The 56901-nt window shown below is 66.5% G+C and carries 51 protein-coding genes (2 of these 51 only partly in view); 25 read left to right on the forward strand and 26 right to left on the reverse strand.

Annotation, left to right across the window (positions count from 1 at the left end; genetic code table 11):
* The 4 genes from MHZ91_RS07285 to MHZ91_RS07300 all read right to left on the reverse strand — a co-directional run.
* Positions 1-1468 carry the 5' end (the start) of a MexW/MexI family multidrug efflux RND transporter permease subunit gene (locus MHZ91_RS07285; protein WP_239213078.1) on the reverse strand. It extends 1634 nt beyond the left edge of the window, so 1468 of the gene's 3102 nt are visible here — the first part of the coding sequence; the start codon lies at positions 1466-1468; its stop codon lies beyond the left edge, outside the window.
* A 15-nt stretch (positions 1469-1483) separates the two neighbouring features.
* Positions 1484-2614, reverse strand: coding sequence for an efflux RND transporter periplasmic adaptor subunit (locus MHZ91_RS07290; RefSeq protein WP_239213080.1), 1131 nt, complete (start codon positions 2612-2614; stop codon positions 1484-1486).
* 176 nt (positions 2615-2790) lie between these two features.
* Positions 2791-4764, reverse strand: coding sequence for a choline BCCT transporter BetT (locus tag MHZ91_RS07295; RefSeq protein ID WP_239213082.1), 1974 nt, complete (start codon positions 4762-4764; stop codon positions 2791-2793).
* A 149-nt stretch (positions 4765-4913) separates the two neighbouring features.
* Complete coding sequence (locus tag MHZ91_RS07300) at positions 4914-5537, reverse strand: TetR/AcrR family transcriptional regulator (protein WP_175137294.1); 624 nt, start codon at positions 5535-5537, stop codon at positions 4914-4916.
* A 232-nt stretch (positions 5538-5769) separates the two neighbouring features.
* Here MHZ91_RS07300 and MHZ91_RS07305 point away from each other — a divergent pair, with 232 nt between their 5' ends.
* Genes MHZ91_RS07305 through MHZ91_RS07315 form a run of 3 tightly spaced genes read left to right on the forward strand, consistent with a single transcriptional unit; the run spans position 5770 to position 11506 of the window.
* Complete coding sequence (locus MHZ91_RS07305) at positions 5770-6861, forward strand: efflux RND transporter periplasmic adaptor subunit (protein WP_175137293.1); 1092 nt, start codon at positions 5770-5772, stop codon at positions 6859-6861.
* A complete protein-coding gene (locus MHZ91_RS07310; RefSeq protein WP_239213084.1) occupies positions 6858-10043 on the forward strand; it encodes an efflux RND transporter permease subunit in 3186 nt (1061 codons plus the stop codon). Before MHZ91_RS07305 ends, MHZ91_RS07310 begins: the two co-directional genes overlap by 4 nt.
* Before the next feature lie 2 nt (positions 10044-10045).
* Positions 10046-11506: an efflux transporter outer membrane subunit gene (locus MHZ91_RS07315; protein ID WP_218344821.1), complete on the forward strand. Its 1461-nt coding sequence runs from the start codon at positions 10046-10048 to the stop codon at positions 11504-11506.
* 116 nt (positions 11507-11622) lie between these two features.
* Here the strand turns inward: MHZ91_RS07315 and MHZ91_RS07320 are convergent, their stop codons facing one another.
* The 3 genes from MHZ91_RS07320 to ytfE all read right to left on the reverse strand — a co-directional run bounded on the left by MHZ91_RS07320 (position 11623) and on the right by ytfE (position 13796).
* The gene (locus MHZ91_RS07320; RefSeq protein WP_239213086.1) at positions 11623-12540 is read right to left on the reverse strand and encodes a DUF808 domain-containing protein; all 918 of its coding nucleotides are present in this window, start codon (positions 12538-12540) and stop codon (positions 11623-11625) included.
* Positions 12541-12653: 113 nt separating this feature from the next.
* The gene (locus MHZ91_RS07325) at positions 12654-13064 is read right to left on the reverse strand and encodes a hemerythrin domain-containing protein (RefSeq protein ID WP_175123037.1); all 411 of its coding nucleotides are present in this window, start codon (positions 13062-13064) and stop codon (positions 12654-12656) included.
* 60 nt (positions 13065-13124) lie between these two features.
* Positions 13125-13796: an iron-sulfur cluster repair protein YtfE gene (gene ytfE, locus MHZ91_RS07330; protein WP_239213088.1), complete on the reverse strand. Its 672-nt coding sequence runs from the start codon at positions 13794-13796 to the stop codon at positions 13125-13127.
* 152 nt (positions 13797-13948) lie between these two features.
* On the opposite strand from ytfE, the gene norR reads away from it, so the two are divergent.
* A complete protein-coding gene (norR, locus tag MHZ91_RS07335) occupies positions 13949-15478 on the forward strand; it encodes a nitric oxide reductase transcriptional regulator NorR (RefSeq protein WP_239213090.1) in 1530 nt (509 codons plus the stop codon).
* Positions 15479-15678: 200 nt separating this feature from the next.
* Here the strand turns inward: norR and MHZ91_RS07340 are convergent, their stop codons facing one another.
* Together MHZ91_RS07340 and MHZ91_RS07345 are read right to left on the reverse strand one after the other, a co-directional pair.
* Entirely contained in the window at positions 15679-15936 is a 258-nt protein-coding gene (locus MHZ91_RS07340) for a hypothetical protein (RefSeq protein WP_218344824.1), read from the reverse strand.
* 41 nt (positions 15937-15977) lie between these two features.
* Positions 15978-16181, reverse strand: coding sequence for a cold-shock protein (locus MHZ91_RS07345; RefSeq protein ID WP_218344825.1), 204 nt, complete (start codon positions 16179-16181; stop codon positions 15978-15980).
* A 281-nt stretch (positions 16182-16462) separates the two neighbouring features.
* Here MHZ91_RS07345 and MHZ91_RS07350 point away from each other — a divergent pair, with 281 nt between their 5' ends.
* Positions 16463-17749 carry a hypothetical protein gene (locus tag MHZ91_RS07350; protein ID WP_239213092.1) on the forward strand — a complete coding sequence of 429 codons (1287 nt, stop codon included), beginning with the start codon at positions 16463-16465 and terminating at the stop codon, positions 17747-17749.
* 59 nt (positions 17750-17808) lie between these two features.
* Here the strand turns inward: MHZ91_RS07350 and MHZ91_RS07355 are convergent, their stop codons facing one another.
* Positions 17809-18162: a hypothetical protein gene (locus MHZ91_RS07355; protein ID WP_239213093.1), complete on the reverse strand. Its 354-nt coding sequence runs from the start codon at positions 18160-18162 to the stop codon at positions 17809-17811.
* Positions 18163-18237: 75 nt separating this feature from the next.
* Positions 18238-19140 (reverse strand): LysR family transcriptional regulator, encoded by a 903-nt coding sequence (locus MHZ91_RS07360; protein WP_175184202.1) that lies wholly within the window; start codon positions 19138-19140, stop codon positions 18238-18240.
* Between the two features lie 102 nt (positions 19141-19242).
* Here MHZ91_RS07360 and MHZ91_RS07365 point away from each other — a divergent pair, with 102 nt between their 5' ends.
* Both MHZ91_RS07365 and MHZ91_RS07370 read left to right on the forward strand, forming a co-directional pair.
* Positions 19243-20574, forward strand: coding sequence for an arylsulfatase (locus tag MHZ91_RS07365; RefSeq protein ID WP_239213094.1), 1332 nt, complete (start codon positions 19243-19245; stop codon positions 20572-20574).
* 41 nt (positions 20575-20615) lie between these two features.
* Positions 20616-21584 carry a tripartite tricarboxylate transporter substrate binding protein gene (locus MHZ91_RS07370; RefSeq protein WP_175137286.1) on the forward strand — a complete coding sequence of 323 codons (969 nt, stop codon included), beginning with the start codon at positions 20616-20618 and terminating at the stop codon, positions 21582-21584.
* 96 nt (positions 21585-21680) lie between these two features.
* On the opposite strand, the gene MHZ91_RS07375 is transcribed toward MHZ91_RS07370, so the two are convergent.
* Both MHZ91_RS07375 and MHZ91_RS07380 read right to left on the reverse strand, forming a co-directional pair.
* Entirely contained in the window at positions 21681-22421 is a 741-nt protein-coding gene (locus MHZ91_RS07375; protein ID WP_175123047.1) for an SDR family oxidoreductase, read from the reverse strand.
* Between the two features lie 41 nt (positions 22422-22462).
* Complete coding sequence (locus tag MHZ91_RS07380) at positions 22463-23803, reverse strand: CitMHS family transporter (RefSeq protein ID WP_175123048.1); 1341 nt, start codon at positions 23801-23803, stop codon at positions 22463-22465.
* A 144-nt stretch (positions 23804-23947) separates the two neighbouring features.
* Between MHZ91_RS07380 and MHZ91_RS07385 the strand changes: the two genes are divergently transcribed.
* The 3 genes from MHZ91_RS07385 to MHZ91_RS07395 are packed head-to-tail and all read left to right on the forward strand — an operon-like array spanning position 23948 to position 27169.
* Complete coding sequence (locus MHZ91_RS07385) at positions 23948-24652, forward strand: response regulator transcription factor (protein ID WP_175184198.1); 705 nt, start codon at positions 23948-23950, stop codon at positions 24650-24652.
* 14 nt (positions 24653-24666) lie between these two features.
* Complete coding sequence (locus MHZ91_RS07390) at positions 24667-26106, forward strand: sensor histidine kinase (protein ID WP_239213095.1); 1440 nt, start codon at positions 24667-24669, stop codon at positions 26104-26106.
* Positions 26099-27169 (forward strand): ABC transporter substrate-binding protein, encoded by a 1071-nt coding sequence (locus MHZ91_RS07395; RefSeq protein WP_218344830.1) that lies wholly within the window; start codon positions 26099-26101, stop codon positions 27167-27169. The genes MHZ91_RS07390 and MHZ91_RS07395 overlap by 8 nt, the downstream gene beginning before the upstream one ends.
* Positions 27170-27188: 19 nt before the next feature.
* Here the strand turns inward: MHZ91_RS07395 and MHZ91_RS07400 are convergent, their stop codons facing one another.
* Both MHZ91_RS07400 and MHZ91_RS07405 read right to left on the reverse strand, forming a co-directional pair.
* Positions 27189-27950 (reverse strand): SDR family NAD(P)-dependent oxidoreductase, encoded by a 762-nt coding sequence (locus MHZ91_RS07400; RefSeq protein ID WP_218344831.1) that lies wholly within the window; start codon positions 27948-27950, stop codon positions 27189-27191.
* Between the two features lie 25 nt (positions 27951-27975).
* Positions 27976-28719 carry an SDR family oxidoreductase gene (locus tag MHZ91_RS07405; RefSeq protein ID WP_218344832.1) on the reverse strand — a complete coding sequence of 248 codons (744 nt, stop codon included), beginning with the start codon at positions 28717-28719 and terminating at the stop codon, positions 27976-27978.
* Between the two features lie 165 nt (positions 28720-28884).
* Between MHZ91_RS07405 and MHZ91_RS07410 the strand changes: the two genes are divergently transcribed.
* From MHZ91_RS07410 to MHZ91_RS07430, 5 genes are all read left to right on the forward strand, one after another.
* A complete protein-coding gene (locus MHZ91_RS07410) occupies positions 28885-29853 on the forward strand; it encodes an AraC family transcriptional regulator (protein WP_239213096.1) in 969 nt (322 codons plus the stop codon).
* 62 nt (positions 29854-29915) lie between these two features.
* Entirely contained in the window at positions 29916-31604 is a 1689-nt protein-coding gene (locus MHZ91_RS07415; RefSeq protein ID WP_239213097.1) for a DUF6138 family protein, read from the forward strand.
* Between the two features lie 296 nt (positions 31605-31900).
* Positions 31901-32986 carry a LuxR family transcriptional regulator gene (locus MHZ91_RS07420; RefSeq protein ID WP_239213098.1) on the forward strand — a complete coding sequence of 362 codons (1086 nt, stop codon included), beginning with the start codon at positions 31901-31903 and terminating at the stop codon, positions 32984-32986.
* Positions 32987-33269: 283 nt separating this feature from the next.
* Positions 33270-33602, forward strand: a complete 333-nt coding sequence (locus MHZ91_RS07425; RefSeq protein ID WP_175123057.1) for a DUF4148 domain-containing protein — start codon at positions 33270-33272, stop codon at positions 33600-33602.
* 161 nt (positions 33603-33763) lie between these two features.
* A complete protein-coding gene (locus MHZ91_RS07430) occupies positions 33764-34240 on the forward strand; it encodes an NADAR family protein (protein WP_239213099.1) in 477 nt (158 codons plus the stop codon).
* Between the two features lie 12 nt (positions 34241-34252).
* Here the strand turns inward: MHZ91_RS07430 and MHZ91_RS07435 are convergent, their stop codons facing one another.
* Positions 34253-35302: a hypothetical protein gene (locus MHZ91_RS07435; protein WP_239213100.1), complete on the reverse strand. Its 1050-nt coding sequence runs from the start codon at positions 35300-35302 to the stop codon at positions 34253-34255.
* Positions 35303-35630: 328 nt separating this feature from the next.
* Between MHZ91_RS07435 and MHZ91_RS07440 the strand changes: the two genes are divergently transcribed.
* Together MHZ91_RS07440 and MHZ91_RS07445 are read left to right on the forward strand one after the other, a co-directional pair.
* Positions 35631-38093, forward strand: coding sequence for a penicillin acylase family protein (locus MHZ91_RS07440; protein WP_239213102.1), 2463 nt, complete (start codon positions 35631-35633; stop codon positions 38091-38093).
* Between the two features lie 170 nt (positions 38094-38263).
* Entirely contained in the window at positions 38264-38707 is a 444-nt protein-coding gene (locus tag MHZ91_RS07445) for a CopD family copper resistance protein (protein ID WP_239213104.1), read from the forward strand.
* Positions 38708-38798: 91 nt separating this feature from the next.
* On the opposite strand, the gene MHZ91_RS07450 is transcribed toward MHZ91_RS07445, so the two are convergent.
* The 10 genes from MHZ91_RS07450 to MHZ91_RS07495 all read right to left on the reverse strand — a co-directional run bounded on the left by MHZ91_RS07450 (position 38799) and on the right by MHZ91_RS07495 (position 48808).
* The gene (locus MHZ91_RS07450) at positions 38799-39527 is read right to left on the reverse strand and encodes an META and DUF4377 domain-containing protein (protein ID WP_239213133.1); all 729 of its coding nucleotides are present in this window, start codon (positions 39525-39527) and stop codon (positions 38799-38801) included.
* Between the two features lie 362 nt (positions 39528-39889).
* Entirely contained in the window at positions 39890-40717 is an 828-nt protein-coding gene (locus MHZ91_RS07455) for a lysozyme inhibitor LprI family protein (protein WP_239213106.1), read from the reverse strand.
* Between the two features lie 127 nt (positions 40718-40844).
* Positions 40845-42926: a DUF4387 family protein gene (locus MHZ91_RS07460; protein WP_239213108.1), complete on the reverse strand. Its 2082-nt coding sequence runs from the start codon at positions 42924-42926 to the stop codon at positions 40845-40847.
* A 135-nt stretch (positions 42927-43061) separates the two neighbouring features.
* On the reverse strand, positions 43062-43988 hold the full coding sequence (locus MHZ91_RS07465; RefSeq protein ID WP_239213110.1) for a LysR substrate-binding domain-containing protein: 927 nt from the start codon (positions 43986-43988) through the stop codon (positions 43062-43064).
* A 13-nt stretch (positions 43989-44001) separates the two neighbouring features.
* On the reverse strand, positions 44002-44430 hold the full coding sequence (locus MHZ91_RS07470) for a VOC family protein (RefSeq protein ID WP_175123066.1): 429 nt from the start codon (positions 44428-44430) through the stop codon (positions 44002-44004).
* A 210-nt stretch (positions 44431-44640) separates the two neighbouring features.
* Entirely contained in the window at positions 44641-45240 is a 600-nt protein-coding gene (locus tag MHZ91_RS07475) for a nitroreductase family protein (RefSeq protein WP_239213112.1), read from the reverse strand.
* Positions 45241-45435: 195 nt separating this feature from the next.
* A complete protein-coding gene (locus MHZ91_RS07480; protein ID WP_175123068.1) occupies positions 45436-45954 on the reverse strand; it encodes a hypothetical protein in 519 nt (172 codons plus the stop codon).
* Between the two features lie 96 nt (positions 45955-46050).
* Positions 46051-47016, reverse strand: a complete 966-nt coding sequence (locus MHZ91_RS07485; RefSeq protein WP_239213114.1) for a tripartite tricarboxylate transporter substrate binding protein — start codon at positions 47014-47016, stop codon at positions 46051-46053.
* A gap of 44 nt (positions 47017-47060) precedes the next feature.
* A complete protein-coding gene (locus tag MHZ91_RS07490) occupies positions 47061-47546 on the reverse strand; it encodes a DUF3237 domain-containing protein (protein WP_239213116.1) in 486 nt (161 codons plus the stop codon).
* A complete protein-coding gene (locus MHZ91_RS07495) occupies positions 47543-48808 on the reverse strand; it encodes a flavin-dependent oxidoreductase (protein WP_239213117.1) in 1266 nt (421 codons plus the stop codon). Before MHZ91_RS07495 ends, MHZ91_RS07490 begins: the two co-directional genes overlap by 4 nt.
* A gap of 135 nt (positions 48809-48943) precedes the next feature.
* Between MHZ91_RS07495 and MHZ91_RS07500 the strand changes: the two genes are divergently transcribed.
* From MHZ91_RS07500 to MHZ91_RS07535, 8 genes are all read left to right on the forward strand, one after another.
* Positions 48944-49435, forward strand: a complete 492-nt coding sequence (locus tag MHZ91_RS07500; protein WP_239213119.1) for a MarR family winged helix-turn-helix transcriptional regulator — start codon at positions 48944-48946, stop codon at positions 49433-49435.
* 177 nt (positions 49436-49612) lie between these two features.
* A complete protein-coding gene (locus MHZ91_RS07505; protein ID WP_218344847.1) occupies positions 49613-50749 on the forward strand; it encodes an FAD-binding oxidoreductase in 1137 nt (378 codons plus the stop codon).
* A gap of 28 nt (positions 50750-50777) precedes the next feature.
* On the forward strand, positions 50778-51176 hold the full coding sequence (locus MHZ91_RS07510) for a RidA family protein (protein ID WP_175123074.1): 399 nt from the start codon (positions 50778-50780) through the stop codon (positions 51174-51176).
* Between the two features lie 118 nt (positions 51177-51294).
* Positions 51295-52740 carry a M81 family metallopeptidase gene (locus tag MHZ91_RS07515; RefSeq protein ID WP_218344848.1) on the forward strand — a complete coding sequence of 482 codons (1446 nt, stop codon included), beginning with the start codon at positions 51295-51297 and terminating at the stop codon, positions 52738-52740.
* Between the two features lie 79 nt (positions 52741-52819).
* Entirely contained in the window at positions 52820-54391 is a 1572-nt protein-coding gene (locus MHZ91_RS07520; protein WP_239213121.1) for an ABC transporter substrate-binding protein, read from the forward strand.
* A 52-nt stretch (positions 54392-54443) separates the two neighbouring features.
* The gene (locus tag MHZ91_RS07525) at positions 54444-55379 is read left to right on the forward strand and encodes an ABC transporter permease (protein WP_239213122.1); all 936 of its coding nucleotides are present in this window, start codon (positions 54444-54446) and stop codon (positions 55377-55379) included.
* A 13-nt stretch (positions 55380-55392) separates the two neighbouring features.
* Positions 55393-56268 carry an ABC transporter permease gene (locus tag MHZ91_RS07530; RefSeq protein WP_218344850.1) on the forward strand — a complete coding sequence of 292 codons (876 nt, stop codon included), beginning with the start codon at positions 55393-55395 and terminating at the stop codon, positions 56266-56268.
* 8 nt (positions 56269-56276) lie between these two features.
* On the forward strand, positions 56277-56901 hold the 5' portion of the coding sequence (locus tag MHZ91_RS07535) for an ABC transporter ATP-binding protein (RefSeq protein ID WP_239213123.1). It continues 383 nt past the right edge of the window; 625 of the gene's 1008 nt are visible here — the first part of the coding sequence; the start codon lies at positions 56277-56279; the stop codon falls past the right edge of the window.

The following is a 56901-nucleotide window of genomic DNA, read 5'->3' on the forward strand; positions in this document are numbered from 1 at the left end:
TCAAGAGAAACGAGCTCATCACCGGCGACAGCGTCAGCGCGATCACGCCCGACACCACCACCGCCCCCGCCAGCGTGAACGCAAACTCCTTGAAGAGCGAGCCGGTCAGTCCGCCCATCAGCCCGATCGGCGCATAGACCGCCGCCAGCGTGATGGTCATGGCGATCACCGGCCCCGCGACCTCGCGCGCGCCGATCAGCGCCGCGCGCACGGGCGACTTGCCCTCTTCAATATGGCGGTGCACGTTCTCGACCACGACGATGGCGTCGTCCACCACCAGGCCGATGGCCAGCACCATCGCCAGCAGCGTCAAGAGGTTCACGCTGAACCCGAACAGGGCCATGATGGCCGCTCCGCCCAGCATCGACAGCGGTATGGTCACCACCGGAATCAGCACCGCGCGCAGCGAGCCCAGGCACAGGAAGATCACCGCCACCACAATGACGATGGCCTCCAGCAGCGTCTGCGTCACGCCGTCGATGGACGCGCTGATGAAGCGGGCCAGCTCGAACGGCACCTGCACGCTGGTGCCGGGCGGCAGATTCTGCTTGATGTTGGGCAACAGCTCGTTCAGGCGCTTCACGATGACCAGCGGATTGCCGACGGGCGTGGCGTTCAGGCCGAAGTACACGGCCGGTTCGCCGTCCATCAGACCGCTTGAATCCGTGGACGCCGCGCCCAGTTCCACCGTGGCCACGTCGCCCAGCCGGACAATGGCGCCGCCCTCCTGCTTGATGACGAGATCGCGGAATTCGGCCACATTGACGAGATCGGTGTTGACCTGGATGTTGGACACCACGTACAGGCCCTTTGCCTGTCCGGGCGCCGCCTGCACGTTGTTCTGGCGCAGCGCGTCAGCCAGCTCGCCGGCGGAAATGCCGCGCGCCGCCATGCGGTCCGGGTCCAGCCACACGCGCATCGCCAGCTTCTGCCCGCCGTACAGCTCGACACTTGCGACGCCGTCGATGGACGAGAGCTGCGGCTGCACCACGCGCGACAGGTAGTCGGTCAGCGCGGCCAGCGACAGATTCGTGCTGGAAAAGCCCACGTAGGCCACGGCCGTCGCCTCACCCGCGGACTTGACCAGCACCGGATCGTAGACGTCCTGCGGCAGGCGGTACTTGACCTCGTTGACCTTGGCCATCACTTCGGTCATGGCCTTGTTGGAGTCGGCGTTCAGCTTCATCCGCACGGTAATCACGCTGCGGCCCTGCGTGGACGACGACGACAGGTAATCGATGCCTTCGACCGTGGCGACGGACTGCGCGATCGGCTGCGTCACGAAGCCCTGCATCAGGTCGGGCGAGGCGCCCGGGTACTGCGTGGTGATGGTGATGGTGGTGCTTTCGGTCAGCGGGTACTGCCGGACGGGCAGCCCGCTCAGCGCCTTGATGCCCAGCAGCAGGATAAGCGTGCTGACCACCAGCGCCAGCACGGGGCGGCGCACGAAAAGATCGGTGAACTTCATGGGAGCCTCCGTGCCTTACCGGGCTTGCGCCACGGTCTGCCCTGGCGCGGTCAGCGCGACGGTGTCGTTCGGCAGGATTTCGACGGCGGCGCCGTTATGCAGGCGCAATTGGCCCGACGTGACGACCTGGTCGCCGGCCTTGAGCCCTTCGGTCACCACCACGCGGCCCCGCAGGCGTTCGCCGGTCTTCACATAGGCCTGGCGGACGGTGGGCGCCGCGCCGGCCGTGCCGGATTCCGGCGCGGCCACGACATAGACCGAATCGCCATAGGCGCTGTAGCTCACGGCCGTCTCCGGCACGGTGATGACATTCGGGCGGTCGGGCAGGCTGATCCTGCCCTGCGCATACATGCCGGCGGACAGCGCGCCGTCCGGATTGGCCAGCAACGCCTGCACACGGACCGTGCGCGTGCCTGGGTCGACCTGCGGTTCCACGGTGGTGACCTTGCCCTGGAAGGCACGGCCGGCGTGGGCATCCACCGTCACGGCCACCGGCTGGCCCACACGCAGCGCGCCCAGCGCCTGTTCGGGCAGCGTGAGGTTGGCGTACACGGAGGACGCATCCGTCAGCGACACCAGCGGATCGCCGGCGCGGGCAAACTGGCCCAGGTTCACGCGGCGCACGCCCAGCACCCCATCGAATGGCGCCTTGATGCGTTTCTGGTCGATCAGGGCCTGCACGCGCCGCACGTCGGCAGCGGCCTGCTCATGGTCGGCCTGCGCCTGATCAAGCTGTTCGCGCGTCGCGGCCTGCAGCGGCACCAGCCGGCGCGTGCGGTCCAGCAAGGCCCGCGCGTTGCGCGCCTGCGCTTGCAGCCGCGCCAGCTCGCCCTGCTCGGGCGCGTCATTCAACTGCACGAGCAACTGCCCGGCCTTCACGGACTCGCCCGGCGTGAACAGGATCTGCGCGACACGACCGTCCACCTCTGCGGGCACCAGCACCTGGCGCGTGGCCTCCAGCGAGCCGATGCCGGCCAGGACGACCGGAAAATCCGCCTGCACTGCCGCGGCCACGGCGACCTTGGCGGGCGGCATCGACCATCCGCCGCCCTGCGTTGCTGCTTTGGATTTCCAGTACATCACCCCGCCGGCCACCGCCGCCACGGCCAGGACGACAACCGCCCAAGCTCCTGCCTTCGCCTTCATTTTTCGCTCACTTTTTATTTAAACAAGAATTTGCTTGGATAATCCACGAATCGCGGGGATTCGTCAAAGCAGCGAAAGCAATGAAGGGGATAGCGGCGGCCTATGGGCGAAAAAAAGGCCACGCGATGCGCGTGGCCTAAGGAGAAAAATGGAACGGGCGGATCAGCGCAATCGGCTCACCCGCGCACCATGTGCAGGTAATGACGATGCCGCTCGTATTGATCCAGGATGTCACCGATCACCGCGTCCCGGCTCCAGCCCATGATGTCGTAGTCCTGGCCGCCTTCGCGCAGATGGACCTCGGCGCGGAAATACTTGCGCTCGTCTTCGTCGGCCGCCTCGTCTGGCGTCAGGCTGGGCCGCACGAAGGCCTGCGGCTGGACGGCGTAGGAAAAGTCCAGATGTTCGCCGTGCGAGACTTCCAGGATCGCGCCGCCGTCGTCTTCGTCTTCGCGCACCTCTACGGCATAGCCCTGCTTGCGCAATTCATCGGCCACGTCTTCCAAGGCCGGCCGCACCACGTCCGAGATGAAGCGCAGCACGTGGGCGCGGCGCGGCATCATGACCATGTTGCGCAGGCGCCGTTCCCAGGACTGGCCGCCGCGCGCAGGGCGCGACAGCGTCAGCGACTGGTAGAGGATGCCCCGCTTGGTCGCGTCAAGCTTGAGCGCCTTGAACAGCCCCCATAGCGACAGCAGCAGGATGATCGAGAACGGCAGCGCGCTGGCGATGGTGGCGGTCTGCAGCGCGGTCAGGCCGTCGGCCAGCAGCAGCGCAATGGCCACCGCGCCCATGGACAGCGACCAGAAGATCCGCTGCCACACTGGCGTGCGGTCCGCGCCGCCCGAGGCCAGCAGGTCCACGACCAGCGCTCCGGAGTCGGCGGACGTGACGAAGAACACGGCCACCATTGCAATCGCAAAGACCGATATCACGCTGCTCCAGGGCAATAACTCAAGAAACGCGAAGAGCGCCAGCGAACTGTCCTTATCCACCGCCTGTGCCAGGCCCTGGTCGCCGCCAACGAGGATGTAGTAGATGGCCGTGTCGCCAAACACCGTCATCCAGAACAGCGTGAAGCCGGCGGGCACCAGCAGCACGCCGCAGACGAACTCGCGGATGGTGCGGCCGCGCGAGATGCGGGCGATGAACAGCCCCACGAACGGCGACCACGCGATCCACCACCCCCAATAGAACAGCGTCCAGCCGCCCAGCCAATCGGTCGGCTCGTAAGCGTACAGGTTGAAGGTCTTGTTGACGATGTCGGACAGGTAGGCGCCGGTGTTCTGCACAAAGGTCTGGAACAGGAACACCGTGGGGCCGGCGATCAGCACGAACAGCAGCAGGATCACGGCCAGCACCATGTTGGCTTCCGACAGGATGCGGATGCCCTTGTCCAGCCCGCTGGCCACCGACATCGTCGCCAGGCTGCAGGTGATGACGATCAGGATGATCTGCGGCACCACGCCGACCGGAATGCCGAACAGGTGATTCAGCCCGCTGTTCATCTGCGCCACGCCCAGGCCCAGCGACGTCGCCACGCCCAGCACGGTGCCGATGATGGCGAAGATGTCGACCGCATGGCCGATCGGGCCATGGATGCGGTTGCCGATCAGCGGATACAGCGCGGACCGCAGGGTCAGCGGCAATCCGTGACGGAAACTGAAGAATGCGAGCGTCAACGCCACCGCCGCGTAGATCGCCCAGGCGTGCAGGCCCCAATGGAAGAAGGTGATCTTCATGGACTCGCGCGCCGCCTCGACCGTGCCGCCCTCGCCCACCGGCGGCGACACGAAGTGCATGACGGGCTCGGCCACGCCGAAGAACATCAGCCCGATGCCCATGCCGGCGGAGAACAGCATGGCGAACCAGGTGAAATTACGGTAATCGGGCTCGCTGTGGTCCGGGCCCAGCTTGATGTCGCCGTACCGGCTGATCGCCAGGAATGCGACCGAGAGCAGAATGATCGCGACGACCAGGATGTAGAACCAGCTGGCGTTGCTGATGATCCAGGCCTGCATCGCGCCGAAGAGGTCCTGCGCCGCCTTGGGCGCAATGATGGCAAAGGCGACGAGCAGCACGGTGAATAGGGCTGCGGAAAAGAAGACGGGCCGATGGATCGTCGTGCCGGATCGGGATTCCGAAGTCATGGATGCACTCCTTGTGCCCGAGGGTCGCGGAACATGGCGCTGGCCCCCTCAGCACGACCGGTGCACCGCCGGTATTACTATCACGGGCGCACCCAAGCTGACAATCACCTGAGTCAGGAATCGGAAGTTATCAGATCGGCGCCACGGTCTTATTCGGGCGTTGCGTCGCCGAAGACCACGCGGCGGAAAAACCCGGCAAGCACGGCCTCGGTCATCTCGGGCGTGACGGCCTGGGGATCGAAGGCATAGCTGAACTGCATGCCGTCGGACAGGGCCAGGAGGCCCAGCGCAAGCTGCTCGGCCGGCAGCGGCAGCGGTGTGCCGACGAGAGCCGAAAACTGGCGGATGTATTCGGTGGTGGCGGCGCGCAGTTCGCGCAGACAGGCGATGAACCCCACGCGGAAGTCCGGATCGCGCGCGGCCTGCAGCTTGCCTTCCATCCACAGCAGGAAACAGTCGTTTTCGCGATAGTGCGTGCTGTAGTAATCGAGCACGCGCGCTTCCATCTGTTGCCGGGTCTCGCCGGCTTCGAAGATGGCGCGCATGTCGGCCATGACGTTTTCATGGTCGCGCTTGAGCAGCTGCAGAAACAGTTCGGACTTGCTGCCGAAGTTGCTGTAGAACGCCCCGCGCGTGTAGCCCGCCTGCTCGGCGATGTCTTCGACGCTGGCCGCCACGAAACCCTTGGACAGAAAAATCGACTGGGCAGCGTCGAGCAGGCGCTGACGCGTCTGGTCACGGCTCTGCTCTCGGGTTAGGCGCACTTTTGACATGGCCGGAGTTTAGCACCGGCGACGGTTTCAGATTCAACATTGAATCCGGATACATGACTGTATTAGAATCCAGTCCGTATCGAGTCCGACTCGCCCTTTTCCTGCCCTCTTCCGCGCCGCGAGGTGTTTCGTGAATTGTCTTGGCCCGGCCGCGCGTTCCACCGCGCGCCACGCCGCTGCAGATGCAGCGCCGCTACCTCCCGTTTCCCTGCCCCACCGCCGGACACGCCTGATGGCATTGTCTGCCGTGCTTGCCCTAGCTGCCGCCGTGGCCGGCTGCGGCCGCGAGGAGGCGCCCGCCCCGGCGCCGCGTCCCGTGGTCGCCATGCCCGCGCAGGCGGACGAAGCCCTGCCCGCCTGGACGTTGCCCGGCGAAGTCCAGGCCCGCTACAGCACGCCGCTGTCGTTCCGCGTGGGCGGCAAGATCATCGAACGCAAGGTGCGGCTGGGCGACACCGTCGCGCCCGGCCAGGTCCTCGCCAAGCTGGATCCGGCCGACGCGGCCAAGAACGCCGCGGCGGCGCGCGCCTCGCTGTCCGCGGCGCAGCACCAGCTGGACTACGCGCGGCAGCAGTTGGACCGCGACCGCGCCCAGGCACGTGAAAACCTGATTGCCGCGACGCAGCTTGAACAAACCCGCAACGCCTATGCCTCCGCGCTTGCGCAGCGGGACCAAGCCGCGCAGCAGGCGGCGCTGGCGGCCGACCAGCTCAACTACACCACCCTCACGGCCGACCACGCTGGCGTGATCACGGCAGAACAGGCCGACACCGGACAGAACGTGGCGGCGGGCACCCCGGTCTACCAACTGGCCTGGTCGGGCGACATCGACGCACTGTGCGACGTGCCAGAAAGCGTGCTGGCGGGATTGGCGATCGGCCAACGCGCCAGCGTCACGCTGGGTCCGTTGCCCGGTCAGACCTTCACGGCAGTGCTGCGAGAGATTGCGCCGGCCGCCGATCCGCAAAGCCGCACCTACCGCGCCAAGCTCACGCTGGAATCGCCCTCGCCCGACGTCCGGCTGGGCATGACGGCCAACATCAGCTTCGACAACCGCTCGGCCAACGGGCAGACCACCTTTACCGTGCCGGCCACCGCGCTGTTCCATGAAGGCCGGGAGCCCGCGGTGTGGATCGTCAAGCCCGATGCCGACACGCTGGAACTGCGCCGCGTGCAGGTGCTTCGATACGACGCGCGCACCGTCACGCTGTCGCAAGGCCTGCAGGCCGGCGAGCGCGTGGTGTGGCAAGGCGTGCACACGGTGTCGGCCGGCGAGAAGGTGCGCCCGGTGCCGCCGCTGCATCCCGAGGACTTCGCGTCATGAGCGCCCCCGGCCAGGAAGGGGGCAAGCAAGCCAGCCAGGACGCCCATCGCCACGAGGAAGGCCGGTTCAACCTGTCGGCCTGGGCGTTGCGGCATCAACCGCTGGTGATCTTCATCATCACGCTCGTCACGCTGTTCGGCGTGCTGTCGTATTCGCGGCTGGCGCAGTCCGAAGACCCGCCCTTCACCTTCCGCGTCATGGTCATCCAGACCCTGTGGCCGGGCGCCACCGCGCAGCAGGTGCAGGAGCAGGTCACCGACCGCATCGCCAAGAAACTCCAGGAAACCGCCAATACGGACTTCCTGCGCAGCTACTCGCGGCCCGGCGAATCGCTGATCTTCTACACGATGAAGGACTCGGCCCCCGCCAACACGGTGGCCGACCAGTGGTACCAGGTGCGCAAGAAGGTGGGCGACATGCGGGCCACGCTGCCGCAAGGCGTGCAGGGGCCGTTCTTCAATGACGAGTTCGGCGACGTCTACACCAACATCTACACCTTGCAGGGCGACGGCTTTTCGCCGGCGCAGCTGCACGACTACGCGGACAAGCTGCGCACGGTGCTGCTGCGCGTGCCCGGCGTGGCCAAGGTGGATTACTTCGGGGACCAGCCCGAACACATCTATATCGAGATCACGAACACGCAGCTCACCCGGCTGGGCGTCTCGCCGCAACAGATCGCGCAGGCCATCAACAGCCAGAACGCCGTGCAGGGCGCGGGCACGCTGACCACGGCCGACGACCGCATCTTCGTGCGGCCTTCGGGGCAGTTTCCCAACAGCCGGGCGCTGGCGGACACGCTGATCCGCGTGAACGACAAGTCGATCCGGCTGGGCGACATCGCCACCATTCATCGGGGCTATGACGATCCGCCCGCGCAGCAGATGCGGTTCAGCGGGGAAACCGTGCTGGGCATCGGCATCACCATGCAGCCGAACCAGGACGTGGTGCGCCTGGGCAAGTCGCTGGACGCGAAGTTCAAGGAATTGCAGGCGCAACTGCCCGCGGGCCTCACGCTGAAGGAAGTCTCCAGCATGCCCACGGCGGTGTCGCATTCGGTTGACGAATTCCTGCGCTCCGTCGCGGAAGCCGTGGCGATCGTGCTGGCCGTGAGCCTGGTGTCGCTGGGCTTGCGCACGGGCATGGTGGTGGTGATTTCCATCCCCGTGGTGCTGGCCATCACGGCGCTGTTCATGGAGATGTTCGGCATCGGCCTGCACAAGGTGTCGCTGGGCACGCTGGTGCTGGCGCTGGGCCTGCTGGTGGACGACGCCATCATTGCGGTGGAGATGATGTCGGTGAAGCTGGAACAAGGCTGGAACCGCACACGCGCCGCCGCGTTCGCCTACACCAGCACGGCGTTTCCGATGCTGACCGGCACGCTGGTCACCGTGGCGGGCTTTCTGCCGATTGCGCTGGCCAAGTCCGCCACGGGCGAATACACGCGCTCGATCTTCCAGGTGTCCGCCATTGCGCTGATCACCTCGTGGTTCGCGGCCGTGGTGCTGATTCCGTTGCTGGGCTACCGCCTCTTGCCCGAGCGCAAGCGCGAGGCGCATCTGCCGCACGACCACGAACACGACATCTACAACACCCGCTTCTACCAGCGCCTGCGCGGCTGGGTGGCGTGGTGCGTGGACCGCCGCTTTCTGGTGCTGACCGGCACGGTAATTGTTTTTGCCGTGGCCATGGCGGGCTTCAAGTTCGTGCCGCAGCAGTTCTTTCCGAGCTCGGACCGCAGCGAGCTGCTGGTCGACGTGCGGCTGCAGGAAGGCGCGTCGTTTGCGGCGACGCTGCGCCAGGTCGAGCGTCTGGAAAAGGCGATCGAGGGCCGGCCCGAAATCGCGCATTCGGTCAGCTTCGTAGGCACGGGCGCCCCGCGCTTCTACCTGCCGCTGGACCAGCAGTTGGCCACGCCCAACTTCGCCCAGCTCGTCATCACGACACACTCGGTGGAAGATCGCGAAAAGCTTGCGCAGTGGATGGAGCCGATGTTGCGCAGCGACTTCCCCGCCATCCGCAGCCGCCTGTCGCGGCTGGAGAACGGGCCGCCGGTCGGCTATCAGGTGCAGTTCCGCGTCAGCGGCGACAAGATCCCGGACGTGCGAGCGGTGGCCGAGAAGGTGGCCGCCGAAGTCCGCGCCGACACACGTTCGGCCAACGTGCAGTTCGACTGGGACGAGCCTTCCGAGCGCTCGGTTCGCTTCGAAGTCGACCAGCAGAAGGCGCGCGAACTGGGCATCAGCTCCAGCGACATTTCCGACTTCCTGGCGATGACGCTGTCCGGCTACACCGTGACGCAGTACCGCGAACGCGACAAGCTCATCAACGTCAGCCTGCGCGCCCCGCGCGAAGAGCGCGTCGACCCCGCCCGCCTTGCCACGCTGGCAATGCCCACGGCGAACGGTCCCGTGCCGCTGGGCAGCATCGGTCAGGTGAAGTACGACCTGGAGTACGGCGTCATCTGGGAACGCGACCGCCAACCCACGATCACCGTCCAGGCCGACGTGATCGGCGGCGCGCAAGGCATCGACGTCACGCGCGCCATCGACAAGAAGCTGGACACGCTGCGCGCCGAGCTGCCGGTCGGTTTCCGCATCGAAGTCGGCGGCCCGGTGGAGGAAAGCGCCAAGGGCCAGACCTCCATCAATGCGCAGATGCCGCTGATGGCGGTGGCCGTGCTGACGCTGCTGATGGTGCAGCTGCAAAGCTTCGCCCGCGTGCTGATGGTGGTGCTGACCGCGCCGCTGGGGCTGATCGGCGTGGTGGCCGCCCTGCTGCTGTTCGGCAAGCCCTTCGGCTTTGTCGCGATGCTGGGCGTGATCGCCATGTTCGGCATCATCATGCGCAACTCGGTCATTCTGGTGGACCAGATCGATCAGGACATCAGCGCGGGCCACAAACGCGTGGACGCCATCGTGGGCGCCACGGTCCGGCGCTTCCGGCCGATCACGCTGACGGCGGCCGCCGCCGTGCTGGCGCTGATTCCGCTGTTGCGCAGCAACTTCTTCGGCCCCATGGCGACGGCCCTGATGGGCGGCATCACCAGCGCCACGGTGCTGACGCTGTTCTTCCTGCCGGCCCTGTATGCCGCGTGGTTCCGCGTGAAGCACGACGAGCGCGACGAACCTGAAGGCGTGCCGCCCGGCGCCAACGCGGGCGACACGGTGGAACGAGGAGCCTGACGATGCAACATTCCATCCCTTCCGTGTGCCTGCGATTTGCCGCGCTGCCGCTGGTGCTGGCGCTGGGCGCCTGCGCTTTTGCGCCGGACAGCAGGCCGCCCGCGATGGCCGAACCCGCGCAATACGGGGTCGAGGCCGCCCCTGCCGCCGGCGCCGCCGCGCAGGGCGTGGCGCAGCGCTTCGAACGCGGCGCGCACCCGGTCCCGCAATGGTGGACGCGTTACCAGTCCGACGCGCTGAATGCGCTGGTCGAAGAAGGCCTGGCCAACAGCCCGGACCTGGCCGCCGCCGAACGCAATCTGGCCGGTGCGCGCGAGCAATTGCGCGGACAGGTCAATTCGTCGCTGCTGCCCACGGTGGACGCGGGCGTCAGCGCCACGCGCAACCGCGCGCTGACGATGCCCAACCTGCCGCAGCCCACTGCGCTCTTCAATGTCTTCACAGGTCAGGTGCAGGCCAGCTACAACCTGGACCTCTTTGGCGCGGCGCGCTTCGCCAACACGTCGCTCGCCGCGCAGGTGGAACAGCAGGCCTATCAGCTGGAAGCCGCGCGGCGTTCGCTGGCGGCCAACATCGTCACGGGTGCGATCACCTCGGCCTCGCTGGCCGAACAGGTGGCGCTGACGGAAAAGCAGGTGGTGTTGTTGCGGCAGGTCGCGCGCGATACGCAGCGCCGGTACGAACTGGGCGCGGCGTCGCAGAACGACGCGCTGGACGCGGATCAGGATGCCGCCACGCTGGAGGCATCGCTGCCCGGCCTCCGCGCGCGGTGGCATGCGACGCGTCACGCGCTGGCCGTGCTGCTGGGCCGCAGCCCCGATCAGGCGCCGCCGGATCTGGCCTTCAGCACGATCGCCGTGCCCGATACGGTGCCGGTGGTGGTGCCGTCGGAACTCCTGGCTTCCCGCCCGGACGTGCTGGTTGCCGAGGCGGCGCTGGTGGCAGCCGCGGCGGACGTGGGCCTGGCGACCGCGCAGCTCTTTCCGAGCCTGTCGCTGACGGCTTCCATGGGCAAGGGCGGGTTTGCGTGGGCGGATGCCTTGTCGGGCGCCGGTTCCATCTGGGCCATCGGCGCGTCGCTGACGCAGCCGATCTTCCACGGCGGGCAGTTGCTTGCCGAGCGCAGCGCCGCCAAGGCGCGTTACGAGGCTGCCGTGTTGCAGTACAAGCAAACCGTGCTGACCGCGTTCCGCGACGTGGCCGACACGCTGTCACGGCTGGATGCCGGCGGACAGGCGCTGGCATCAGCCGAAGCCTCACGGCGCTCGGCGGAGCTGTCCTATCAGAACACGGCCAAGCGCGTTCGGCTGGGTGCGCTGGCGCCTTACACCCAGTACGCGTCTGAGCAGCATTACGTGGCGGCGCGCCTGCGTGAACTGGAATACGCCAACGCCCGCATGACGGAAACGGCGGCGTTGTTCCAGGCGATGGGCTCGCCGGCGAGCGCCGCGCCACAGCAGTAGCGGTCGCGGTAGCCGTAGCGGTACGCCACGGCTGTTTCGGCGTGGCGGTCTTCCGGGCGCCCCCCGCCGTTGCGCGGTCACGCCCGCCTGCCCGGCGCGCCGGACCCCGCTGCCTGTCAGCCCTTTTTGAACAGGCGCTTGACGAGGCTGACCACGCCCAGCACCACCGCGCCGGCGACGATGCCGAACAAGGCATTGAGCAGCGTGGACACGAGCGCGTGAACGACGCCGCCCCCGCCAACCGCCGCAGCGGCGTGTTCGACGGCCGCATGCACCGGCGGGATGCCGTGGGTCAGGATGGCGCCGCCGACCATGAACATCGCGGCCGTGCCCACGACCGACAACGTCTTCATCAGATAAGGCGCCGCGGCCACGATGCGCTCGCCCATCCAGGCCAGCGCGCGCGACGATTTCTGGCTGAGGTACAGGCCCAGGTCATCCAGCTTGACGATGCCAGCCACCAGGCCGTAGACGCCCACCGTCATCCCGATGGCAATGATGGACAGCACCGCGACCTGCCGCGTGAAGTCGGCGCCGGCCACGGCACCCAGGCTGATGACGATGATTTCCGCCGACAGGATGAAGTCGGTGCGCACCGCGCCTTTGATCTTGGTCTTTTCGAACGCCACCATGTCGACGGACTGGTTCTGCAGCGCCTCGGCGCGCGCAGCGTGGTGGCCTTCGGGGGATTCGCCGTGAGACAGGTACTTGTGCGCCAGTTTCTCGACGCCCTCGTAGCAGAGGAACGCGCCGCCCAGCATCAGGAGCGGCGTGACGGCCCAAGGCGCGAACGCGCTGATGAGCAGCGCCGCGGGCACCAGGATCAGCTTGTTGATGAAGGAGCCCTTGGCCACCGCCCAGACCACGGGAAGCTCGCGGTTGACCGGCACGCCGCTGACCTGCTGGGCATTGAGCGCCAGGTCGTCGCCCAGCACGCCCGCCGTCTTCTTGGCGGCCACCTTCGTCATGACGGAAACGTCATCCAGGATGGTGGCGATATCGTCGAACAACGCGAAGAAACTGCTTCCGGCCATCAAGAACCCCTGTCGCCCTGTAAGGTGTTCCGAGTGTACAGGCGGCGGTCGCCGGTTTCATGCAACGGAGATGGCGCTTTTCATTCCTTTTGTGTCCGGCCCGGGCCGGTTTGCTACATCGCCTCGATGCGCGGGTAAAGATCGCGGTTTTCGCGCTGCATGCGCTCGTGGACGCGGCGCAGCACGGTGTTGGCGTCGTCCCGGAAACCGCGCTCGTCCAGTTCCAGGTTGCGCGCGTTGTTCCAGCGCTTGGCAAAGCCTTCATAGGCGGCGGCGATGGCGTCCATCTCTTCCTGGAATTCCCGCCCCTTGCGCGCCAGTTCGGCGTCGGCGCTGCGCGCCACGGCCGGGTACAGCGCCCGGTCCTCGACCGCCAGATGCAGCTTGATGGTGGCGCTCATGGCCACGATGCCCTGGGCGATTTCGGCCGCGTTGCGCGCCACGCCCGCCAGGGCCAGCCTGCGCAGCGTCGCGATGCCTTCCAGGATATCCACGTGCTGCTGCTTGAATTTGTCGATGTTCATACAAACCTTTCCTGCTGATGCCGCGGGGCCGGCGGGCCCCGCCCTTCCTTGCCACGCCCGTCAGGCCGGCGCGCGCGCGCCTGCGTTTTCAAAGAGGATGTTGTTCTCCAGGTGGATGTGCGCCATCAGGTCTTCCTTGAACTGGCGGATGCCCAGGTACAGCGCGCGCCACGTATTGCAGGCGGCGCGCGGCAGCGTCACGTTGTTGGTCAGCGCCATCAGGCGTTCGAGCGCCACGCCGTGGTCGTCGTGTTCCATGCGCATCACCATGATCGGCATGGTCGCCATGGCGCCGTGACCGCGGGCCAGCATGGGGAACAGCACCTGTTCCTCTTTCTGCATGTGGCTTTCGAGTTCCTGCTGCATGGTGCGCAGGTGGTCGGCCAGGCCGGTCGGGCAGTCCGGGCTGTCGGCATGCACCTGTTCCACCTTCAGCGCCAGGCGGATGAGTTCCGGAAACTGCTGGCGATGCACCTCGTGGTAGCGCGCCAGGATGTGGTCGACCAGTTCTGCCGGCGAAGCCAGCCCCCAGTCGGTTTCCTGTTGCGGATTCTGCGCCAGGGCCTCCAGACGGGCCTCGATCTGCGCAGGGTCCAGCGAACGCTGGGCCGCCGCCTCGGCCAGGCTCTTCTTGCCGCCACAGCAGAAGTCCAGATCGAACTCGTGAAACACCTGCGTGGCGCCGGGAATGCTGCGGGCCAACTGGCCCAGGGATTGCTCAACCATGCTCATCGCGTCTCTCCAAAGATCATTGCGGTGCTTCTCTACTTGCGAAATCCGTGCCAGGAAAAACTTGCGATTTATCAACCACCTGCGATTTAAAGGGTAGATATCACCCTTCAACAGGAGGGTTCTATTCACCTTGCAACGGTAGAATTCACCCCATGCAAAATCTCCTGCTTGCGGACCTGGTCGCCGACCTGCCGCCCGCCATCCGGCTTCAGCGACTGGTATCCAGTCTTCGCACCCATTTCCGTTGCGGCGCCGTCGCACTCTTGCAGCTTGAAGAAGACCATCTGCGCCCCATCGCGGTGGACGGCCTGACCCAGGACGCACTGGGCCGCCGCTTCGCCGTGCAGCAGCATCCGCGGCTGGCGGCCATCCTGGGCCGGCGCGGCGTCACCTGCTTTCATCACGACAGCACGCTACCGGATCCCTACGATGGACTCATCAATGGCATGGCGGGCGAACCGCTGCCGGTGCACGACTGCATGGGCACCAGCCTGCACATCGAGGGCAAGACCTGGGGCGTGCTGACGCTGGACGCGCTGGAGGTCGGCACGTTCGACATGGAGGCGCAGGCCGACCTGCGCGATTACATCGTGCTGCTCGAAGCGGCGCTCCGCACCACGCGCCTCGAAGCCGAGATCCGTGCCCTGCGCGTGGCGCGCGGGCAGGCGCCGGCGGACAGCGCCGCTCCGGCCAGCAGCGACATCCTGGGCCACAGCGAATCCATCGGCCGGCTGCTGCACGAGATCGAAGTCGTGGCCGATTCAGAGCTGCCCATCCTGCTGCTGGGCGAGACTGGCGTGGGCAAGGAGCTGTTCGCGCATCGCGTGCACGGGTTGTCGCGCCGCCGCGACCGGCCGCTGGTGCACGTAAACTGCGCCGCGCTGCCCGAATCGCTGGCCGAAAGCGAGTTGTTTGGCCACGCCAAGGGCGCATTCTCCGGCGCCGTCGCTGACCGCCCCGGCCGCTTCGAAGCCGCCAATGGCGGCACCCTGTTCCTGGACGAAGTCGGCGAACTGCCGCTGCTGGTGCAGGCCAAGCTGCTGCGCACCCTGCAGAACGGCGAGATCCAGCGGCTGGGCGACGACCGCCCGCGCACCGTGGACGTGCGCATCGTGGCGGCCACCAACCGCAGCCTGCGCGACCTGGTCCGCGCGGGCGACTTCCGCGCCGACCTCTATCATCGGCTGTCGGTCTATCCCATCCCCATCCCGCCCCTGCGCGACCGCGGCAACGACATCCTGCTGCTGGCCGGACGCTATCTGGAACTGAACCGTGCGCGGCTCGGTCTGCGCAGCCTGCGGCTGTCGCCCGAGGCCGAGGAAATGATGCGCCGCTACCGCTGGCCGGGCAACGTGCGCGAACTGGAACACGTCATCAGCCGCGCGGCCATCAAGGCCGTCAGCCACGGCGCCAGCCGCAACGAGATCGTCACGCTGGGGGCCAAGCTGCTGGATTTGTCCGATGGCGACATGCCGGCGTCGCTGGAGGATGATGCGGCCGAGACGCCCGATGCAAGCGCACCCTTGCAATCGCTGCGGGACGCGGTGGACGCCTGCCAGCGTCAGGTCATCCGGCGGGCGCTGGATGCAAACCAAGGCAACTGGGCGGTGGCGGCGCGGGCGCTGGATGTGGATCCGAGCAACCTGCACAAGCTGGCAAGGCGGCTGGGCCTGAAGGCGTGAGGCGCATTACCGTAAAGTTGTGCGGCAACCGGCGTGCTGATCAGAAAGCCCCTTCAGACGCCATTTCCCGCCATCGCCACACTTAACCAGCGCTGCCCGACATGAAACGGGGCCGCCCCACATCACGAGGGCGGCCCCAACTGGTTATTGCACCGTTCACGGGCAGCGATCCGCGCTACCTCGCGGCTCGCATCGCGCCGTCAATCTGCCCGGGAATGCGAATCCACCATCAAGCGGCCATGCGTGATCGCCGCATCGACCGCCATACCGGGCGTGGCGACGAACCCGCCGGCGTCGAAAAGCGGTACGGCATGCGGCTCGCTGAGCCGGTCCTGATTGCCCGCCAATTCCACAGCCACGGTTGCAGTAAAAGCCGGCCGGCGCGCGTTCCCGATTGCCACCCGGGAGACGCTCGCGGTGAGCCGGTAGCCCTTGTAGACCATATTGTTCTGAAACATGGGACCTCCAATGTCTGACCGAAAGGCCTTGCGGCCGCCGGTCACAATGCGCGGATCTGCGTCGCGTGAGGGCCCTTGGCGCCTTGCGCGGTCACATAGCTGACACGCTGATTTTCAACAAGCACTTTGTGGCCGTCGCTGACGATCTCGGAGAAGTGCGCAAATATGTCCTTGCCGCCGTCCTCGGGCATGATGAAGCCAAACCCCTTGGCATCGTTGAACCACTTCACGATTCCGGTTTCCATTGATGCTTTCCTTTGAATGCGGGTAATCCCGCGACATGAGGCCAGTCAAGGAAAGGATCGCGAACAATGAGGCGCCCCAGGAAGGGTGCAAGACCGGACGAAAATCACGATGCTCGAAAAGACTCCAGGCCACTATGGGCGGCGCGCGGGGCGAAGTCAACGCGCTTTGTGCTTAATGAGTAACCAATTAAACCGCGATCGGAATTCCGGCCTGCGTCACCGGGCCGCGGCAAGCGACGTCATCGGATATCCTCCCCGCTCGATCAATTCTGGACCGGCCGATGAAAACCGCCACCGAGATTCTTGACGCCTATGAGCGCCTGGGCTGGAAGAACAACGACCCCATGGCGCAGATGCTGCAATTGCGGCGGGATGCGCCCGCCGCGTTGGCCGATCTGGTCCTGCAGGCGCTGGACCGGCCGATCAAGCACGCCACCTTCATTGACGCCGCGCTCGATCTGATGGACGACGCGGCCTACGTGGCCACGGTTGGCGAAGTCTGGCGGCGCGGCGCGGATTCCGAACTGGCGCGCGCGGTCCTGGATTCCGCAGCGGTCCAGCACCCTGAAGCCTTTGCCCAAGACTGGGAGCGGCTGCTGACCGCCGTGCAGGACGGCGACGGCGGGCCGGAATACGCGGCCGATCTCGCATGGCGCGCTCTTGACGACGCCACGCTGCTCGACTGGCTGCACCGGCTGGACGACGACCTCGCCGAAGGCAGTCCAGGACGCGCGCGCGCCGTCGCGTTGCTGCGGTCGCGCCGGCCGCAGACGGTATACGCGGCCTGGCGTCGCCTGTTTCCCGAGGCCGACGCCCCAGATGGCGCATCGTGGTTGCAGCAAACGGGCTATGCGGAACACGGAGGGGGCTTGCGCGCGTTGCACGGCGAACAGCCGCTGCACATCGGCTTTAGCGCTGCGCAAAGAAAATCCATGCTGGCGCAACAGCCGGCATGGCGGCGCGAGGTGCAGCGCGCGCATCCCACCTGGAACCCCGAATCAACGGATTGTGTGCAAGCGCGCATGGGCGGCACGTCGGCAAGCCGCTGCGGCTTGTGCCACAGCCCTTTGCACCGGCTGCTGGCGATTCAGGATGCCGCCGCAGCAGGTATCGATAGTCACAGCGCCATCGAATTCTCGACCTGCCTGTCGTGCCAGGGTTGGGAAACCGACGGCGCCCTTTTCTTTCGCCACGCCGAGGACGGCGCGCCGCTTATGCACCCCAGCCAGCAGCGCGACGCCCCCTTGAAGCCGGACTTCGTCGCAAGTCCGCTGCTGGAAGCCGACGTGACGCTGTTCAAGGCGCCGGCGCGCTGGCATTGGCAAGACTGGGGCGAGTCCAATGGCCGCCAGAACCTCAGCCGGGTCGGCGGCGCACCGAGCTGGGTGCAATCCGCCGACTACCCGGCGTGTCCCGACTGCGGCGAGGACATGCCCCTGGCCATGCAGTTGGACTCCGGCCTGCCGCAAGAGGACGGCGGTGAATGGCTGTGGGGCAGCGGCGGCTGCAACTACACCTTCTGGTGCGCCGCCTGCCGCGTCAGCGGGCACCTTTGGCAGTGCACCTGACGCGCGCTCGGCAACTGCATTCGGTGATAGGGCCGTCAGCCCCTGGGCATTTCGGGCCGTCAGCCCTTGGGCATTTCGCGCTTCAAGCAGGCATTGACCACATCGGTCACGCCCTTGCTCAGCCTTTCGCTGTCCGGCGTGGCGCTCTTGGTCGCCAGCAACTGGTCCAGCTGCTTGAATTCCTCGTAGGGCACGGACTTCTGCAAGCCGTCGACCATGCAATTGCAATAACTGGCAGCCTTCGCATCGACTTCCGGCGACGCCTGGACCCGGGATTTAAAACCGGCGACGCACGAGCTGTAGGTCTCGCGCTGGACCTCGGGCGGATAGGCGTCTTTCTTGCCGCACGCGGCAAGCGCCGCCAGCGACAGCAGCCCCACGCCCGCCGCAACCCGCAATGACGTTCCAGCCATGAACCCCGCTCCTGATGAATTGAAAGCGGACCATTGTGGCACAGCCGAAAACCGCCGTTGCGCCAGTCGCCGTGCTCAGGCCATGCCCGCTGCGCAATCCAGAATGGCGCGCCGGAATTCATGCATCAGCGGCGACCAGGCGGTCCCCTGCCGGGAGATCAGCGCAATGGCGCGGGGCAGCGGCCGGCCAAGCGCCACCGGTAGCGCGACGACGTCCGCCTCAGTCTCAAGCGCGCTTTGCGGCAGCAGCGCCAGCAGATCCGTCTGCGCCAGCAGCTCGAGCGTGCCCTTGGAAAAGTGCTCGACCTCCAGCGCCGCGGCGGGCAACGGCAGATTGCTTTCCGCGTACCGCGAATCCAGGGCCTTGCGGGCAATCGAGGAAGGCTTGGGCAGAATCCACCGCAGGTCCGCCAGATCGCGCAACGCCAGTTTGCGGCGCGTGGCCAGCGGATGGTGGCGGCTGGCCGCCACGCAAAGGCGGTCTTCCATGATCGGTTCATGGTGCAGGGTCGAAGGCACGTCCGCATAGATGGGCGTCACGGCCAGGTCCAGCTTGCCGCTGGCGACCTGCTCGTTCAGGTCATCCGATAACCCCTGCGTCAATTGCACCCGCAGCGCCGGTCGGCGCGGCAGCAGGTGCCGCATCGCGGGCATCGCCACGCTGTCGACGGTCGCGCCCGTTACCCCCACGCGCAGCAATCCCGCCTGGCCCACACGCAATTCCGCGGCGTGGCGCATGGCGTCCCGGTACTCGGCCCAAAGCCGTTTGGCATGCTCCAGGAACACCAGCCCGGCGGACGTCAGGCGCAGCCCACGGCCGCTGCGGTCCAGCAACGCCAGCCCCGTATCGGCCTCCAGCCGCTGCAGCGATTTCGACAATGCCGGCTGGCTCACGCCGAACGACGCCGCGGCGCGTTCCAGGTTGCCGTACTCGACGGCGGCGAGGAAATATTCAATATCCCGCAGCGACAGATTCATAACCGAAGTTCATTCATTTACGTCCTTTCGGGAATATAACGGCGGCCTCGCCCTCCTAGAATCCTGGGATCAACCCGAAGCATTCACCGAGTCGAGAGCACAATGGAACACAAGCCGAACATCGTCTTGATCGTGGCCGACAATCTGGGATGGGGAGAACTTGGCTGTTACGGCGGCGGCGCCCTGCGCGGTGCACCCACCCCGAACATCGACCGCCTGGCCACCGAGGGCCTGCTGCTGCAGAACTTCAACGTGGAAAGCGACTGCGTGCCCACGCGCTCGGCGCTGATGAGCGGGCGTCACCCCATCCGGACGGGCTGCCTGCAATCCGTGCCGCCCGGCCTGCCGCAAGGGCTTGCGCGCGACGAGATCACGCTGGCGCAACAACTGTCGGGCCAGGGCTACGCCACCGCGCATTTCGGCAAATGGCATCTGGGCGACATCCCCGGCCGCTATCCCAGCGACCGGGGTTTTGACGAGTGGTACGGCATCCCGCGCACCACCGACGAAAGCCAGTTCACGTCGTCGATCGGCTTCGATCCCACGGTGGCGGACATTCCGCACATCATGCAAGGCGAAGCCGGCGGGCCGTCGGAGAACGTCAAGGTCTACGATCTGGATACGCGGCGCGGCATCGACGCCGAACTGGTGGACCGGTCCATCGGATTCATGCGCAAGCATGCCGAGGCGGCGCGCCCGTTCTTCCTGTATCTGCCGCTGGTGCATCTGCACTTTCCCACCCTGCCGCACCCCGACTTTGCCGGACGCACGGGCGCGGGCGACTTCGCGGACTCCATGGTCGAAATGGACCATCGCGTCGGCCAGATCGTGCAGGCCGTAGACGAGCTGAACCTGCGCGAGGACACCGTGTTCATCTTCTGCAGCGACAACGGCCCCGAATACCGCAAGCCGTACCGCGGCACGGCGGGCCCCTGGAGCGGCACCTACCATACCGCCATGGAAGGCAGCCTGCGCGTGCCCTTCATCATCCGCTGGCCCGGCCGCGTACAGCCGGGTCAGGTGTCCAACGAGATGGTCCACGTGACCGATCTGTACACGACGCTGTCCCGCATCGGCGGCGCCGACGTTCCGCGGGACCGGCCCATCGACGGCATCGACCAGACCGACTTCTTTACCGGAGCCAGCCCGAAATCCCTGCGCGAGGGATTCCTGTTCTACATCAAGGGCGACCTGCGCGCCGTGAAATGGCGCGACTGGAAGCTGCATTTCTACTGGGAGCCCGAGGTCAACGAGGGCAAGGGCAAACTGGAATCCCCGTACCTGTTCAATCTGCTACAGGACCCCAAGGAGGAGAGCGACATTCTCATCTTCAATACGTGGGTGCTCGGCCCCATCCTGAAAATGGTGCAGGCGTTCAACCAGTCGTGCGCCGAACATCCGAACACGCCGCCCGGCAAGCGGGATCCCGGCTGAGCGAAAGACGAATCACCGATAGCAGAAATCAAGGGGAAAACATGAAATTCGCTATCCAATGCTGCGCGATGCTTCTAAGCATCGCCATGCCCGCCGCGGCCGCCACGGCGGCCGACAGCAATTCTCAATGGCCGGCCAAACAGATCACGTGGGTGGTGGGCTTCGTGCCCGGCGGCACGGCGGACGTGCTGACCCGCATCGCGGCGCAGGAGCTGGCGCGCCAGACCGGCCTGAACGTCATCGTGGAGAACCGTCCCGGGGCCTCGGGTGCGATCGCGCTTCAACTGGTCGCGCGCAGCAAGGCCGCCGACGGCTATCTGCTCACCGTGCCGGGACCGCTCATCTACCCGACGCCGCAACCCGACATCGGCCGCGAGCTGGCCCCCGTGATGCTGATGGCCCAGGGCCCCATGGTCATCGTGGGCCCTGCCCGCAACGCCAAGAACAGCCTGCAGGACGTGCTGGCCGATGCCCGCCGCCAACCCGAAGCCTGGAGCTATGGCAGCTCGGGCAACGGCACCTCGCAGAATCTGGCGGGCGAGTTGCTGAACCAATACGCCGGCACCCGCATCGTGCACGTGCCCTACAAGGGCGGCGGCCAGGCGGTGGCCGACGTTGCCGGCGGACAGATTCCGCTCGCCATCCTGGGATCCGCGCCGGTCATGCCGCAGATCAAGTCCGGCGCACTGAAGGCTTACGCCGTGACCACGCCCTATCGCCTGGACAGCCTGCCCGACGTGCCCACAGTGGAGGAATCAGGGTTCAAAGGCTACGCCGCGACGCAATGGTTTTCGGTGGCGGCCAGCAATGCCATCACGAGCGACCAGCTTGAACCCATCAACGCCGCGCTGCGCGCCGCCGTCGCCACGCCCGCGTTCAAGGCGGCGGTCGACAACGCCGGCATGCTGGCCGGCGGCGGGTCGCGGGAAGACCTGCTGAAATTCATCCAGGCGGACAACGCCAAATGGAAGGCCCTGATCGACAGCGGCGCGGTGAAGCTGGCGAACTGAGGTGGTGACGAACTGAAGTGCGGACGACCTGCGCGGCAATGACGTAAACAATGCCGGGCGCGAGCGGCCGCTGGCGGCCTCCCGCTGTCCCGGAAATCAGCTCATGTACACGCCGCCATTGATGGCGTAATTGGCGCCGGTGACAAACGCAGCTTCGTCCGAGGCCAGCCACACGCACAACCCGGCCAGGTCCTGCGCGGTGCCCAGCCTGCCCACGGGCACGCTTTCCACGATGCGGTCCAGCAGCGCCGGCGGGAACGCGCGGACCGTGTCGTCGGCGATGAAGCCCGGCGACACCAGGTTCACCGTCACGCCGCGCGCCGCCACTTCCTGCGCGAGCGAGCGCGTGAAACCAATGACTGCACCCTTGGCGGTCGCAAAGTTGATCTGGCCGATCTGGCCTTTCTCGGCTGCCACCGATCCGATGTTGATGATGCGCCCCCAGCCGCGGTCCGCCATGCTGTCGACGACCTGCTTGGTGCTGTTGAAGAGCGTATCCAGATTGCTGCGCAGGACGGCCGACCAGTCGGCGTGGCTCATCTGCCGAAAACGCATGTCCAGCATCGAACCGGCGTTGTTGACCAGCACGTCGATCTGGCCGACCTCGCGCCGGACCTTGGCAAAGGCCGCCTCGGTCGACGCCCAGTCGGTGGCGTCGCCTTCCGAGGCGATGAAGTCGTAACCCAGCGACTTCTGTTCCTTCAACCAGTGGTCCTTGCGGGACGAGCGCGGACCGCAGCCGGCGACCACGCGATGGCCGGCGCGATGCAGCGCCTGGCAGATCGCGGTGCCGGTGTGTCCCATGCCGCTGGTGACGTAAGCGATGCGCAAAGCCATGGTGCTTCCTTTCAAAGTCATGCGGCTGGCGCCGCGGGGAATCAGGCGGCCGCGCCCACCAGGGGGAACAGGCCGAACGCCAGGGCGGCCGCCAGCATCACCATGCAGACCATCGTGGCCCACTTCAGCGCATAACGCTGGTGGTCGCCGAACTCCACGCCGGCCAGGCCGACGAGCAAGTAGGTGGACGGCACGAGCGGGCTGAGCAGATGGACCGGCTGGCCGATCAGCGAGGCGCGCGCCATCTCGACGGGCGTGATGCCGTAGCCTTGCGCGGCTTCGCTCAGGATGGGCAGCACGCCGAAGTAGAAGGCGTCGTTCGACATGAAGAATGTGAACGGCAGGCTGACCAGCGCGGTGATGCCCGCCAGATACGGTCCCAGCGCGTCGGGAATGACGGCGAGCAGGCTGCGCGACATGGCTTCGACCATGCCGGTGCCGGACAGGATGCCGGTGAAGATGCCCGCCGCGAAGATCAGCGACACCACCGACAGCACGTTGCCGGCATGCTGCGCCACGCGGCGGCGCTGCTCGGCTAGGTTCGGATAATTGATGATCAGCGCAATCGCGAAGGCGATCATGAACAGCACGGGCAGCGGCAGCACGCCCAGCACCAGGCTCACCATCAGCGCCAGCGTCAGGCCGGCGTTCACCCACAGCAACTTGGGACGGCGCAGGTCGTGGTCGACCTCGATCTCGGGCAGGTTCTTCGGACCATCTTCGTCGTAGCCGGCATGCAGCGACGCGCCCTCCGGCAGCGCCAGCACGCCCAGGCGGCGGCGCTCGCGCAGGCCCAGGAAGAACGCCAGGATCAGGATCGCCACGATGGACACGCCCATCACCGGCACCAGCGGCACGAAGATGTCGCCCGCGTCCACGTGCAGGGCGCTGGCGGCCCGCGCCGTGGGTCCGCCCCACGGCGTCAGATTCATGACGCCGCTGGCCAGCATCGCCAGGCAGGTCATGGACAGCGCGTTCATCTTCAGGCGGCGGTACAGCGGCAGCATCGACGCCACCACGATCATGTAGGTAGTGGAACCGTCGCCGTCCAGCGAGATCACCAGCGCCAGCACGGTCGTGCCCACCACGATCTTCAGCGGATCGCCCTTCACCGCGCGCAGGATGCGGCCGACGATGGGGTCGAACAGGCCCGCATCGATCATCACGCCGAAATACAGGATGGCGAACATCAGCATCACGCCGGTCGGCGCGATCTTGCGGATGCCGTCCAGCATCATCTTGTCGATGCCCGCGCCAAAACCGCCGAGCAGCGCAAAGATAATGGGGACAAGGATGAGGGCGACAAGCGGCGACAGGCGCTTGGTCATGATCAGCGTCATGAACGTGATCACCATGCCGAAGCCAAGCAGGGTCAGAAGCATGAGGGTTATCTCCAGCTAGTCGTTGTTATGTGTGCCTGCCTCCGGCTGGGGAAGCGGGTACGCAAGACTAGGAAGAAAAGCTGTCTGGAACCTGTCGTTTTTGTTGGCCGCGAGGGGGTCAACTTGCTATGCGACAATCGCCGCATGCGCATTTTGGTAATCGAAGACGATGAGGATTTGTCCGACGCACTCGTGCGCCGGTTGCGCCGTCTCGGCCATGCCGTCGACAGCCAGAACGATGGCCTGAACGCCGACGGCGTGCTGCAGTACGAGACCTTCGATCTCGTCATCCTGGACATCGGCCTGCCGCGCATGTCGGGCTTTGACATCCTGCACCGGCTGCGCGATCGCGGCAGCAAGACGCCCGTCCTGGCGCTGACCGCGCGCATCGACATCGAAGACCGCGTGCACGCCCTGGATACCGGCGCGGACGACTACCTGGCCAAGCCCTTCGATTTCCGTGAACTGGAAGCCCGCTGCCGCGCGCTGCTGCGCCGTCCCAGCCCGCAAGCCACCGGCATCCTGCGGTTTGGCGACCTGGTCATCGACAGCGCGGCGCGGCAGGTCACGCTGGCCGGCCGGCGCATCGACCTGCCCAAGCGTGAATTCAGCCTGCTTGAGATTTTGCTGGCCGGCATGAACCGCGCCGTCAGCAAGTCGGAGATCGCAAACAAGCTGTTCGCGTTTGACGACGACGCCGCGCCCAACGCCATCGAGGTCTACATCGCCCGGCTGCGCCGCAAGCTGGAAGGCTCGCCGCTGCGCATCGAGACGCAGCGCGGCACCGGCTACCTGCTGACGGCGGCCGACGGCGCGGACGGCGAGTCCTCGGCCCCGCCGCTTCCGTAGCGGCCCGCCACGCCATGAACCTGCCGCGTTCCGAGCAGCCTCGCCGCATTTCCGTGCGCCGCCGGCTGCTGACCGTGCTCGGCGCGCTGTTCGCGGTGGGACTGGGCGCGATCTACCTGCTGGTGCGCGGCTATGCGCACCAGACCGCCGACACCACGTACGACCAGCTGCTGCGCGCGTCCGTACTGTCCATGGCCGACAGCCTGCAGCTCGTGCAGGGAGAGTGGCAGATGGACATGCCCTACGCGGCGCTTGCGCTGCTGGAACAGGCGCCGCGCGACCGCGTGTTCTACCGGGTGGCCTCGGCGCGCGGGACGCTTATCTCGGGGTACCGTGACCTGCCCGCGCCGCCCGCGCGCGGCAACGCCGACGCCAGCACGCCGCAGCTCTATGCAACCGAATACCAGGGCGAACCGGTGCGCGTCGCCTGGATGGAACGCAAGGTGGCCGGCCCGCAAGAGACCGAGACCGCGATCATCCAGGTCGCCCAGACGCGCGAGGCGCGCAACGCGCTGGCCGACCGCATCCTGTGGCAAGGCACGCTGGCGTTGATCGGTTTTACCGCCGCCGCGCTGGCGCTGGCGTATTGGGGATTGCAGCGGTCGCTGTCGCCCATCCAGCGGGTCGAGCGCGAACTGGCCGGCCGCACCGCATCGGACCTGCATCCCATCGCTGCGCCGGTGCCCGAGGAACTGGACATGCTGGTGCACTCGCTGGATGGCTTCATGGGCCGGCTGTCGGAAAACCTGGACACCCTGCGCCTGTTCATCGCCGAGGCCGCGCACCAGCTGCGCACCCCGCTGGCCGCGCTGCACGCGCAGATGGAGCTTGCACTGGACGAGGACGATCCGGCCGAGCAGCGGCGCAGCCTGCTGGCCGTGCTGCGCAACGCCGAAAAGCTGTCGCGCCTGGTCAACCAGCTGCTCAGCGACGCCAGCGTCATCCATCGCAGCAACGTCCGGCAGTTCCAGCCCGTCGACGTGGCCGAGCTGCTGAGCCAGGCCGTGTACGACACCGTCCCGCAGGCGGACCCGCAGCCTGATGTCCGGCTGCATCTGCCGTCCGCCAACGGCGGCAATCCGCCGCGCGTCATGGGCGACAACCTGATGCTGCGCGAGGCCTTCAAGAACCTCATCGACAACGCCTTGCGGCACGGCGCCAATGACGACGGCCACATCGACGTGCGGCTGGATCCGCACGACGGCGGCTGGCGCGTCACGGTGTCCGATCAGGGGCCGGGGATTCCGCCGGCCCTGGCCAACACGGCCTTCGAACGGTTTGCGCGCGGCCCCAATCCCCGCTCGCCAGGCGCCGGCCTGGGTCTGTCCATCATCAAGCGCGTCGTCGACATCCACGGCGGCACGCTCAGCCTGAGCAACCGCGTGGGCGGCGGGCTGGACGCCGTCATCACGTTGCCCGCAACCGCTTTGCCCGCGAAAGCCGATCATGCGTGACGCCCGCTCCATCCTGCGCGGCCTGGCCGCAATCGCCGCGCTGACGCTGTCCGCGATCAGCCACGCCGCCGAAATGAGCGGCAGCGGCCTCACGCTGGGACCGGCCGACAGCAGCAACGTGCTGGTCGTGCACGCGTCCAACAGCGTGCAGGTGTTTCGCGGCGTGCTGGAAGACTTCAGCAGGTTGAACCCATCTGTCCGGCTGGAATACACCGAGCTGTCGACGCAGGATCTCTACAGCGACACCGTGGCCCGCGCTGCCACGGCGCCCGGCGTCCCGTCAGGGCCGGACATCGTCATCAGCAGCGCCATGGACCTGCAAACCAAGCTGGTCAACGACGGCTACGCGCGCGTGCACATATCGCCGCAGACGCGCGCCCTGCCCGGCTGGGCCAACTGGCGCGATGAGGTCTTCAGCATCGGCACCGACCCCATCGTGATGGTCTACAACACGCGCAAGCTCGATGCCGCGCGCGTGCCGCACACCCGCCGCGAACTGCTGTCGCTGCTGCAGGCACCCGACCAGCCGCTCGCCGGCCGCATCTCCACCTACGACGTGCAGGGCAGCGGCATCGGCTATCTGGCGGCTACGCAGGACACGCGGCTGGACAGCATGGCGGGCGCGCTGCTTGGCGCCTTCGGCCGCAACGGCGTGTCCATCCACGAGTCCACCGAACACGCGCTGGACAAGCTGGAAAGCGGCGACGTCACGCTGGCCTACAACCTGCTGGAGTCCTATACCCGGCACCGCATCGACAACGGCGCGCCGCTCGCCATCATCTACCCGCAGGACTACACGCTGATGCTGTCTCGCTCGGCCATCATTCCGAAGCAGGCGCCGCGCGGCGACCTGGGCGCGCTGTTCCTGGACTATCTGCTGTCGGCGCGCGGGCAGGATGCGCTGGCACGCGAGTCCGGCATGCGGCCGGTGAGCGCATCGGTCGTGCCCGCAGCCGGCGTGCGGCCCGTGGCATTGGGCGTCGGCCTGCTGGTGTATCTGGACCCGCTGAAAAAGCGCCACTTCCTGGACCTGTGGCGCGCGGCGATCTTTCCGCCGCGCTGACCCCGCACACGCATTGCGCCTAGCGCAGCGCCACGCTCATGCCGCCGTCGGCCATCACCACCGCGCCCACGATGTAGCTGGCTTTGTCGGATGCCAGGAACGCAATCACCTCCGCGATCTCGCGCGGCTCGGCCGCCCGCCGGATCGGCGCGTTCTTGCCGTGCTCGGCCAGGAAGCCGGGACCGTCCTCATGGATGTGGTTGGTAATGTTGGTGACCACGTCGCCCGACCCCACGGCGTTCACACGGATACCGTGCTCGATGGCCTCCAGCGACAACGCGCGCGTCAGCTGCGCCAGCGCGCCTTTGGAAGCCGCGTAGGCCGCGATGGTCGGAAAGGCCTGGTAGCAGGCGTACGAGCCGACGTTGACGATCGCGCCACGGCCCGCCGGTACCATCACGCGCATCGCTTCACGGGAAAACAGGAAGGCGCCCGTGGCGTTCACGGCAAGAATGCCTTCCCAGTCGTCCAGCGTCATGTCGATCACCGGCTTGTTGATGATGACGCCCGCGTTGTTCACCAGGATGTCCAGCCTGCCGAAGCAGTCCATCGTGGTCTTGACCGCCTTTTCGGCGCTGTCTTCCCGCGAAATATCGGCCACCAGGGGCTCTACGCCGGGCCGCGCCAGCGCGCGCACGGCCTCGTCCCGGTCCACCGCCACGACGCGGGCGCCCTGCGCATGCAGGAGTTCCAGGGTGGCCAGGCCGATGCCGCTGGCGGCGCCGGTCACGATGGCCGTCTGGCCGGAAAAGGGTTGGTCAGAAATAGTCGTTGCCATCATGGTTCGATTCCTTATGGTTGCAGGTTCAATGCGGGCTGGCCGTCGGGCGCACCACCACTTCGCTGACGTCCACGTCGTCAGGCTGTTCGATGGCGTAGGCAATGGCGCGGGCGATGGCGTCCGGGTGCAGAGCAACGCGGCGGAACGACTGCATCGCCACGCGCGCGGTGTCGTCGGTAATCGTGTCGGCCAGCTCCGATTCAACGACGCCGGGGCAGACCACCGTCACGCGAATCTTGTTGGTCTCCTGGCGCAAGCCGTCCGAGATCGCGCGCACCGCAAACTTGGTCGCGCAGTACACCGCCGCCGTCGGCGACACGGCGAGCCCGCCGATGGAAGACACGTTGATCACCTGTCCGTGTCCCTGGCGCTCCATGCCCGGCAACACGGCGGCGATGCCGTGCAGCACGCCGCGGATGTTCACGTCGATCATCCGGTCCCACTCTTCCACCTTCAGAGAATTCAGCGGCGACAGCGGCATCACGCCCGCGTTGTTGACGATCACGTCCACCTGCCCGTAGGCCGCCTCGGCGCCGCGCACGAAGTCCCGCATGTCCTCGGCCGACGTGACGTCCAGCGCGCGAAACGCTGCCGTACCGCCGTTTGCCCGAATCTCTTGCACCAGTGTTTCCAGCCGGTCCGTGCGGCGCGCCCCGACGTACACGCGGTGGCCCTGCGCGGCCAGCAGCCGCGCCGTGGCCTCGCCGATGCCGCTGCTGGCGCCGGTGATCAGCACCACTTTGGATTGCCGGTTCTGTGCTGCAGTCATGGTCATTTCTCCAAGTCGTTGACGTGACTGAAATGCTAAGGATTGCGGCGCCGCGCGCGAATACCTGCGTCTATCGCACCCTTGCCCATTCCTATTGCGCACCCTGTTCCGCCCCGATGGGCGCCGGTAGAATGTCCCCCACCGGAACCGAACCACGGATGCCCCATGACGCTGCCGTCCAATCCGCTGTCGCGCGAAATGATTGCCCTCATCGATCGCCTGGCGCCCAACGAGGGCTACAGCCTGTCCGCGCTGGACGGCGTACGCTTCATGCGCTCGGACCGGCCGCTGGGCCGAACGCCGGTGCTTTACGAGCCCGGCATCGTCATCGTGTGCCAAGGCCGCAAGCTCGGCTTTCTGGGAGACGAAACCTACGTCTACGACGCGCAGCACTTTCTGGTGCTGTCCGTGCCCCTGCCCTTTTCCACGGAGACTCAGGCCAGCAAGGAAGAGCCCATGCTCGCGGTGTCCATCCGGATGAATCTGGCGACCGTGGCCGATCTGGTGGTGGCGATCGACAACCGATCGGGCGAAGGTTCCGAAGCCGCAGCGGGCGCCCTCAACGGCGACGCGCCGCTCGGCATCGCCTCGACCCCGCTGTCCCATGAGCTGGCCGACGCCACCGTGCGCCTCTTGCGCGCGCTGTGCCATCCGCTCGATGCCGAAATCCTCGGCCCGGCGCTGGTGCGCGAAATCTGCTTTCGCGTCCTGAGCGGCGAGCAAGGCGGCGCCCTGCGCGCCGCCCTCGCGCATCCGGGCCGCTTCGGCCGCGTGGCCCGCGCGCTGCGCCGCATCCATACCGACTATTCCCAGCCGCTGGACGTGACGCACCTGGCGCAGGAGGCCGGCATGAGCGTCCCCGCGTTTCACGTCAATTTCAAGGCGGTGACGCAGACCTCGCCCATTCAGTACATCAAGTCCACGCGGCTGCATCAGGCGCGCCTCATGATGATCCGCGACGGCCTGACCGCCGCGTCGGCCTCGGCCCGCGTCGGCTACGAAAGCGCATCGCAATTCAGCCGCGAGTTCAAGCGATTCTTTGGCCGCACGCCTGTGGAGGAAGTGCGCGATATGAAGGCGTCGTTTGCGCTGTCGCCCGCGGCCGCCATCGGCGATTTCGCGTCCCGGCACTGACGCGGGCGCGGCGCCTCATCGTGTAGCATTCGGCGCACCTGTTGCCACCCTCACGAATCACGATGTCCCACGAGTCCCGCGCCATTGGCCTGCATCACAAGACCGCCCAGCAGATCCAGGATGAAACGCTTGCCGCCATCCATGGCTGGTTCGACAAGCTGGAAGCGCGCGACGACATCGACGCGATCGTGGCCCGCACACCGCTGCAGGCCGGCATCCACAGCGAGATCCTGCTGGAGTACGAGCCCTCGCGCATCATGTTCGACGTCATGCCCAGCTGGGAGCCCGACGACGAAGACGGCCTGCGCGCCGAAGGCCGTAACGGCCCGCTCAGTCCCGCTGAAGTCCACGAATCGCTGGCGCCCGTGCTGCGCGAGGCCGTGCTTGAACGCATCGCCCGGCTTGCCGGCAAACCGCACCTGGACCACCACTTCCGCTTTCGCGCGCAGTTCCCCACCACCGAGGGCCGGCTGCGCCTGACGCTGGTGGACCACACCGACGAGGCCAAGCAGCAAGGCCTGCGCGAACGCGTCGCGCAATACGTAGACCAGGAAGTGCTGAACGGCGCCCAACCCACCGGCCGCCTGCACATCAGCCTGCTGTGCCGCCATCTGCTGGACGAACGCCTGTTTCCCAAGTTCGATTACCCCTGGCTGATTGCCGTCTTCACGCGCGTGCTGGCGCTGAACGCGGGCCAGGATTCGCTGGCCGAGCAGCGGGGCTCCATCATCCACGCGCTGCGCCGCTGGTCCGAGGAACAGTATCTGCCGCGCTATTTCGACGTGTCGCAGAACGCCTTCCGCACGAACACCTACACGCTCAAGCCCGGCGCAACGCTGGATGCCAACGACCGCGGCATCGACCTGCTGCTGTATGCAGCAACGCTGATCCTGCGCTTTGAACCCGGCTATGCGCGGCCGCTCGGCCTGACCTTTCTGGAACTGGCGCGCGATGTCGGCAGCGCGCGCGCCGAAACCCTGCTGGCCAGCGGCAGCGGCGCCATTCCCGCCGATTGCACGCGCCTGGCGACCGACACCGTCACCTGCGCCGCCAACGACGTACTGGCCACCGTGTCCATTGCGATCCGGCAGGAATCGCCGGCGGCCTACTGCCTGGCGCTGGACTTCCTCGCCAGCCTGTTGCGCGCGGGCTTTCCGGCCGGCTACCGCATCGAACTGAAAAGCCGTGCGCGCCACTACCTGCCCATCAAGGGCCTGGCCAAGTCCGACACGCATCGCTTTTTTGCCAACGCCGCGCAGCATCCCGAGGCGCACGATGCGCTGGCGTGCTATGCGCACGCCGCCATCCAGCCCTACGAATGGTATTCGGATGCGGAGGCCGAAAAGGCCTGCCTGTCCGGCACGTATGCGACGTTTGCGCTGGGTCTGGCCGACGCCGGCCACTTTGCGCTGCTGCGCCACTACATGGATCTGGTGGACGACGAACATCAGTCAGTACAGGACCGCTACACCACCGTGTTTCTCGAACAGCATGGGCTGACGCCGCAGACCCTTGCCACCGTCGTGGCATGCCTGTGCGTCTGCACCGACGGCTTCAAACCGCCCGCGGGGTTCACGATTGAAGATGCGCCATTGCTTGCGCTGCTGGCTGACGCACTGGCCGCACTGCCCGAGCACCTGAGGGCGCATGTGCGCGAACGACTGTTCGGATCCGACAAGAAGCTGGCGGCACTGGCGCGCAAGGCGGACGAACTGAAAAAGGCGCTGCTGCTGCAACTGCTGGCGCAATAAGCGCGCCGGTGTCACGCGGCGATATGCAGGGGTTTAGCGCCAGTTGAATTTTCCTGGTATCGCCGCATCAACACGCCATTTTCCTTGCGGGAAAGCACAGCAAAATCATCATCGCCCGCAAATTTGCGACGATAATCTGCGCTGGGCCCGCCGCTATCCCTGTACGCTCTCTGCGACGCGCTCTCCGCTTTGATCCGCAGCAGCGGTGCGCCGCCATGTCTTGCCGGCCGGCGCCACCTACCACCATCTGTGACACGTAGCAGCGATTACGTTTGAACCAGAGTTGGAGGCTCGCCATGCCCGATCATCGAATCGCATTGCGCCGCGCCGTCGAGGCCGTCGACCACCTGACCGACCCCGAACCGCCGTGGCGCGACATCCTGGGCACCGCCCGCGATCTTGTCGGGGCCGACAGCGGCGCGCTTATCGTGTTCGACGCCAGGAACAAGCTGCTGACCCTGACCGCCATCGGCTTTGCCGACGCGTGCATCTCGGATTACCAGGAGCACTACTGCAACTGCGACATCGTTGAGCAGGAGGGGCGCAATGCCCCCGCCGGCACCTGGCTGGACACCACGCGGATGTACGAACCCGCGCAGTTGCAGCGCACCGAGTTCTATGCGGACTTCATGGCCCGGCATCGCATGGCGCAGGTGCTGTCGCTCATCATCGAATCGAACACCGTGCTGCACGCCGCGATCGGCTTTCAGCGGTCGTCCATCGACGCGAAGGCCAGCGACCGGCTGCAATCCGGCGACTACGCCCGCTATTTCCGCGCGCTGCGCCACCACTTGTCGCAACGCGAGCGCAACCGCGCGATCGGATGGAAGTCGCTGGAAAGCGCGTTTTCCGATGTCAACGAAGCCGTGTTGCTGATCAGCGTGGATTGCATCGTCGACAAACTGTCGCCGCTGGCCGTGGGTTTTCTGGACGACGTCAACGGCTGGACGCTGCATGGCCGCCGGCTGCGCCATGCGGACGCCAAGGTGCAGCGGCTGTTGGATGCGCACTGTGCCGCCGTGGCGCGTGACGGCCAGATGCGGTCGATGGCCACGGCCTCGGGTTGGGGCGAGCTGTTCTGGGTCGACATCAGCGCCGCGCCGCCCGCGCTCAGCCTCATCGGCGGCCGGATGCTGCTGATGCGAATGCGCAAGAAGAGCGCGTTCGCGATGCCGGACGTCACCAAGCTCCAATCGGTGTTCTCCATCACGCATGCCGAAGCCGCGGTGCTGGCCGGACTGGCCGCCGGTCACAGCGTCGAGGAAGTGGCCACGCTGCGCCACGCCTCGGTCCTGACGGTGCGCAAGCAGGTGGCGTCTTTGCTGACCAAGATGGAGTGCAGCCGCCAATCCGAACTGGTCCGCCTAGCGTCGTTGTTGTAGGCCTGTGCGCCGCTTGGTGTACTCAGATTTGGGTATGCGACCTGCACCCATGCGGCCCTACGATGAGCACGAAGGCATGAGACCCGGGCCTCCAAGCGCCTGTCGGGTCACCACCCCGTCTGCGCTCGCGATCTGCAGGCCCGCAAACCGGCGCCTGAGCCCGCCGGACCATGACTCCGCCCATCCGGTCCCGCAGCTGCCCTCGGCCGCGTAGCGCTATCGCGCGCGCCCCGAACGGCACCGGTCCCAACGCTGCGCCCCCACGCACCCCAAGGAGCCCTTCATGAACCCTGTCCTGCCATTCCGCGCCCTTATCCCCGCTGCGCTGGCGGCATTTGCCCTGCTGTCCAGCCCCGCGGGTGCGCAATCCGCCTCAACCGCGCCGGCCACCGCGGCGCCTTCCTCGGACTTCACGCCCACCCGGGCCGACGTCGAACGCGACCTGGCCGCATGGCGCGAAGCCGGGCTGGAAGAACAATGGGCTGGCGAGGAAAGCCCGAACGTCAACTCGCCCACGTACATCGAGGACTACAAGAAATACGAATCCACCGTCCGGACCGGCGGCATGGGCCAGTCGGCAGCGCAGCCCACAAGCGGGTCGGAGCGCAGGTGGTGATGTCTGCAACACGATGACCTCGCGCGGCAACGGGGCTGCCAGCCCCGCCGCGCGACGCCATTTGGCAAATAATCGGCGGATCGGCTTGCATCTGGTAACGAGCGGGATACCATCCCCCTTTATCCTCCAGCCTCTTCCCTATCCGGACCCCGCCTTCCGGCATGACCGACACCCGCTACATCGAAGACCTGCGCCGCCGCTACAACGCGGGCGCCAAACTCAAGTTCGTCAATTTCTGGGGCCACCAGCCCGGCAAGCACGGCATCACGGCCTCGTGCTTCAGCCAGTGGTACGGCGCGCCCTTCGAGATCGAAGGCCAGCGCTACCCCACCGCGGAACACTACATGATGGCCGAGAAGGCCCGGCTCTTTGGCGACGAGGCGACACGCGCGCTCGTGTTCAAGGCGCCCAATCCCGGCGCGGCCAAGGCGCTGGGCCGGCAGGTCATGGGCTTTAACGACGAGACCTGGCTGGCAAACCGCTATGCCATCGTCGTGCGCGCCAACGAGGCGAAATTAAAGGCCTGCGTGGAAACGCCGCCGGACACCAGCCGACTGGGCAAGCCGGTGGGCTTGTATGCCGTGTCGGACGTCTTCGACCTGCAGGACAGCGTGGACGGGTTGTTCGGGCGCAGCTGAACCTGCGCCGGCTCACGCCAGGTACGACGCCACTTCCTCCGGCGTCAGATAGCGCTTGAACGTCATCGACGGCTTCTGCGCCTCGTGGATCGCACCGTTGAAACCCGACCAGTTGCGCTTGGTGCCCTCGTCCGTTTCCAACGCGATCAGCACGCGCTTTCCGTGGCGGGACGGATGGTCGCGCAGCGCGGCTTCGCCCCATGCCCACTTCAGCATGTTCTTCAGCTCGCCTCCGGCATACGCGCCGGCCTGCAACCACTGGAAGTCGGCCGTGTCGCCATCCATGTCCGGCGTGCGCGAGGCGATGTCCCGCTGCACGCGCAGCGCCTGCGCGTGTTCGCCGATCAGGATCTGCAGCAGCGTGAGGGCGTGGAAGGTGTTGTTGATGGCGTGGGCCTCGGCGATGAAACCCGTTCCGGACGCCGGCAGCACGACCACCAGTTCGTCTTCGTAGCTGACGCGCGATGCCAGCCACAGGAAATGCAGCTGGTCGAACGGCAGGCTGTCGTTGAGCGAGGTCATGGCATACAGCAAGGCCATCAGCGCGTCGTCGGCGATGAACGCCTGATGATTGCCACGGTGGCGCAAGAGCATGGTCATCATCGGCAGCACCAGCACGTCCACGGCCGCTTGCAGGGCTTCGACCTCCCAGAATGCGTCCTGCGGCACCGCTGCCAACCTGGCCTGCGCGTCCGTCCAAGCCTGGCGGTCGGTCTCCTCGACCTCCTCGTCGTCCTCTTCGACTTCCTGCGCGCAGAACGGTCGCAGGCGTTGCAGCCAATCGCGCAGCAGTGCGTGCAGCGTGGGAAACAGAATGGCGGGATCGGCGCCGCCCTCCACCAGCGATCCGCCCATCAGCGCAAGCGCCGCAGCATGGGAAGGATGCAGTTGCGGCAGAAGATCGGCGCAATCCCGCAGGGCCGCAGCCGTGTTCGCCGGGTTGCGGGCATGGGTCAGGAAGGCGCCAACCTCGGGCCGCCTGAAGAACTGCTCCATCGACTCCAGGTCATCGGCGGCAAGAATGGGGCGGGACAGGCTGCGTGCGAGGTCCGAGATCGGCATGAGGTACGGCTATGGGTGAGGACGGCGAACAGCAAGCGCGCCCGCGATATCCAGGGCGCCCGAGTTTACCGGCCGGAGCGCGATGTCGTGACCAAAAATTTCATGCCTGATCGCGGCTTTAAACGACGTGATGGCAGCCAGGTGCGCTTTCCCATAGTGGTCAGACTTCAACGAAGCGTTACAAGTCCTGCCAGATCTAATCAAATAAAACAGTTCTCCCCACGCTTCTGCTTTAGTTCTAGTCGCTGCATGGTGTTGCGTTCGGCGCGGCTTCCAGCGTTTGACGTACTGCCGGCAGAGAAAAGATCAATAACCGGAGGAGAAGTCTATGCGTACGTTCAAGCGCAGGGCCGCCGCATTCCTGGCAAGCGGCCTGATCGCAGTGCTGGCGGGTTGCGCCTCGCCAGGCGGCAAGAAGGACACGATTGCCATGCCTGGGCTCTCGCAGCCCGTGGAAATCGTCAGGGACAAGCACGGCGTGTCTCACATCTACGCCAAGAACCAGGCGGACCTGTTCTTTGCTCAGGGCTTTTCGGCCGCGCGCGACCGCCTGTGGCAACTGGATCTGTGGCGCCGCCAGGGCGAAGGCAAGATGGCCGAACAGTTCGGCCCGCGCTTCATCGAGCAGGACCGCGCCGCGCGCCTCTTCCTGTACCGCGGCGACATGCAGGCGGAATTCGCCAGCTACCACCCCGAGGGTCAGGCCATCCTCACCGCATTCGCCAACGGCATCAATGCCTACGTGAACTGGGTCAAGGCCAATCCCGACCAGCTTCCGCCGGAGTTCAAGCTGACCGGCACCGAGCCGGGCTACTGGAGTCCGGAGACGTCCCTGATCCGCATCTACGGCCTGACGCGCAACGTCAGCGAGGAAGTGCGGATGTCCGAGCAGATCGCCGCATTGGGCCTGAACAACGTGCAGGGGCTGAGCACCTTCGAGCCGCCGTTGGCGCTGCAGGTGCCTGCCGGCCTGGACGTGCGCCAGATCAACAAATCGGTGCTGACCACCTACCGGCTGGCGCGTGACGGCCAGAAGTTCGAGGCGGGCGACTTCCCGCGCAGCCCGCTTGCCGCGGAGGAGCGCGCCAAGCTGGCGAGCGCGTTGTCCGAGGGGCGGCTTGCGTCGCTGGACCCGGCCTTCGATCCGCTGGCGCCGCGCTACGAAAGCAACAACTGGACGCTGAGCGGCGAACGCACCGCCACCGGCAAGCCCATCCTGGCAGGCGACCCGCACCGGTCCATCACGATGCCGTCGCTGCGCTACATGGTCCACCTGAATGCGCCGGGCTGGAACGTGATCGGCGCGGGCGAACCGGCATTGCCCGGGGTGTCGATGGGCCACAACGACCGCATCGCGTTCGGCCTGACGATCTTCGCGTTTGGCGACGAGGAAGACCTGTACGTCTACGACACCAACCCCGCGAACCCCGGCGAATACCGCTACCAGGGCCGCTGGGAAAAGATGCGCCAGATCGACGAGAGCATTCCGGTGCGCGGCGCGTCGCCTGCCATGCGCAGCCTGAAGTTCACGCGCCACGGTCCCGTCATCCACGAAGACCCGGTGCGCCGCAAGGCCTACGCCCTGCGCGCCGCCTACCTGGAATTCCCGGGTACGGCCGCCTATCTGGCCAGCCTGCGCTTGAACCAGGCGCAGAACTGGAACGAGTTCGTGGCCGGCATGGAAAAGCACTACACGCCCAGCGAGAACATGGTCTACGCGGACGTGGACGGCAACATCGGCTGGTTCGGCGGCAGCATCGCGCCCATCCGTCCGCGCAACGACTGGTCCGGCATGCTGCCCGTCCCGGGCAATGGCGACTTCGAATGGCGCGGCGTGCTGCCCGGCAACGCCCTGCCCCGCGTCTTCAATCCGCCCGAAGGCTATGTCGCCACGGCCAACGAGTACAACCTGCCCGCCAACTATCCGTACAAGGACATGTCGGCGCGCACCTGGGCCGAACCCTTCCGCATCCAGCGAATCCGCGAGGCGGTGGCTGACGGCAAGGGGCTGACCGTGCAGCAGTCGCAGGAACTTCAGTTCGACAATCTGTCGATTCCTGCCCGCACGCTGGGCGGCTACGCCAAGTCGTTGAACTCGGCGGACGCGAAGGTCGGCGAAGCGCTGAGCCTGCTGAAGGACTGGGACTACCGCATGGCCACCGACTCCCGGGCCGCCACCGTCTATGCGTTCTGGCTGCCCGAGGTCGTCAAACGCGTAACCGACCTGTATGTGCCGGCAAACGGGCGCGCGGCATTCGGCGAGCTTTCCACCCGCAAGACACTGGAAAAGCTGGCCACGCCCGATGCCGCCTTTGGTCCTCGCCCGGACCAGGGCCGCGACGCCCTGCTGTTGCAGGCGCTGGCCGACGGCCTCACGAAGCTCACCGCGAAGATGGGGCCGGATTCGAAGCAGTGGCAGTGGGGCAAGCTGCACCACATCCAGTTCGATCACAGCCTGGCCAGCCTGCTGCCGCCCGACACGGCCAAGGCGTGGGGCACGCCGCGCTATCCGGTCGGCGGCGACAACGACACGGTGCATCGCGCGACGTTCCGCAAGAGCGACTACCGCGTGACCAGCGGTGCGTCGTACCGCCAGGTGATCGACGTGTCCGACTGGGACAACTCGCGCGTGCAGAACGTGCCGGGCCAATCGGCGGATCCGCGCAGCCCGCATTACCAGGACCTGATCAAGGGCTGGGCGACGGGCGAGTATTTCCCGATGGCGTTCAGCCGGGCCAAGGTGGATAGCCAGCGGTCGGATACGCTGACGCTGCAGCCGGCGGGCAAGTGACCTGAGTTCCGGGGATGGACAAGCCGGGCTGCGGCTTCCTGCGAGGGAGCGCGGCCCGGCTTTTTTATCGGGCTGCTTGCTTGCGTCGATGATGCGCTGGACTCAACCCGGACCTCGCACCCTTGATGTTTGTCATTTCGCGCCGCGATCCGCGGGCGGAGAATGCCCTCATGACCCTCTACCCCGTGCTGCTCATCCTGCACCTGCTTGCCGCCTTCCTGTTCGTCGGCACTGTCACGTTCGAGGTGCTGTTTCTTGAACCGGTGCACCGGCGCCTGCCGCCCGACGTGCGCAAGGCGCTGGGCAGCCAGCTCGGGCCGCGCGTGCGTTCGGTGGTGCCGTGGTCGGTGGTGGTGTTGTACCTGGCGGGGTTGGGGCTGGCGTGGCAGCACCGCGGCGCGCTGTCCGCGCCGCTGGCCTCATCGTTCGGCCTGCTGCTGTCCATCAAGATCGCGCTGGCCATCAGCGTGCTGATTCATGTGGCGACCGCGCTGGTGCTGGCCAGGCAGCGCAAGCTCACCGGCGCGCTGCAAGGGCGTCTGCACCTGAGCGTGTTCTGCCACATGCTGGCCATCGTCGTGCTGGCCAAGGCGATGTTCTACGTCACCTGGTGACCGGGCCAAGGGCGCTAACCGCGAACACGGCGATAACCGCGCGGATCGCGCTAACGCCCCTCCACGCGCCCCTCCACGCGAACCTCCCCGTTTACTTGCGCTTGCCCGAGGCGTCCTGCTCCACCACCATGTCCAGCACGTAGACCTTGGAGGGCGCATCGGCGGGCGGGTTCTTCCAGTCGTAACGCTTGACGCGCAGCACCGTGCGCACGCCCTCCTGGTGCTCAAACCCTTCGATCGACTGGTAGAGCGGCTGCCACTTGTCCGGCGCCGGCAGCGCGATGCCCGCGTCATTGAACTTGCGTTCGCGCACCATCAGGCACTGGTAGTGCGGAATCATCGGATGGCTGCATTCGGCGCGCTTGGCCGCCACTTCCAGGAACATGATCTGGCCCGCGCTGCCGTACAGCGTTTCCGGCGTGGGTTCGCCGACGAACTTCAGCACGCTGCCGTCCTGCGTCGTGAGGTCCAGCGTCGGCTCGGCCTTGTCGCCCGACATCGTCACGCGCAGATCGCCCTTCAGGCGCTGGGCGATCTCGGCATCGAGTTGCATCAGGCTTTGTTCGCAGGCCTTCATCGTCGACGCGAGATTCGCGATGGTCAGCACGCCGTTCTTGTACGTGTACCCGCCGAATTGCGCATTGCAGCCGCCGCGGATGTTCACGCCGTCGTCCTTGAAGGTCAGGCGCACCTGATGCTCGACGCCCTTTTGCAGCGCCGCGATGGCCTTGCCCGCGGCATCGGTGGCGGCGGTCAGGCGCCAATGGTAGGCGCTCAGGCCGGCCTGAGCTTCGGCGGACGTGGTGGCGGAATCAGGCATGGCGGACGATCCTTCGCGGGGTGAGGTCGTGGGCGCGCAGGCAGACAGCAGCGCCGCGCAGACGGATGCAAGAAGGATGGCTTTTTTCATGATTGGTTCCTGACGGCCGCGTGGCATTGACGAAAAGCGGGATTCTACGTCCGTGCCGTGGACGAAATTACCGCTGCGCGGCGCAGTCCGTTTCCAAATCTTGCGGCCGACCAGCCCGGGGCATCGTGATCGAACCGTCCGCGCGCCGTGTGCCCCGCATGGGAAATGTTCATCCGGCGGGCGCGGTCCGGCCCTCACGGCCAGCGCGGGCGCGATTACAGTCTGACACCTTCCCCGTCAGGCCCACGCACGGCCGCGCAGGCCTGAACGCGCTACTTGGCAGCGGGATACACCGGGCTTGCCAGGCAAGCCTGCGCCCATTCGTAGTCGTCGGTATCGAAGATTTCGCCGTCGATCTTCGGCAGGGGCTTGTCGGCATAACTGAAATCGGGCGCTGCCGGCGACCGGTTCCAGTGGGTCTTGCCATTGCCGTCATCGCACGCCTCGTCGGCGCTGCTGAACGAGCACGACGCGATGACCTTGGGCTTGCCGTTCACCACGTCGGCCACGTACCGCTTTGTGTAGACGCCGCCGGAGGCCCAGTACTCGTCCACCGAGCAGACGCGGTCATTGTGCTGGTAATGGCGGGTCGCGAAGCAGGAGTAGTTGTTGTAGTCGGGCGGCAGCACGTCGCACGACGACGCGAAACCGGCAAACGGACCGCCGGTGAACTGCGCCCGGAACTTGCGCTGATCCAGCGCCCGCGCGACCAGGACCGGCGTGTCAGATCCCTTGGCCTTTTCCTTGAACTGGGCGCTGCGCGCCTGGATCAGGCTGCGCGCGGCCTGCGCGGGGGTCTTGCCGTCGGGCAGGAGGTCGGGCGACTCGATCAATCTTTCAAGTGCGTTGTCGCGCGCCGCCAGCCAACGCTTCTGGCCGTCGATCAGCATGGTGCGGATCTCGGCATCGGGCGCGGCTTTCAACAGTGCGCTGTAGCTGCGATTCAATTCCGCGTCGGCGGACACCGCGCCGCGGTCGGCGCAGATCAGCTTCTCGACGCCGGTGGATGCCTTCTTGCAATCGATGGCAAGCGCGGGCGCGGACAAGGCGAACAAGCCAGCCAGGGACAACAACCGTAGGGCGGGAATTCCAGGTTTCATCGGATTCTTCTCGGGTTCGATGGCGGTTGAACAGCCCGCAATTCTGGCACGAAACCGGGGACGACCCGACAACGGCACGCCGCCGATCGCGCTTCCCGTTCGCGATCGGCGGCGTCGTCAACGCGTGCTACAGCGCCGAGGCCATCGCCAGCCGCTCCGCATAGTGCGGAATCGACAGGCGTTCAATCACCGCCTGCTGCTGCGCCCCGAACACGTCGCGCTCATCCGGAGAAGCAGAAATGTTCGGACGGTCGATGGTCAGCTTGATGGCGTTGCAGCTATCCACGAAGAACGTGCCGACCACGCGCTCGGTCGCCACGCCCAGCACCTGCGCCACATTGGCCGGGCAGAACACGTTCGAGCGCAACGCGGCCTCGTAGTCGGCGGCCGAGTTGAACACGATGTCGAACGTCAGCCGGTTGATGCCCGCGTCCTTGCTGCGGACCACCACGGCCATGTCGAGCAGCGGTTGTTCGCGTTGGGGCGCGCCTTCAGGCGGCACGTCGGCGATCAGGGACAGCGTGCGGTCGTCCAGATTGCCCTGGTAGTCCGTGATGCCGATGTCGTAGTACCGCGGCCGGCCGGATCCGCTTTCCGTCCACGCCTTGCCGTTGGCGCGGAAGTAGGTGATCGGGAACATGCGGTTCTTGATGATGTCTTCGTTCTGCAGCAGGTGGTAAAGCGTCCATTCGTAGGCATCGCCGGCATCCATGTCCATCCGCGAGCCGTCGCGCGCGGCGGCCAGCGACAGCAGGCGTTGCAGCTCGGCGTGATGGCGATCGGCGAGCACACGGGGATCGCGGTCGATGGTGCGCACAAGCGCGACCGGATGGCTCGCGTCGGCCTCATGGATTTTCCAGGTAGCGGCGCGCAGCGCGTCCGGAAATTCCGCCTGAACCAGCGTGATGACTGCGTCCTTGATCATCGGGTAATTGGCCTGGAACACCGGATCGCGCGTGCCGCTGGGAACCACCGCGCCGTACTGCCCGTCCTCGCGCCGGAAGCTCACCAGATTGGGCGACAGCGGATAGGCAATGTTGCCGGCGGTGGCCTTGCGCCCCGCGTAACCGTAATGGATCAGATAGTGGGTCAGCAGGCTGGCGAGCGTTTCGGCCGCCTGCGGCGTCGCCGCGCAGGTTTCCACGATCAGACCCAGCTCCTTTTCGCCCTCGCGCAGCGGCACGGCCTGGACGCCGTTGCGGCCATAGACCAGCACGTCGCCAGGCACACGCGGCAGGTCCGCGGGATCCAGATGAACCAGCGACACCTTGCGTTTGCCCAGCCGCCGCGCGCCTTCCAGCTTGATGCTCCACGGCCATGGCTTGCCCGCATGCACGAACTGGCTGTTGCGGATGCCGGCGGTGCGGGCGTCGCGCGCGAAGAATTCCGTGTGTTCCATCGCCAGGATGCCTTCGGGATAGAACTGCAGTTGGGGATGGCTTTCCTCGTACAGCGAATGCGCCGCAATGGAATACGGCGTGCAGCGCCGTCCCGAGTCCGGCGCCACGAAAAGCGCCGTGCCGTCGTCGTAGATTTCGGCAATCAGGCAATCCGACGGCGAGCCCGGGTCGCAGGCCAGCGCGCCGCATTCCAGCACGTGGCCCACGTGGTACGCCAGACCCGGATCGATACCGCGGCGGATCATGTCGGACGCGAACAGTGCAATGTCGCACGAGCGGCCTGCCAGCACGTACTTCGCGCCGCTTTCCAGCGCAGTGATGAGCGGATGCACGCCCATCTGACCCACGATGGTGCTCTCTTCGAGCGCCGCTGCATCCAGCTCCGGCCCGGCGCCCGTGGGCCGAAGCGCATCCGCGCGGAATTCGCGGATCACGCTGGCCGGGTCCAGTTCAGACCGGATGACAGCCACCGCGCGGTCCTTCACGCCCAGCTCGTCAAACACTTCCTTGGCGACGTCGATCATCCAGTCCAGGTTGCGGTTGCCGCCCGCCATGCCGCAGCTTCCCAGGATGACCGGACCCTCGATGCGTTCGCCCGCCTCGACCATGTGGCGAAAGTCCGCCTTCACGGCCTCGCGTTCGAAGTACTCGGTTCCCGTGCCCAGGTAATAGGGGCCGGCGTCCATCGATCCCGCATCCGAGATCACGGCGTCGATCCGCCCTTCCAGCGCCTTTTGCAGCGATTCACGGGGAAATCCATATCCCAACGCGCCGCACGCGGACACCACGCGATAAACCAGCTTTGCCATCATCACTCTCCAGTTCTGCAGGCCGCAGACATTGCGGTTGCTGCATGAGCGTGAAGATTGCGCCTGCCGGCGAAGCTGGAAAAATACTATGTCGATATGCGGGTATCGGCCGCGGATATGGCCTTTAGCGGCGCGTCAGGAAGGCAGCGGCTCCGCGCCGGCCAGTCCTTTTTCCTGCACCTGCTGCATCACGAACTCGCTGAGCAGCGTGCGCACCGCCTCGGCGGGCGGCGCCAGCGGCACGTCGCTGGACGCGATGACTGCCGCCGTCAGATAGACGGGCGGCTCGATCAGCACGGCGGACACCATCGCGTTTCCCGGCTGCCCCGAGAAATCGCCCAGCGGCAGGATGGTGTGGCCGATGCCCGCCTGCACCGCCGACAGCATGCCGGAAAAGACCTCGGTTTCCGCCACCACCTGCGGCGCGATGCCGGCCTCGGAAAACAGCCGGTCGAGCAGATTGCGTGTCATGTTGGGATGCGCGGGCAGAATGAGCGGCATGTCCGCCAGTTGCTCGAAGCGCATGGCGGACGGCCGGCGCCCGGGCTTGCGCGGGCTGATCACGAAAAGCCGTTGCCGGAACAGCGCTTGGCGCGCAAAACCCGTGGTCGGTTCGTCCTCGAACACCAGCGCCAGATCCAGCGAGCTGTCGCGGATGCGGGCGCCCAGCTGGCCGCTGGCATCGCTGCTGAAACGCAGGCTGATCTTGGGCAGCGCCGCCCGGCATTTTTCCATCAGTTCGCCCGCCAGAAACGACGCCAGCGTCGACGACATGCCGATGCGCACGACGCCCTGGATGTCGCCGCTGAGCGAGCGCACGATCTGCGGAATGCGCTCCATGCGGCTCAGGATGGATGCGGCTTCCGTGTAGAGCGCGGCGCCCGCGGCCGTGGGACGCGCGCCCCGCGCACTGCGATGCAGCAGCGTCACGCCCAGCTCTTCTTCCAATGCCGCGATCTGCTGGCTGAGCGCCGGCTGCGCCACCGGAATGAGCGCCGCCGCGCGGGAAAAACTGCCCGCCTCGACGATCTTGACGAAGTACCGGAGATGGCGCAGTTGCACGGACACGCTCCGGTCAGAACGTCACCTTGACTGACGGCGCGCTGCGCCGGGCTTCGCCATGGAACACGGCTTCGATGTTGTTGCCGTCCGGATCCAGCACGAAGGCGCCGTAGTAGCCGGGATGGTATTCGCGGAATCCCGGCGCGCCGTTGTCCTTGCCGCCATGAGCCAGCGCCGCTTTGTAAAACGCGTCGACCATCGCCTGATCTCGCGCCTGGAACGCCAGATGGTGGCGTCCCGTCAACTGGCCCAGCGCGGCCTGGCTGTCAGCCGACGAGACAAAGAGCTCGTCCGCCCAGAAGTAGTCGTCGGCCGTGCCGCCCATCGGCACCTCCAGGGCATCGAACACCGCCTGGTAGAAGCGCTGACTGGCCGGCAGATCGCGCACGACAAGCTGGATGTGATCGATCAGACGGCCGCGATGGATCTCGTTGGTCTGCATGACATCTCCTTACTGGTGGGGATCGGTCGACTATAGCGCCATCCGCTGCAGGCGATATGGGGGCTCGGTCAAACGGATACCACCGGGACGCATTGCCGGCTTGCCCATTCAGCCCGCCCGCCAATGACAAGGCCCGCATTGCCGTGTGGGGCAATGCGGGCCTGAATACCGCGGTCATGCGGGGCGTGCGCGGCACGGCCCCGGATTCGATCAGCCAAACACGCGGAAGCGCTCGGCGTCGTCCATGAAAGCCTTGTCGCCGAAACCGGCTTCGTTCGAGCCAAACGGCATCTGCGCGCGCAGCTTCCAGTAGGCGGGAACGTTCCATTCGCGCGCGACGGCGGCGTCGATCAGCGGATTGTAGTGCTGCAGGCTGGCGCCGACACCGGCGTTGGCCAGCGCGGTCCACACGGACAACTGGGCCATGCCGCCCGATTGCTCGGACCAGACCGGGAAGTTGTCGGCGTACAGCGCAAACTTTTCCTGCAGGCTGCGCACGACGTCCTGGTCTTCAAAGAACAGGATGGTGCCCACGCCGGCGGCAAAGCTCTTGAGCTTGGCTTCGGTCTTGTCGAAACCTTCGGCGGGCGCAACCTTGCGCACTTCTTCCGTAGCCAGGTTCCAGAGCTTGTCGCTTTCGGCGCCAAACAGGATCACGGCGCGCGAGCTTTGCGAGTTGAAGGAGGACGGGCTGTGCTTGATCGCTTCCTGGATCAGCGTGCTCAGTTCTTCCTTGGAGGCCGACAGGTTGCGGCCCAGCGAATACTGCGTGCGGCGCTGCTTGAGCGCTTCGAGATATGCGTTGCTCATTATTTGACCTTTCGACCAGTAGATAGAGATGACGATGGGAGGCATTCTACCGGCTCGACCATGACGCGAATACCCGTTCAAACGCACTTTGGCTGGAACATACTGTTCCACTGATGGTGCCAAAGGGGCTGCAACGTGCGATCCGCGCGAGCAATCGGGCGCCTCCAGACGGCCGAGTTCAAACGTTTGATTGGGTCAGAGGTCCATGTCCAGGACGCGCGTCACCGTGTTGCAGGACGTGCATTGGCCCGCCACGATGAGATTGCTGAAGAAGTTCTGCACGGTGTCCGGATCTTCGTCCCAGAGTTCGTCCGTGCCGTCGTAGTCGAACTGGGCGAAGACGCTGAACCGCGTGCCCTGGCAGGCGGGGCAGGCAAAGGCCTGCGCCGCCCCCTCGCCGCGGATCTTGGCTGAGCAATCCAGCTCGCCGTGATAGCCGTGGATGTCGCTGTCGAACACCACGACATCCTCCGATGCGCCGTCCCATTTCACGGCCAGCGGCGACACGAATTCGTAGTCCTGGACGTGTTCGTTGTAGTCGCGCAGGTCAAAGCCCAGGATTTCGCCCGTCTGCGCGCCGCCGGCGCCTAGTAGGCGGAATGCGACCGCAACCTCGCCACGGTCTTCCACGATCAAGGGCGCGGGTGTCACGCGCACGCCATCCAGACAGCGTGGCGGGTGGGACAGAACGTGATCGAACGTGGGATCGGACATGCAGCGGGTCTCCAGTGAAGCGCGAAGATTGATGAGCGCGAGACTATAGCAATCGCTGTGGCCGGCGACGTATGGCCGGCCAGATCCCTCCATGCTTCAGTCGGCGCGGAACCCCGTCGCCTTCACGACGTCGGCCCAGCGCTTGGACTCCGCGGTCAGCAAGGCCTGCAGCGCCTGCCGGTCCGAGCCCACGTCGACAAATCCCGCTTCGCCAAGCGTCTTCACGGCGGCAGGCTGGCGCAGCGCAGCGGCGCTGTCAGCCTGCAAGCGAGTCAGCACGGCCTCCGGCGTGCCGGCCGGCGCGAACAACGCGAACCAGGCGCCGAAGTTGACCGCCGGCAGGCCGCCCTCCGCGAACGTCGGCACGTCAGCCAACGCGGACGAGCGCTTCGCGCCGGTGGTGGCCAGCGCGCGCAGCTTGCCGCCCTGCACCTGGGGCGCGGCCAGGGCCGTCGTCACGAAGGCCGCCTGCACGCCGCCGGACACCAGTCCAGACACCGCATCGCCCGTCGACCGGTAATGGATGGCCTCGATCTTCAGGCCCGCCTCGCGCGCGAAAAGCTCCGCGCCGAAATGGCCGGGCGTACCCGCGCCGAAGGTGGCGAAGTTCACGCGGTCCGGCGCCTTCTTCGCGGCGTCGATAAACGCCGGCAGGTCCTTGTACGGCGAGCTGGCCGGCACCACCAGCACGAAGTCGGCACGCACCACCTCGGAGATCGGCGCGAAGTCGCGCGGCGGATCGTAGTTCAGGTTGCGGTACGTGGCAGGCGAAATGCTGATCGAACCGACCTCGCCCAGCAGCAGCGTCTGGCCGTCCGCCGGACTGCGCGCGACGTTCTGGGCGGCAATCTGCCCGCCGGCACCGACCTTGTTCTCCACCACCACGCTTTCGCCCAGCAGCGGTCCCATGTGCTGGGACAACGTGCGGGCCACGATGTCCGGCCCCGTGCCGGGCGGAAAGCCCACGTTCAGGCGCACCGGCCCATTGGGAAACTGGGCGGCTGCCGCAAGCGGCAGGCACAGCATGAAGCCGCCCAGCAGGCGGCGCAGCATCGTTTGCATGGTTGTCTCCTGGTTTTTTTAATGCCGCGGCGGCTGCCGCGGGTTCAGCAAATGCGATAGAAGCGCAATTCGACGCGGTCGGGATAACGCGCGCCGGTGCCGATGAACAGGCTTTCGTTCATCCAGCCGAGCGCGGGCGACGACGTTTCAAAGCGGGGATAGCTGCGAAAGTAGATGCGCGCCGGATCGACGGCTTCGCCGCGCGCCAGCCGCGCGATGTCCTCGGCGCTGCCCGTGCGGATGCCAGTGTTCTCGACATACACGCGCTCGCCTGCGGGCGTCTCGATCACATAGCGTGCGTGGATGTCCGTGAATGTGGCCGAGCGGATGATCTGGAAGTCCGCGCCGCCGGGCAGCACTTTGCCCGACAGACGCGGACCGTCGACCGTGCCGCCTGTGATCGGGATCACGCGGCGCCGGCCCTGCGGCGTATCGCCCACTTCCTGCGGCGCGCCCACGTCGACCACCACGGTGGTCACATGTTCCAGCCGGGGCGCGTGGGGTTCGTTGATGGCATCGGCGCCGCTCATGGCTTTTCTCCGCGAGCAAGTCGCAGCGCGGCGGGGTCAAAACCCGCCAGCTGCTTGTAGCGCAGCGATACCGCCGCCAGCTCCTCGCCCGATATGACGTCGTTGATGTTCGCAAAGCCTTGCGGCGCGCGCTCTTCGGCCAACTGCATCACCTGTTCGGGGCCGTTCAAACGATTGCGCAGCACGATGCCCGCGGTGCGCGGCAGACGTTCGGCCTCGTACTCCAGCAGCGCGATCTCTGCTGAACGCGCCTTGCCCTGCACCGCCTGATCCAGCCAGTCGGCCAGGGAGCGCGCGTCCAGGATCGCCTGGGCCGATCCGTTCGAGCCGATCGGATACATGGGATGCGCCGCGTCGCCCAGCAGCGTATAGCGCCCGCGCGTCCAGCGCGGCAAGGGATCGCGGTCCACCAGCGGAAATTCGTAGATTGCCTCGGCGCCGTCGATGATGGCAGGGATGTCGATCCAGTCCCAGCGCCAATCGGCAAAGCGGTCCGCGAAGACGGACTTGTCGACCTTGCGGTTCCAGTCGGTGGCGGGCAGTTCCGCGCCGGGGATCGACAGCTCGGCGATCCAGTTGATGAGCGAACGGCCTTGTGTGCGCAGCGGTTCGGAGATCGGATAGCAGACGAATTTCTGGTCCTGGTGACCCGCCATGAACATGCTGCGCCCGTCCAGATACGGCGGCGCCTCGGTCACGGCGCGCCACAGCATGCGCCCGGAAAAACGGGGCTCGTCCCCGACGGGATGAAGCTGACGGCGCAGTGCCGAGTGGATGCCATCGGCGCCCACCAGGATGTCGCCGTGCACGGCCTGCAGCGCGTTGTCCGCGCGGCGGCGGAACTGCGCGTGCACGCCCGCCGCATCCTGGCTGGCCGATTCCAGCACCATGCCCGGCACGATGGCATCCGGCCCGAGCCGGTCGCGCACGGCCTGCGCGAGCAGCATCTGGAACTCGCCGCGATGCACCGAAAACTGCGGCAGCGGATAACCGGCCTCGAGGCCGCGCGGCTCGCGCCAGATCGGCTGGCCGAGCTTGTTGTAGTAGTGAAGCTGCGAGGTCTCGATGGCGCGTTCGGCCAACTGGGGCATGAGGCCCAATTGTTCGATCTCGCTGACCGCATGGGGCAGCAGATTGATGCCGACGCCCAATGGCCGCAATTCCTGCGCGCTTTCATAGATGCGGCAGCCGATGCCGCGCCGATGCAGCATCAGCGCAAGGGTCAGCCCGCCGATCCCGGCCCCGGCAATGACGATTTGCATGTCTACTCCTGGTCTTATTTGTTATGCAACATAACAAAATCGCCCAGCGTTTCGCACGAGGGATTTCCCGCAATCCGGTGGCGCGGCGGCGACGCGTGCATTAGTGTTGAGGCCCCGTTTCACGATCTGCCCCCGATGTCCAGAGCCTCCGCCCCACGCCCTCGCCGCCCTGCTGCCCGCGGCGAACACTTCGATCCGCATGTGCCCGGCATTCAGTACGGCGCGCTGGACGACCTGGTCGGCTACGCCATCCGCCGCGCGCAGATCCTGATCTACGAGGACTTCCTGGCCGCGCTGGCGCCGTGGGACATCACGCCGCAGCGTTATTCGGCACTGACGCTGATCGCCGCCAATGAAAACCTCAAGCTCACCGACCTGGCGCGCATCCTGGGCATTGCGCGCTCGGGCGCGGTGCAGATCGTCAACCAGTTGCAGGACCTGGGCTACGTGGAGCGCCAGGAAGCCGAACGCGACCGGCGCGCCTACGCGCTGGCCATGACGCCGGCCGGCCACACCGCGCTGGCCGCCATCACCGAGGCCGTGCAGGCGCACGACGCGCGTATCAGCGGGAAGCTCGGCGCGGCGGATCGGCGAAAACTGATCGGGCTGCTGGGCAAGCTGGGGTAGCGCGGCCCGCCATCGCGCACCCATGGACAGGTAGCGCGGCTTCCCTCTCCGCGCAAGGCTGCGCCGCATCGTGCGCGCCTTTTGCGCCCATGCGGGCATTCCCCTATTACTCCAGCCGCGTCAAAAAACTATCGTATTCGAGAATTATCAAATAAGAGAATTCTCGCTTCCGACAAAATGACTGCTGAAACCCTATACGACTTTGCCGTGGTCGGCGCCGGGATCGCCGGCGCCTCCGTGGCCTACCGCCTCAGCGCCTCGGCGTCCGTGGCAGTGCTGGAACGCGAGTCCCAACCCGGTTATCACTCCACCGGCCGCTCCGCAGCCATGTTCATGGAGACCTACGGCACCACGCAGATCAAGGCGCTTACGCGCGCCAGCCGCGCGTTCTACGAACATCCGCCCGAAGGCTTCTGCGAGCATCCGCTGCTTAGCCCGCGCGGCGTGCTGTACATCGCAACGCCGGACCAGAAGGATCTGCTGCAGGAAGTGTTCGATGACTTCCACCGCCAGTCACCCAACGTCACGCTGATCGACGCCGCGCAAGCGGTGGCCCGCGTGTCCTGCCTGCGCGAAGACCAGCTCTGCGGCGCGATCGAGGAACCGGACGCGCGCGACATCGACGTGCATGCCCTGCATCAGGGCTTTCTGCGCGGCATGAGCCGCCAAGGCGCGGTGCTGCACAACAATGCCGAATTGACCGGCGCCGCGTTCGAGAACGAGGTCTGGACGCTGACCCTGGCCGACGGGCGCCAGATCCGAGCGCGCGCCGTCGTCAACGCCGCGGGCGCGTGGGCCGACCACACGGCAACGCTGTGCGGAGCCGCCCCCGTCGGCCTGCAACCCTGCCGCCGCACCGCCTTCACCTTCAGCGGTCCGGACGACGTCGATTTCTCGCACTGGCCCGCCGTAGTCGGCGTGGACGAAAGCTATTACTTCAAGCCGGACGCCGGACAACTTCTGGGCTCGCCCGCCAATGCCGATCCGGTCGACGCGCACGACGTCGTGCCCGAAGAGCTGGATGTCGCAACCGGCATCTACCGCATCGAAACCGCCACGTCGCTGACCATCCGCCGCCCGAAGCACATCTGGGCCGGCCTGCGCTCGTTCGTGCGCGATGGCGATTTCGTGGTGGGCTGGGACGCGGCCACGCCGGCCTTCTTCTGGCTGGCCGCGCAAGGCGGCTACGGCATTCAGACCGCCGCCGCCACGTCCGAGCTTGCCGCCGCGCTGCTGACGCGCCAGCCCCTACCCGATCACCTCCACGCGCACGGCGTCAATGCCGACGCCGTGCGGCCCGAGCGCTTGCGCTGATCCAATCACCGATAACCGAGACCCCGACATGACCGCCATCACCCGATACCCCAGCAGCCTGCCCCTGCCCTTCTCGCGCGCCACTCAGGCGGGCGGCTTTTTGTTCCTGTCCGGGCAGATCCCGCTGGATGCCGACGGCCAGGTCGTGCGTGGCGATATCACCGCCCAGACGAATGCCGCCATCGAGCGCATCAAGGACACGCTCGCACTGGCCGGCGCCAGCCTGAAGGACGTGGTTCGCGTGACCGTGTGGTTGACCGATCTGGCGCTGTTCGCGCAGTTCAACGAGGCCTACCGCAGCCATTTCTCCTCCGATTTCCCCACGCGCTCCACCGTCGAGGCCAAGCTGGCCATGGACGTGGATGTCGAGATCGAAGTGCAGGCCTGGCTGGGCGACAGCCAGCCCAAGGGTCCCGCAGCCGCCTGACGCCGTATTCGTTCGATTGCATGACACCGCCAGGCCCACGCCTGGCGGGGCGACACCCCCCAGCGCGCGCCCCGATGCCCGCGCCCTCAAAGCCCCTCTCTAGCGCGGAGCGTCATTCATGAAGATCTTTTCCGGGTCCCTGGCGACCGAGACGAACACCTTCTCCCCCATTCCGACCGGCCTGGCTTCCTACCGGGCGCGCGGCTACTTCCCCGCCGGCCAGCATCCGGACCGCATGCAGATGTTTTCGGGTCCGCTGTGGGCCGCGCGCCAGCGCGCCGCGGGCAAGGACTGGACGCTGATCGAAGGCTTGACCGCGGGAGCGACGCCGGCCGGCATCACCACCCGCCACGCCTACGAGACGCTGCGCGATGAGCTGCTGGACGACCTGCGCCGCGCGGGCAAGGTGGATATCGCACTCTTCGGCCTGCATGGCGCGATGGTCGCCGACGGCTACGACGACTGCGAAGGCGACCTGCTGCGCCGCGCGCGGGAGATCGTCGGCCCGGACGCCGTGATCGGCGCCGAACTGGATCCGCACTGCCACCTGACGGACGCGATGGTAGAGAGCGCCGACTTCCTGGTCTGTTTCAAGGAATACCCGCACACCGACATCCTGGAACGCGCGTTCGACCTGGTCGACCTGTGCGTGGCGCGCGCCGAGGGCCGCATCAACCCCACGCGTGCGGTCTACGACTGCGAAATGATCTCCATCATGCACACCAGCCGCGAGCCGATGCGCAGCTTCGTGGACCGCCTGCTAGCGATGGAAGGCAAGGAAGGCGTGCTGTCCGTGTCCATCGCGCACGGCTTCCCGTGGGGCGACACGCCGGACATGGGTTCGAAGGTGCTGGTCTATACCGACGGCGACGCCGCGCAGGCCGAGGCGCTGGCGCGCACGCTGGGCGAGGAGATCATCGGTTTCCGCGATCAGCTGGCGCCGCCCTACCCCGGCGCGGACGAAGCGCTGGACCAGGCGCTGGCGCACAAGGAATTCCCGGTGGTGCTGGCCGATTCGGCCGACAACGCCGGCGGCGGCGCGCCCAGCGATGCCACCTTCATCCTGGAACGCGTGCTGGCGCGCGGCATCACCGATGTCGCCACCGGCCCGTTCTGGGATCCGGTTGCCGTGCAACTGTGCTTCGAGGCCGGCGAAGGCGCGCAGATCAAGCTGCGCGTGGGCGGCAAGGTGGCGCCGGTGTCCGGCCAGCCGCTGGACCTGGACTGCGAGATCCTGGCGCTCAAGCGCGACGCCGTCATGACTGGTCTGGCCGGCACGCCCGCGCTGCTGGGCGACGTGGCCGTCGTGCGCACCGGCGGCGTGACCCTCGTCATGACCACCTCGCGCACCCAGGCCATGGGCACCGACCTCTTCACGCAGTTCGGCGTGGACCTGGCCGCGATGAAACTCATCATCGTGAAGTCTTCGCAGCATTTCTATGCCTCGTATTCGAAGGTCGGCCGCCACGTCATCTACGTCGAAACGCCCGGCGCCATCACGAATGACCTCAACACGCTGCCGTTCGTGAAGCGCAAATTGCCGAAATGGCCCTTCAAGGCCTGACATCAAGGCTCGGCACCAAGACCAAGCCGCCCACCACAGCCGCCCTGCCCGGGCACTCAGAACCAACAAGGGGAAATCCATGATCAGACGTTTCAGCCTGCTGGGAGCCGCCGCGCTCCTGGCCATGAGCGCCGCGACCGGTGCACTCGCCCAGACCAAGACGCTGCGCCTCGTGCCGCACGCCGACCTGAAGACGCTGGACCCGCTCTTCAACACCGCCTACATCACGCGCAACCACGGCTACATGGTGTTCGACACCCTGTTCGCGCAGGACAGCAAGGGCCAGGTCAAGCCGCAGATGGTGGACACCTGGACCACGTCCGAAGACGGCAAGACCTGGACCTTCACCCTGCGTCCCGGTCTGAAGTTCAACGACGGCACGCCGGTGACGGCCGAGGACTGCATTGCGTCGATCCAGCGCTGGGCAAAGAAGGACACGCTGGGCCAGGCCATGATGGCGGCCGGCGCAGAATTTGCCGCCACCAACGAAAACACATTCACGCTGACGCTGAAAGAGCCCTTCGGCCTCGTGCTGGACGCGCTGTCCAAGCCTTCGGGCATGCCGCCCTTCATCATGCCCAAGCGGCTGGCCGCCACCGATCCGAACACCCAGGTCACCGAGATGGTCGGCTCGGGTCCGTTCCTCTTCAAGCGCGATGAATGGGTGCCCGGCAACAAGGTCGTGTACGTCAAGAACCCGGCGTACGTGCCGCGCTCCGAAGCGCCGGACGGCCTGGCGGGCGGCAAGAACGTGAAGGTGGACCGCGTGGAATGGGTCTACATCCCCGACGGCAACACCTCGACGGCCGCGCTGATGAACGGCGAGGTCGACATGATCGAACAGGTCACGCCCGACTTCCTGCCGGTGCTGGAATCCAACCCGGACATCACGCTGAGCACGTCGGTGGCCTCGCAAGGCATGGTGATCCTGAATTCGCTGCATCCGCCGTTCAACAACCCGCTCGCGCGCCAGGCGGTGTACTACCTGGTCAGCCAGAAGGAAATGCTGACCGCGATGGGCTACCCGGACAAGTACCGCGTGGACTACTGCGCCACCATGTACATCTGCGGTTCGCCCCTGGCCACGGACGCGGGCGCCGCGCCCTACGCCAAAACCGATCCCGCACGCGCCAAGCAGCTGCTGCAGGAAGCCGGCTACAAGGGCGAGAAGGTGGTGCTGCTGTACCCCACCGATCATCTGAGCGCCCCGGCCGTCATGGTGCTGGCGCAGAACCTGAAGAAGGCCGGCGTGAACGTGGACCTGCAGTCGATGGACTGGGCCTCGCTGGCCGGCCGCCGCCTGAAGAAGGATCCGCCCGCTCAAGGCGGCTGGAACATCTTCCTGACCTGGGGCGGTTATTTCGACGCCAGCACGCCGGTCACCAACCCGTGGCTGTCCGCCGCCTGCGGCAACAGCCTGCCGGGCTGGCCGTGCGACAAGGAACTGGACACCCTGCGCACCAGCTGGATCCGCGAGACCGACGCCGCCAAGCGCAAGGACCTTGCCGCGCAGATCCAGGCGCGCGCCTACCAGACCGTGCCTTACGTGATGTGGGGCGAATTCAAGCCTGTCTTCGCGGTGCGCGGCTTGAAGCAGACCGATCTGATCAAGTCCGGCATTCCGGTGATGTGGAACATCGAGAAACCGTAAGGCAGACGCCGGGCGCCGCGCGCGCCCGGCCGCAAGCCGGGGGGAATCCAGCGTGAAATTCATCCTGCGCCGCATCGCGGCCGTCATACCCGTCATGGCCGTCGTGGCCGTCGTGGTGTTCCTGCTGATACACCTGTCACCGGGCGATCCCGCGGCGGTCATCGCAGGCGACAACGCCACCGCCGACGACGTCGAAAAAATCCGGCAGAACCTGGGGCTGGACAAGCCGCTCCTGCAGCAGTTCGTCATCTGGATCAGCCATATCGCCGTGGGCGACCTGGGCACCTCGATGTCCACGCAGATGCCCGTGTCGCAGCTCATCGCGCAGCGCATGGGCCCCACGATCTCGATCGCGCTCTTCACGATGCTGTTTGCCGTGGTGGCCGCGATTCCGCTGGGCGTGCTGGCCGCGTGGAACGCCGGCAAGTGGCTGGACAGGCTGGTCATGGTGGGCGCGGTCTGTGCGTTCTCGGTGCCGGTGTTCCTGATCGGCTACAGCCTGGTGTACGGCTTTTCCATCAAGCTCGGCTGGCTGCCGGTCCAGGGCTACAAACCGCTGGCCGATGGCCTTGTGCCTTACCTGCGCCACCTGGTGCTGCCCTGTCTGTCGCTGGGCCTGGTCTACATGGCCCTGCTCACGCGGATGACGCGCGCCACCATGCTGGAAGCTCTGTCCGAAGACTACATCCGGACTGCGCGCGCCAAGGGCCTGTCGTCCGGCCCCATCGTCTGGCATGCGCTGAAGAACGCCGCCAATCCCATCGTCACCACCATCGGCGTGGGCGTGGCGCTCCTGATCGGCGGCGTGGTCGTAACGGAAACCGTGTTTGCGATCCCCGGCCTGGGCCGCCTGACCATCGACGCCGTGCTGCGCCACGACTACCCGGTCATCCAGGGCGTGCTGCTGGTGGCCTCGGGCATCTACGTGCTGATCAACCTGCTGGTCGACCTGAGCTACCGGCTCTTCGATCCGCGCATCCGTTACTGAGAAGAGGCAACGCATGAACACGACCACCCTGCCGCTTCCCGCCGCGCGCCCGCGCCTGCGGCGCGCCTTCCGATCCGTGCGCCGCCATCCCATGCTGTATGCCGGCGGCGCCATCCTGCTGGTGCTGGCCGCCATCGCGCTGGCCGCGCCGTGGCTGGCCACCGTTGATCCGCAAGAGATCAATCCGATGGCGCGCATGAAGCCCCCATCGGCCGAGCATCTGTTCGGCACCGATGCGCTGGGCCGCGACGTCTATTCGCGCACCGTCTGGGGCGCGCGCATCTCGCTCTTGGTCGGCATCGTGGTGGCGGTCGTCTCCACCGTGGCCGGCGTGGTGCTGGGCATGATGGCGGGTTACTTCCGCCGCATCGACGCCGTCATCATGCGCATCATGGACGGCCTGATGGCCATTCCCGGCGTGCTGCTGGCGATTGCGCTGATGGCCACGCTAAAAGGGGGACTGGGTACCGTCATCATCGCCATCGTCGTGCCCGAAGTGCCGCGCGTCGTGCGCCTGGTGCGCGCGCTGGTCCTGACCATCCGCGAACAGCCGTACATCGAGGCCGCCGTCTCGGTCGGCACGCGCGTGCCGTCGATCCTGCTGCGCCACATCCTGCCCAACCTCTTCGCGCCGCTGATGGTGCAAGCCACGTTCATCGCGGCCTCGGCCATCCTGACCGAAGCGGTGCTCAGCTTCCTGGGCGTGGGCATCCCGCCGCACATTCCGAGCTGGGGCAACATCATGGCCGAAGGCCGCAACTTCGTGGCCGTGGCGTTCCACATCATCCTGTATCCGGGCCTCTTCCTGGGCGTGGCCGTGCTGGCCGTCAACCTGGTCGGCGACGGGCTGCGCGACATGCTCGATCCCCGTCTGGCCAAGAAGCTGTAGGAGCGCACATGCAAACCCAACCCGTCCTGCGCGTGCAAGACCTCACCACCTGTTTCGACGGCGACGACACCACCGTGCTGGCCGTCGACAAGCTCTCGTTCGACCTCCTGCCCGGCGAAACGCTGGGTCTGGTCGGCGAATCGGGCTGCGGCAAGAGCGTCACGTCCCTGTCCATCATGCGGCTCTTGCGCGCTCCCGGCCGCGTCGCGGGCGGCAGCATCGAATTCGACGGCCGCGACCTCCTGGCGCTGCCGGAAAAATCGATGCGCGCCATCCGCGGCAACCAGATCTCGATGATCTTCCAGGAGCCCATGACGTCGCTGAACCCCGTCATCACGGTGGGCAAGCAGATCAGTGAATCGCTCATGCTGCACCAGGGCCTGTCGCGCAAAGAGGCGCTGGTGCAGGCCGAGGCGTTGCTGGACCTGGTGCAGATCTCCGACCCCGCGCGCCGCGTGCGCGAGTATCCCTACCAGCTCTCGGGCGGCATGCGCCAGCGCGCCATGATCGCCATGGCGCTGGCCTGTCAGCCCAAGGTGCTGATCGCCGACGAACCCACCACGGCGCTGGACGTCACCATCCAGGCGCAGATCCTGCACCTGTTGCGAGACATCCAGGCGCGGCTTGGCACGG

Origin of the sequence: Achromobacter sp. ACRQX (genome assembly GCF_022346505.1) — a bacterium.
Lineage (GTDB): Bacteria > Pseudomonadota > Gammaproteobacteria > Burkholderiales > Burkholderiaceae_B > Achromobacter > Achromobacter animicus.

Excerpts from the sequence above, each read along its gene's own strand:
- MHZ91_RS07290 (WP_239213080.1), bottom strand. The coding sequence starts at position 2,614 with ATGAAGGCGAAGGCAGGAGCTTGGGCGGTTGTCGTCCTGGCCGTGGCG.
- MHZ91_RS07295 (WP_239213082.1), bottom strand. The coding sequence starts at position 4,764 with ATGACTTCGGAATCCCGATCCGGCACGACGATCCATCGGCCCGTCTTC.
- MHZ91_RS07300 (WP_175137294.1), bottom strand. The coding sequence starts at position 5,537 with ATGTCAAAAGTGCGCCTAACCCGAGAGCAGAGCCGTGACCAGACGCGT.
- MHZ91_RS07305 (WP_175137293.1), top strand. The coding sequence starts at position 5,770 with ATGGCATTGTCTGCCGTGCTTGCCCTAGCTGCCGCCGTGGCCGGCTGC.
- MHZ91_RS07310 (WP_239213084.1), top strand. The coding sequence starts at position 6,858 with ATGAGCGCCCCCGGCCAGGAAGGGGGCAAGCAAGCCAGCCAGGACGCC.
- MHZ91_RS07315 (WP_218344821.1), top strand. The coding sequence starts at position 10,046 with ATGCAACATTCCATCCCTTCCGTGTGCCTGCGATTTGCCGCGCTGCCG.
- MHZ91_RS07320 (WP_239213086.1), bottom strand. The coding sequence starts at position 12,540 with ATGGCCGGAAGCAGTTTCTTCGCGTTGTTCGACGATATCGCCACCATC.
- MHZ91_RS07325 (WP_175123037.1), bottom strand. The coding sequence starts at position 13,064 with ATGAACATCGACAAATTCAAGCAGCAGCACGTGGATATCCTGGAAGGC.
- ytfE (WP_239213088.1), bottom strand. The coding sequence starts at position 13,796 with ATGAGCATGGTTGAGCAATCCCTGGGCCAGTTGGCCCGCAGCATTCCC.
- norR (WP_239213090.1), top strand. The coding sequence starts at position 13,949 with ATGCAAAATCTCCTGCTTGCGGACCTGGTCGCCGACCTGCCGCCCGCC.
- MHZ91_RS07340 (WP_218344824.1), bottom strand. The coding sequence starts at position 15,936 with ATGTTTCAGAACAATATGGTCTACAAGGGCTACCGGCTCACCGCGAGC.
- MHZ91_RS07345 (WP_218344825.1), bottom strand. The coding sequence starts at position 16,181 with ATGGAAACCGGAATCGTGAAGTGGTTCAACGATGCCAAGGGGTTTGGC.
- MHZ91_RS07350 (WP_239213092.1), top strand. The coding sequence starts at position 16,463 with ATGAAAACCGCCACCGAGATTCTTGACGCCTATGAGCGCCTGGGCTGG.
- MHZ91_RS07355 (WP_239213093.1), bottom strand. The coding sequence starts at position 18,162 with ATGGCTGGAACGTCATTGCGGGTTGCGGCGGGCGTGGGGCTGCTGTCG.
- MHZ91_RS07360 (WP_175184202.1), bottom strand. The coding sequence starts at position 19,140 with ATGAATCTGTCGCTGCGGGATATTGAATATTTCCTCGCCGCCGTCGAG.
- MHZ91_RS07365 (WP_239213094.1), top strand. The coding sequence starts at position 19,243 with ATGGAACACAAGCCGAACATCGTCTTGATCGTGGCCGACAATCTGGGA.
- MHZ91_RS07370 (WP_175137286.1), top strand. The coding sequence starts at position 20,616 with ATGAAATTCGCTATCCAATGCTGCGCGATGCTTCTAAGCATCGCCATG.
- MHZ91_RS07375 (WP_175123047.1), bottom strand. The coding sequence starts at position 22,421 with ATGGCTTTGCGCATCGCTTACGTCACCAGCGGCATGGGACACACCGGC.
- MHZ91_RS07380 (WP_175123048.1), bottom strand. The coding sequence starts at position 23,803 with ATGCTTCTGACCCTGCTTGGCTTCGGCATGGTGATCACGTTCATGACG.
- MHZ91_RS07385 (WP_175184198.1), top strand. The coding sequence starts at position 23,948 with ATGCGCATTTTGGTAATCGAAGACGATGAGGATTTGTCCGACGCACTC.
- MHZ91_RS07390 (WP_239213095.1), top strand. The coding sequence starts at position 24,667 with ATGAACCTGCCGCGTTCCGAGCAGCCTCGCCGCATTTCCGTGCGCCGC.
- MHZ91_RS07395 (WP_218344830.1), top strand. The coding sequence starts at position 26,099 with ATGCGTGACGCCCGCTCCATCCTGCGCGGCCTGGCCGCAATCGCCGCG.
- MHZ91_RS07400 (WP_218344831.1), bottom strand. The coding sequence starts at position 27,950 with ATGATGGCAACGACTATTTCTGACCAACCCTTTTCCGGCCAGACGGCC.
- MHZ91_RS07405 (WP_218344832.1), bottom strand. The coding sequence starts at position 28,719 with ATGACTGCAGCACAGAACCGGCAATCCAAAGTGGTGCTGATCACCGGC.
- MHZ91_RS07410 (WP_239213096.1), top strand. The coding sequence starts at position 28,885 with ATGACGCTGCCGTCCAATCCGCTGTCGCGCGAAATGATTGCCCTCATC.
- MHZ91_RS07415 (WP_239213097.1), top strand. The coding sequence starts at position 29,916 with ATGTCCCACGAGTCCCGCGCCATTGGCCTGCATCACAAGACCGCCCAG.
- MHZ91_RS07420 (WP_239213098.1), top strand. The coding sequence starts at position 31,901 with ATGCCCGATCATCGAATCGCATTGCGCCGCGCCGTCGAGGCCGTCGAC.
- MHZ91_RS07425 (WP_175123057.1), top strand. The coding sequence starts at position 33,270 with ATGAACCCTGTCCTGCCATTCCGCGCCCTTATCCCCGCTGCGCTGGCG.
- MHZ91_RS07430 (WP_239213099.1), top strand. The coding sequence starts at position 33,764 with ATGACCGACACCCGCTACATCGAAGACCTGCGCCGCCGCTACAACGCG.
- MHZ91_RS07435 (WP_239213100.1), bottom strand. The coding sequence starts at position 35,302 with ATGCCGATCTCGGACCTCGCACGCAGCCTGTCCCGCCCCATTCTTGCC.
- MHZ91_RS07440 (WP_239213102.1), top strand. The coding sequence starts at position 35,631 with ATGCGTACGTTCAAGCGCAGGGCCGCCGCATTCCTGGCAAGCGGCCTG.
- MHZ91_RS07445 (WP_239213104.1), top strand. The coding sequence starts at position 38,264 with ATGACCCTCTACCCCGTGCTGCTCATCCTGCACCTGCTTGCCGCCTTC.
- MHZ91_RS07450 (WP_239213133.1), bottom strand. The coding sequence starts at position 39,527 with ATGCCTGATTCCGCCACCACGTCCGCCGAAGCTCAGGCCGGCCTGAGC.
- MHZ91_RS07455 (WP_239213106.1), bottom strand. The coding sequence starts at position 40,717 with ATGAAACCTGGAATTCCCGCCCTACGGTTGTTGTCCCTGGCTGGCTTG.
- MHZ91_RS07460 (WP_239213108.1), bottom strand. The coding sequence starts at position 42,926 with ATGGCAAAGCTGGTTTATCGCGTGGTGTCCGCGTGCGGCGCGTTGGGA.
- MHZ91_RS07470 (WP_175123066.1), bottom strand. The coding sequence starts at position 44,430 with ATGCAGACCAACGAGATCCATCGCGGCCGTCTGATCGATCACATCCAG.
- MHZ91_RS07475 (WP_239213112.1), bottom strand. The coding sequence starts at position 45,240 with ATGAGCAACGCATATCTCGAAGCGCTCAAGCAGCGCCGCACGCAGTAT.
- MHZ91_RS07480 (WP_175123068.1), bottom strand. The coding sequence starts at position 45,954 with ATGTCCGATCCCACGTTCGATCACGTTCTGTCCCACCCGCCACGCTGT.
- MHZ91_RS07485 (WP_239213114.1), bottom strand. The coding sequence starts at position 47,016 with ATGCAAACGATGCTGCGCCGCCTGCTGGGCGGCTTCATGCTGTGCCTG.
- MHZ91_RS07490 (WP_239213116.1), bottom strand. The coding sequence starts at position 47,546 with ATGAGCGGCGCCGATGCCATCAACGAACCCCACGCGCCCCGGCTGGAA.
- MHZ91_RS07495 (WP_239213117.1), bottom strand. The coding sequence starts at position 48,808 with ATGCAAATCGTCATTGCCGGGGCCGGGATCGGCGGGCTGACCCTTGCG.
- MHZ91_RS07500 (WP_239213119.1), top strand. The coding sequence starts at position 48,944 with ATGTCCAGAGCCTCCGCCCCACGCCCTCGCCGCCCTGCTGCCCGCGGC.
- MHZ91_RS07505 (WP_218344847.1), top strand. The coding sequence starts at position 49,613 with ATGACTGCTGAAACCCTATACGACTTTGCCGTGGTCGGCGCCGGGATC.
- MHZ91_RS07510 (WP_175123074.1), top strand. The coding sequence starts at position 50,778 with ATGACCGCCATCACCCGATACCCCAGCAGCCTGCCCCTGCCCTTCTCG.
- MHZ91_RS07515 (WP_218344848.1), top strand. The coding sequence starts at position 51,295 with ATGAAGATCTTTTCCGGGTCCCTGGCGACCGAGACGAACACCTTCTCC.
- MHZ91_RS07520 (WP_239213121.1), top strand. The coding sequence starts at position 52,820 with ATGATCAGACGTTTCAGCCTGCTGGGAGCCGCCGCGCTCCTGGCCATG.
- MHZ91_RS07530 (WP_218344850.1), top strand. The coding sequence starts at position 55,393 with ATGAACACGACCACCCTGCCGCTTCCCGCCGCGCGCCCGCGCCTGCGG.